Origin of the sequence: Paenibacillus sp. OSY-SE, from assembly GCF_000283315.1 — a bacterium.
Lineage (GTDB): Bacteria > Bacillota > Bacilli > Paenibacillales > Paenibacillaceae > Paenibacillus_B > Paenibacillus_B profundus.
The window spans coordinates 57,672-102,614 of sequence record NZ_ALKF01000181.1; the positions used below are offsets into that span (position 1 = coordinate 57,672).

General features: G+C 42.6%; 39 protein-coding genes and 3 pseudogenes (1 of these 42 cut by a window edge). 31 read left to right on the forward strand and 11 right to left on the reverse strand.

Going from position 1 to position 44,943, the window contains the following annotated elements:
• The 13 genes and pseudogenes from A372_RS0114580 to A372_RS34005 all read left to right on the forward strand — a co-directional run.
• A protein-coding gene (locus tag A372_RS0114580; RefSeq protein WP_019421601.1) for a non-ribosomal peptide synthetase crosses the window boundary here: on the forward strand, nt 1-639 show its end. 3,864 nt of this gene lie to the left of the window's left edge; the window shows 639 of its 4,503 coding nt (coding positions 3,865-4,503); the start codon falls outside the window, past its left edge; its stop codon occupies nt 637-639.
• Between the two features lie 444 nt (nt 640-1,083).
• On the forward strand, nt 1,084-2,562 hold the full coding sequence (locus A372_RS0114585) for an argininosuccinate lyase (protein ID WP_019421602.1): 1,479 nt from the start codon (nt 1,084-1,086) through the stop codon (nt 2,560-2,562).
• Between the two features lie 11 nt (nt 2,563-2,573).
• The gene (locus A372_RS33990) at nt 2,574-3,518 is read left to right on the forward strand and encodes a GHMP family kinase ATP-binding protein (protein ID WP_019421603.1); all 945 of its coding nucleotides are present in this window, start codon (nt 2,574-2,576) and stop codon (nt 3,516-3,518) included.
• Nucleotides 3,496-7,359: pseudogene (locus A372_RS39565) on the forward strand (amino acid adenylation domain-containing protein); the annotation flags it as partial. The gene A372_RS33990 and the pseudogene A372_RS39565, both read left to right, overlap by 23 nt.
• Nucleotides 7,360-7,440: 81 nt before the next feature.
• Nucleotides 7,441-8,067: pseudogene (locus A372_RS39570) on the forward strand (AMP-binding protein); the annotation flags it as partial.
• 72 nt (nt 8,068-8,139) lie between these two features.
• Nucleotides 8,140-12,966: pseudogene (locus A372_RS39575) on the forward strand (MupA/Atu3671 family FMN-dependent luciferase-like monooxygenase); the annotation flags it as partial.
• A gap of 23 nt (nt 12,967-12,989) precedes the next feature.
• The gene (locus tag A372_RS34000) at nt 12,990-13,226 is read left to right on the forward strand and encodes an acyl carrier protein (protein WP_019421605.1); all 237 of its coding nucleotides are present in this window, start codon (nt 12,990-12,992) and stop codon (nt 13,224-13,226) included.
• Nucleotides 13,227-13,308: 82 nt separating this feature from the next.
• The gene (locus A372_RS0114605; RefSeq protein WP_036704310.1) at nt 13,309-14,409 is read left to right on the forward strand and encodes a 3-dehydroquinate synthase II; all 1,101 of its coding nucleotides are present in this window, start codon (nt 13,309-13,311) and stop codon (nt 14,407-14,409) included.
• A 37-nt stretch (nt 14,410-14,446) separates the two neighbouring features.
• Nucleotides 14,447-15,235, forward strand: coding sequence for a 2-amino-3,7-dideoxy-D-threo-hept-6-ulosonate synthase (locus A372_RS0114610; protein WP_019421607.1), 789 nt, complete (start codon nt 14,447-14,449; stop codon nt 15,233-15,235).
• Nucleotides 15,236-15,238: 3 nt separating this feature from the next.
• Complete coding sequence (locus A372_RS0114615) at nt 15,239-15,487, forward strand: acyl carrier protein (protein WP_019421608.1); 249 nt, start codon at nt 15,239-15,241, stop codon at nt 15,485-15,487.
• Nucleotides 15,488-15,601: 114 nt separating this feature from the next.
• The gene (locus A372_RS0114620; RefSeq protein WP_019421609.1) at nt 15,602-17,041 is read left to right on the forward strand and encodes a class I adenylate-forming enzyme family protein; all 1,440 of its coding nucleotides are present in this window, start codon (nt 15,602-15,604) and stop codon (nt 17,039-17,041) included.
• Between the two features lie 25 nt (nt 17,042-17,066).
• Complete coding sequence (locus A372_RS0114625; RefSeq protein WP_157259566.1) at nt 17,067-18,068, forward strand: hypothetical protein; 1,002 nt, start codon at nt 17,067-17,069, stop codon at nt 18,066-18,068.
• 16 nt (nt 18,069-18,084) lie between these two features.
• Nucleotides 18,085-18,750: a class I SAM-dependent methyltransferase gene (locus tag A372_RS34005; protein WP_019421611.1), complete on the forward strand. Its 666-nt coding sequence runs from the start codon at nt 18,085-18,087 to the stop codon at nt 18,748-18,750.
• Nucleotides 18,751-18,982: 232 nt separating this feature from the next.
• Here A372_RS34005 and A372_RS0114635 read toward each other — a convergent pair whose 3' ends face one another.
• Genes A372_RS0114635 through A372_RS0114650 form a run of 4 tightly spaced genes read right to left on the reverse strand, consistent with a single transcriptional unit; the run spans nt 18,983 to nt 21,959 of the window.
• Complete coding sequence (locus A372_RS0114635) at nt 18,983-19,963, reverse strand: type I phosphomannose isomerase catalytic subunit (RefSeq protein WP_019421612.1); 981 nt, start codon at nt 19,961-19,963, stop codon at nt 18,983-18,985.
• A gap of 21 nt (nt 19,964-19,984) precedes the next feature.
• Complete coding sequence (locus tag A372_RS0114640) at nt 19,985-20,380, reverse strand: VOC family protein (RefSeq protein ID WP_019421613.1); 396 nt, start codon at nt 20,378-20,380, stop codon at nt 19,985-19,987.
• 12 nt (nt 20,381-20,392) lie between these two features.
• Nucleotides 20,393-21,007, reverse strand: a complete 615-nt coding sequence (locus A372_RS0114645; RefSeq protein WP_019421614.1) for a class I SAM-dependent methyltransferase — start codon at nt 21,005-21,007, stop codon at nt 20,393-20,395.
• 1 nt (nt 21,008) lies between these two features.
• The gene (locus tag A372_RS0114650; protein WP_026011081.1) at nt 21,009-21,959 is read right to left on the reverse strand and encodes a TIGR01212 family radical SAM protein; all 951 of its coding nucleotides are present in this window, start codon (nt 21,957-21,959) and stop codon (nt 21,009-21,011) included.
• A 163-nt stretch (nt 21,960-22,122) separates the two neighbouring features.
• On the opposite strand from A372_RS0114650, the gene A372_RS37380 reads away from it, so the two are divergent.
• From A372_RS37380 to trmB, 3 genes are all read left to right on the forward strand, one after another.
• Nucleotides 22,123-22,272, forward strand: coding sequence for a hypothetical protein (locus A372_RS37380; RefSeq protein ID WP_157259567.1), 150 nt, complete (start codon nt 22,123-22,125; stop codon nt 22,270-22,272).
• Between the two features lie 151 nt (nt 22,273-22,423).
• Entirely contained in the window at nt 22,424-22,603 is a 180-nt protein-coding gene (locus A372_RS0114655) for a hypothetical protein (protein ID WP_019421616.1), read from the forward strand.
• 163 nt (nt 22,604-22,766) lie between these two features.
• The gene (gene trmB / locus A372_RS0114660) at nt 22,767-23,465 is read left to right on the forward strand and encodes a tRNA (guanosine(46)-N7)-methyltransferase TrmB (RefSeq protein ID WP_026011082.1); all 699 of its coding nucleotides are present in this window, start codon (nt 22,767-22,769) and stop codon (nt 23,463-23,465) included.
• A 118-nt stretch (nt 23,466-23,583) separates the two neighbouring features.
• Here trmB and A372_RS0114665 read toward each other — a convergent pair whose 3' ends face one another.
• Together A372_RS0114665 and A372_RS0114670 are read right to left on the reverse strand one after the other, a co-directional pair.
• Nucleotides 23,584-24,759, reverse strand: coding sequence for a UDP-N-acetylglucosamine--LPS N-acetylglucosamine transferase (locus tag A372_RS0114665; protein WP_036704317.1), 1,176 nt, complete (start codon nt 24,757-24,759; stop codon nt 23,584-23,586).
• A 157-nt stretch (nt 24,760-24,916) separates the two neighbouring features.
• Nucleotides 24,917-25,444 (reverse strand): phosphatase PAP2 family protein, encoded by a 528-nt coding sequence (locus A372_RS0114670; protein ID WP_019421619.1) that lies wholly within the window; start codon nt 25,442-25,444, stop codon nt 24,917-24,919.
• A 1,321-nt stretch (nt 25,445-26,765) separates the two neighbouring features.
• On the opposite strand from A372_RS0114670, the gene A372_RS0114675 reads away from it, so the two are divergent.
• The 4 genes from A372_RS0114675 (at nt 26,766) to rplT (ending at nt 29,476) form a co-directional block, all read left to right on the forward strand.
• Nucleotides 26,766-28,004: a glycosyltransferase family 2 protein gene (locus A372_RS0114675; RefSeq protein ID WP_019421620.1), complete on the forward strand. Its 1,239-nt coding sequence runs from the start codon at nt 26,766-26,768 to the stop codon at nt 28,002-28,004.
• Nucleotides 28,005-28,304: 300 nt separating this feature from the next.
• Nucleotides 28,305-28,808 carry a translation initiation factor IF-3 gene (gene infC / locus A372_RS0114680; RefSeq protein WP_019421621.1) on the forward strand — a complete coding sequence of 168 codons (504 nt, stop codon included), beginning with the start codon at nt 28,305-28,307 and terminating at the stop codon, nt 28,806-28,808.
• A 64-nt stretch (nt 28,809-28,872) separates the two neighbouring features.
• A complete protein-coding gene (gene rpmI / locus A372_RS0114685; protein ID WP_019421622.1) occupies nt 28,873-29,073 on the forward strand; it encodes a 50S ribosomal protein L35 in 201 nt (66 codons plus the stop codon).
• A 43-nt stretch (nt 29,074-29,116) separates the two neighbouring features.
• Entirely contained in the window at nt 29,117-29,476 is a 360-nt protein-coding gene (gene rplT, locus A372_RS0114690; RefSeq protein ID WP_019421623.1) for a 50S ribosomal protein L20, read from the forward strand.
• Between the two features lie 332 nt (nt 29,477-29,808).
• Here the strand turns inward: rplT and A372_RS37385 are convergent, their stop codons facing one another.
• The 3 genes from A372_RS37385 to A372_RS36410 form a co-directional block, all read right to left on the reverse strand.
• Nucleotides 29,809-30,057 (reverse strand): hypothetical protein, encoded by a 249-nt coding sequence (locus A372_RS37385; RefSeq protein WP_157259568.1) that lies wholly within the window; start codon nt 30,055-30,057, stop codon nt 29,809-29,811.
• Between the two features lie 158 nt (nt 30,058-30,215).
• On the reverse strand, nt 30,216-30,758 hold the full coding sequence (locus tag A372_RS0114695; protein WP_019421624.1) for an acyl-CoA thioesterase: 543 nt from the start codon (nt 30,756-30,758) through the stop codon (nt 30,216-30,218).
• A gap of 352 nt (nt 30,759-31,110) precedes the next feature.
• Entirely contained in the window at nt 31,111-31,266 is a 156-nt protein-coding gene (locus tag A372_RS36410) for a DUF1540 domain-containing protein (RefSeq protein WP_019421625.1), read from the reverse strand.
• A 205-nt stretch (nt 31,267-31,471) separates the two neighbouring features.
• On the opposite strand from A372_RS36410, the gene A372_RS0114705 reads away from it, so the two are divergent.
• The 5 genes from A372_RS0114705 to A372_RS39085 all read left to right on the forward strand — a co-directional run bounded on the left by A372_RS0114705 (nt 31,472) and on the right by A372_RS39085 (nt 34,733).
• A complete protein-coding gene (locus tag A372_RS0114705; protein ID WP_019421626.1) occupies nt 31,472-32,536 on the forward strand; it encodes a nucleoid-associated protein in 1,065 nt (354 codons plus the stop codon).
• 55 nt (nt 32,537-32,591) lie between these two features.
• Complete coding sequence (locus A372_RS34010; RefSeq protein WP_019421627.1) at nt 32,592-33,497, forward strand: ATP-binding cassette domain-containing protein; 906 nt, start codon at nt 32,592-32,594, stop codon at nt 33,495-33,497.
• Between the two features lie 131 nt (nt 33,498-33,628).
• Nucleotides 33,629-34,189 carry a hypothetical protein gene (locus A372_RS0114715; RefSeq protein WP_157259569.1) on the forward strand — a complete coding sequence of 187 codons (561 nt, stop codon included), beginning with the start codon at nt 33,629-33,631 and terminating at the stop codon, nt 34,187-34,189.
• A gap of 140 nt (nt 34,190-34,329) precedes the next feature.
• On the forward strand, nt 34,330-34,611 hold the full coding sequence (locus A372_RS0114720) for a hypothetical protein (RefSeq protein WP_019421629.1): 282 nt from the start codon (nt 34,330-34,332) through the stop codon (nt 34,609-34,611).
• Complete coding sequence (locus A372_RS39085; RefSeq protein WP_019421630.1) at nt 34,608-34,733, forward strand: hypothetical protein; 126 nt, start codon at nt 34,608-34,610, stop codon at nt 34,731-34,733. The genes A372_RS0114720 and A372_RS39085 overlap by 4 nt, the downstream gene beginning before the upstream one ends.
• A gap of 9 nt (nt 34,734-34,742) precedes the next feature.
• On the opposite strand, the gene A372_RS0114730 is transcribed toward A372_RS39085, so the two are convergent.
• Complete coding sequence (locus A372_RS0114730) at nt 34,743-35,195, reverse strand: GNAT family N-acetyltransferase (protein WP_019421631.1); 453 nt, start codon at nt 35,193-35,195, stop codon at nt 34,743-34,745.
• 368 nt (nt 35,196-35,563) lie between these two features.
• Here A372_RS0114730 and A372_RS0114735 point away from each other — a divergent pair, with 368 nt between their 5' ends.
• The 6 genes from A372_RS0114735 (at nt 35,564) to A372_RS0114765 (ending at nt 44,474) form a co-directional block, all read left to right on the forward strand.
• Nucleotides 35,564-36,826 (forward strand): ABC transporter substrate-binding protein, encoded by a 1,263-nt coding sequence (locus A372_RS0114735; RefSeq protein WP_019421632.1) that lies wholly within the window; start codon nt 35,564-35,566, stop codon nt 36,824-36,826.
• A gap of 1,104 nt (nt 36,827-37,930) precedes the next feature.
• Nucleotides 37,931-39,676 carry a biosynthetic-type acetolactate synthase large subunit gene (ilvB, locus tag A372_RS0114745; RefSeq protein WP_019421634.1) on the forward strand — a complete coding sequence of 582 codons (1,746 nt, stop codon included), beginning with the start codon at nt 37,931-37,933 and terminating at the stop codon, nt 39,674-39,676.
• Nucleotides 39,676-40,170, forward strand: a complete 495-nt coding sequence (ilvN, locus tag A372_RS0114750) for an acetolactate synthase small subunit (protein WP_036704322.1) — start codon at nt 39,676-39,678, stop codon at nt 40,168-40,170. Before ilvB ends, ilvN begins: the two co-directional genes overlap by 1 nt.
• A 219-nt stretch (nt 40,171-40,389) precedes the next feature.
• Entirely contained in the window at nt 40,390-41,382 is a 993-nt protein-coding gene (ilvC, locus tag A372_RS0114755; protein WP_019421636.1) for a ketol-acid reductoisomerase, read from the forward strand.
• Nucleotides 41,383-41,499: 117 nt separating this feature from the next.
• Entirely contained in the window at nt 41,500-43,050 is a 1,551-nt protein-coding gene (locus A372_RS0114760) for a 2-isopropylmalate synthase (protein ID WP_019421637.1), read from the forward strand.
• Nucleotides 43,051-43,559: 509 nt separating this feature from the next.
• Nucleotides 43,560-44,474 (forward strand): transposase, encoded by a 915-nt coding sequence (locus A372_RS0114765; protein WP_019421638.1) that lies wholly within the window; start codon nt 43,560-43,562, stop codon nt 44,472-44,474.
• Nucleotides 44,475-44,654: 180 nt separating this feature from the next.
• Here A372_RS0114765 and A372_RS38625 read toward each other — a convergent pair.
• The coding region (locus A372_RS38625) for a hypothetical protein (RefSeq protein ID WP_026011084.1) at nt 44,655-44,943 on the reverse strand (289 nt) is incomplete at its 5' end.

Here is a 44,943-nt window from a genome sequence, read left to right on the forward strand (position 1 = left end):
CGTCCTAACGAATTGTTAATTGCAGCAACATCATTCGCAATCGGTCAGATATTTGACAAGAATCAAATCATTTTGGAATTGGAGTCTCACGGCCGAGAAGAAGATACATGCAATCTTGATGTATCACGAACGGTTGGATGGTTTACGCGTATGTATCCAGTTCATCTCCCATGTCAATTTATTGATAAGAAAGAAGGAATTATAGCAGTTAAGGAGATTCTTCGAAAAACGCCTACATTCGGTGGCGAATATGGGAAGACGCAACAGAAGTGTGAGTCAGCAGATATGCCGGACAAAAAAATTCGATTTAATTACTTAGGTTCATTAGACAATAAACTATGGGATGAATATTTCTCTTTAAAAACGTTGCACCCGCAAGTGAAATCCGGCGAAGAGAATCATTTGACCTCTTTCTTAGAAATTGTCTCTTATGTGCTAGATGAAGAACTGGTTATTACGGTAACGTATAATGAATTTAATAATGATTTACTAGACATTGATGATCTAGTAAATAAAATCATTCAGAACTTAACAATTATTGTTGATTTATGCAGTACAGCAAAGGATCCTCATTTTACACCATCTGACTTTGCAACAATAGAACTTTCACAACAATCATTAGATTTATTATTTGATTAGTTGAATGAATGTTTTGGCAGAAATGAGTGTAAATGCGTTCTGCTATGGACGACATTTATATCATTGTTCAACAAAAACGCGGTATTAAGCAAAATGAAACTTCAATGAAATAAGACAATATTTGTATTGTAATGATTGGAATCAGATAGTATACTAAACAATAGAGATTTAGTGCGCTAATTGATGTTTCGGCTCATTAGCTGCAACCTGAATTCATTAACTAGTCAGCGGTGCAGATGCAATGTCTGCATTATTTTGTCGTGCTGTTTTTTGTAAATACACCATTAGAATGTTTTCTAATGGTGTATTTCTTATGTCTTTATTTTTTTAAACTCAATCATTATGAAACGGAAGGAGAAGGGGAATTGGGCTAATCACCTGCCATTTTACTTTTTTGTTCTGAAAAGTTAGCTGTGATATTAAATAAACATTAAAGGTGAAGTTATGAGACTATCAGGAAGAATTAGTGAGAATCCAAATGAACTATTGCATAGAGAAATTCTGGAACCACAATTCTCATATGAATTAAAACATTTGCTGCCTTGGTACATTTTAATAGAGAAAGTTATGTTGCTTGAGTACCAACGTTTAAATCTTTTAGATAAAGTGGCTGTCAACAAAATTGCACATCTTCTTAATCAAGTAACAGAAAAAAGTTTACATGCCGATCCTAAAATTAATATGTCAGATATTTGTTTTGCAATAGAGCAATATGTTAGTCAACGATTGAGAGCCGATTCAGCAAGCTGGCATATGGACCGGAGTCGAAATGATGTTCAAGCTTGCGCTCAAATTATGTATGCCAGACAGCAATTAATTGTGCAGTCCAAAGAATTAATTAAACTGGCGACTTCTGTTTGTCACTTGGCAACTAAAACAGTAAACATACCTTTGCCAGGCTATACACATTACCAAACTGCTCAAATCATGACACCAGGTTTTTATATGGCTGCTGTTAGCGAAGAAATATTAACTACGCTGGAGAAGCTGCTTTATGTCTACGACAATATTAATAAATGTCCACTTGGAGCGGGGGCAATGACAGGTGTTGAACTTGGTTGGGATAGGAAAAGAATGGCCACATTACTTGGCTTTAATCACTATACCAATCATGCATTAAGAGCAGTTGCTTCTCGAGACTGGTCTTTACAGATAGCATCTGAAATGGCGAATTTTTCAGTTTTTCTTAGCCGAATATTTACTGATTTTATCCAATGGGGAAGTAGTGAATATCAATTTATCGACTTGGCCGATCAATTTTCAGGGATATCATCGGCAATGCCGCAAAAGAAGAATTTTACGATTTTAGAGAGGATTCGAGGTAAGACTGCTCATATCTCGGCTTTTTACTTTGACTTTCTTATCGCGCAGCGTAATACACCTTTTACAAATTTAGTAGAAACCTCAAAAGAAGCAGGGACTTTTGTAAATACAATGTTTTCGACATTTAATTCATTGATAAAATTGGTGAGAATGGTAATTGATAATTTAGAGTTTAACGAAAATAAAACTTTGGAAGTGTGTAAACGCGATTTTTTTGGAGGCTTTAGTCTGGCCAACAAATTGACTCTACATGCTAATATCCCTTTTCGCAGCGCACAAGTAATTGTTGGGAATTATATTGTAAGAGTTAGGGAACAGAAATTGAAACCCGAACAGACCGATATCAGACTGTTAGAGGAAATATGTATTGAGAATGGATATGATACAAAATTTGAGGATGAATTTCTTGATGATTGTTTTAATGTGAAAAATGATCTGGAGAATAAAATATCTGAAGGTTCGACTAATCCATTGCAAGTAAAAAAAATGTTGGTCCGCCAAAGTGAGCAACTCATTCATCTGAAAAAAGAGTGGGAAAATCGCGAGGAAGTAGTAAACAAAGCTTATGAAGAACTGACAAATCAATTATATGATCGATGAGGGATAAGAAAGTGAGCAACAGAATAAATTGTTTTGAAACAAATCGTTCCGGAACGGGCCTTGGTTACGCATTTGGTACATTTGGTGAATTGTTACAGGGTGCTCTTGATGAAAAAGATTCAGAATTTCTTGTTACTTTTCCAATCCAAACGTATTCACGAGCAAGTTTCAATATTAATCCCGATTGCAATCAGCTTACGGTAAAGCCACAAAATAAAAGCAAATCATACCAGTTAGCATGTATGATATTAAAACAGTTTCATTTACCGTTAAATGGTGTACTTGAAATTGATAGTGAGATTCCTGTTGGGAAAGGCATGGCGAGTTCCTCGGCTGATCTTGTGTCTACGGCCCGTGCCATTGCTTCTTATTATAGTCTTCGCATTTCGAACGAACTACTTAATTCGTTTTTACAGCAAATTGAACCAACTGATGGTGTCATGTATCACGAAGTGGTAGTTTTTTATCATCGACAAGTTAAATTAGGATACTCACTTGGACATTTACCGCCTTTGACAGTAGTAAGTATTGATGAAGGAGGAGAAGTCGATACTGTTCTGTTTAATAAAACCCGCAAAATGCATACGATTTCAGAAAGGCGGGAGTATGCCATGTTGCTAGATAAAATGATAAATGCAATGGAACAGAGAGATATAAAAACAGTTGGTCAAATTGCGACACAAAGCGCTGTTCTCAATCAATCTTTTATGTATAAAAATCGGCTGGATGATTTGATTGATATTTGTTCCCTAGTAAATGGATTAGGTGTCATTGTTGCACATAGCGGCACTTGTCTTGGAATTATGCTGGAACAAAGTGACCAGCATTACACCGACAAGTTGAAAGAAGTAAGTGAAAGACTACTTGAGCTTGACCATAAAGTGGATATTTATTACTCGTGGGAAAATGATGTTGAGTTGAGATTAAGTAGAGGTGAAAAAATTGGTAACCCGTGAATTGTACAAGAATCCAAAAGACTATTGGCTTCGTAGGCTGGAGAGAAAGTTTGAAACCGGAGCTATCCCTATGGATAGACATTATTCTTCGGAAGAAGTGCTTGTAAATAAAATTAGCTACAGTTTTTCAGAAGATGTTACTGATTGGCTAATGCAAATATCAAATCAATCAAAATATGCTTTATTTGTCGTTCTTGTTTCTGGAATTCAATATGTATTATATAGATACAAGAACTACGAAGAGGTTATACTAGGAACTTTATCTTTTGAAGAGCGTGAATTTAAAGAGAGACAGATCAATAAGATTATTCCATTAATAAGTAACATTGAAAGTAGCGAGAATTTTAAAGATTTATTGGAGAATACTAAATCAGAAATATTTAATGCAATTAAATATCAAGACATACACCTGCAACAGCTTCAGAAAATAATGTCAAACACTCAGCAGCAAATAGATACACTTATTGTGATGGAAAGTATTCATAAATATAATCAAGCAGAACAATTTTCTTCGAAATACAACTTAGTAATCGAGATTTCTTTGAAGCAAGAACTTAATATTACATCTTACTTCAACGCAAATGTATATGAAAGAGATTCGATATACCGTTTTTATAAACACGTTGAACGTTATTTTTCTTCTCTTATGAAAGAGCCTGATAAGAACTTGGATCAAATTAATTATCTTACTGATGAAGAGATGGACCTTCTATTTATAAAATTTAATTCAACACATTATGAAATTCCATTTAACAAGACAATTCAAAAGCTATTTGAAGAACAAGTAAAGAGAAAACCCAATCAAGTTGCACTTGTTGTGAATGGGAATCAATTTACTTACAAAGAAATAAATAATGAAGCGAATAAGTTAGCTCATTATCTTCGCAATAATTACAATATTAGAAAAGATGATGTAATTGGTTTGTTCATGGACCGAAATGAGCAATTGGTAATTTCAATCTTAGCAATTCTAAAATCAGGTGCTGCCTATGTTCCCTTGGATCCAAATTACCCAAAACTAAGAATAGAATATATTATTAAAAATAGTAAACTAAAAACACTAATCATAGAGTCGAGCCATTTTAACAACATTGATATAGAACAAGACAAATTCATTATACTTGAAGAGCATAGAAAGCATATTAATCAAGAATGCATACAAAATCCGCTCCATGTCAATGAAACAAGTGATCTTGCATATGTAATATATACATCCGGCTCAACAGGACAGCCTAAAGGAGTTCAAATCAATCATCAAAATGTTGTGAATTTTATCTATGGTGTAGAGAAAGAATTGAAAATCAATGAGGATCATTCCATTTTGGCTATAACATCAATTTCATTCGATCTATCTGTCATGGAATTGTTAGGTTCTATGATAATAGGTTTACATGTAGTTCTTAATACAAATGAAATATATCTAGGAGACTTTAATCAATACGTATCGCCGAATTTTTTAAACAACAATAAACCGATTTCGATAATTCAAACAACGCCTTCCATTTTGAGCAGAATCATAAAAGACGAAAATTGTTATGAGTTCATTAAATCTTTAAAGTATATTCTTATTGGAGGAGAAAGAATAAACCCAAGTTTGACCGATGCTTTGTTCGATATTACAGATGCTAAAATATTTACAATGTACGGACCAACCGAAACAACAATTTGGTCTTGTTGTGTCGAACTCAAAAGAGATGATTTAATTACTCTCGGAAGGCCACTGCCTAACCAGCAAATATATATTCTTGACAAAAAACTGAAACCGCTTCCTATAGGGAGCTATGGCGAAGTTTATATTGGCGGTAAGGGGGTAGCTCGGGGTTATCTTGAGCGTGAAGAAGAAGACGAAGAAAAGTTTATTGTGAGTCCGTTTGTTAAGGATGGAATGGAACGAATATACAAATCAGGCGATATTGGTCGCTTCTTACCCGATGGAAGGATTCAATCAATGGGGAGAAACGATCACCAAATCAAAATAAATGGAAATAGAATTGAATTAGAGGAAATTGAACGTATAATCCAACATCATGAAAATGTAAAAGAAACAGTTGTTATTGATAAGAAGGATGACTATGATAATCATATTTTAATCGCCTATGTAGTTTTCCACAAATCTTGTTCATCAACTACACAAGAAATAAAGACTTTATTGAACAATTATTTACCTTATTATATGATTCCGAATTTCTTTGTCGAGATTCAGGAATTCCCTTTAACACTTAACGGAAAGATTAATCGCAATGCTTTACGTGAAAAAAGTATCAACATGCTTTGTCAAGTACAACCTTTTAAAGAACCTAAAAATGATCTTGAAAAAGAAATTACTGAGATATGGACTGAAATACTTGAATTAGATCGCATCGGGGTAAATGATGATTTCTATCTTTTAGGAGGAGATTCATTAAAAGCTGGCGCAATCATAAATAAATTGAACAAACGCTTTCAAGTTCGACTATTTTTAAAGGATTTTCTTCATTTGCGTACAATTGAAGAATTAGCCAAAAAAATACCAGGAATAGGGACGGCGCAAAAGAATACAATTCCATTAGTTGAAAAAAAATCGTTTTATCCAGCTTCTTCAGCCCAAAAGAGAATGTATTATTCAAATCAAATGGATGTCGATGATTCTAGCTATAATGTAACCGGCACAATAATCATTAATGGCAGAATTAATAAAGACCAAGTATTGTCGTCTATTCGAGCTTTAATTAATAGACATGAGGTTTTTCGAACTTCATTCGAGCTTGATAACGATATCTTATATCAAAAAATTCATGATCATGCCGATATAAGCATCGAATATATGAATCTTCTTTCAGAAGAAGAAATAGAAAGCACAGTCCGAGAGTTTGTCCGTCCTTTTGATTTAACTTGCGCACCTTTATTACGTATTGGGTTAATTTCCATTTATGAAGATTACCACGTATTAGTTTATGATATTCACCATATCATTTGTGACGGTGAGTCAATCAGGTTAATGAATTCAGAACTGTTTCAAATTTATACGAGACAAAAATTGCCTGATTTAAAAATTCAATATAAAGATTATTCTTCATGGCAGCAAAAGTTACTTGAATCCGATCAAATTAAAAAGAGTGAGTCTTTTTGGCTAGAAGAAATAACGAATAACGTAGAGATGTTAACTCTTCCCACAGACTATACAATTACACAGTTTGTAACTAATGAAGGAAGAGAGTTGTATTTTAATATTGATACTGAGCTCAAAATGAAAATTGAACAACTTGCATTCCGGCAAGGCTGCACAGTTAATATGCTTCTCTTAAGCGCATACTTCATTTTATTAAGCAGGTACTCCGGACAAAAAGATTTTATAATTGGAATGCCTGTTCTCGGGAGGCCACACGATGATTTAAGTGATTGTTTCGGCGTGTTCATTAATATGCTCTGTATAAGAAATCAACCTGAAGCTCAAAAATCGTTTGTTGACTTCGCGGTCGAAGTGCGTGAGAGTATGCTGCAAGCAATCGATCATCAAGATTATCCTTTTGATGTATTGTATGAGAAATTAAATACTCAGAGCAAAAATAATGTAAATCCATTGTTTGAAGTAATGTTTAACGCGCATCAGGTTGAGGGCGAAGAATGGACTGAAGCAGAAGGAATCAGGTTTACACATAAGTCCTATTTTAATAATAAAGCTAAATATAATCTTACTTTGGATACAACAATTAAGAACGAGTGTATTGAGTGTAAATTTGAATATCGTACTGAGTTATTCAAAGAAATCACAATTTCTACTATGTCAAGGAACTTTGTGAATTTATTAAAATCAATTGTAGAAAATCCTAATATGAGATTAGCTCAACTTCAAATGTTGTCTAAACAAGATATAAACAACATTCTTTTTCAAAGAAACCAAACAAGTGTGCCTTATAATACAAACGTAAGTATTCATGAACAATTCGAGAAAATAGCCAGTGAATATCCCGATAAAATAGCACTTGTTCATAAGGAAAGAAAATTGACGTATCAAGAATTAAATAGAAAATCTAATCAGTTGGCATATTATTTGCGTAATTATTGCCAAGTGAATACCGAAGATAGAGTAGGTATTATGCTGGATCGTTCGGAAAACTTGGTGATTGCAATGTTAGCAGCACTGAAAGCTGGAGCAGCTTATGTTCCGATCGAGCCTATAAATCCTGAAAAGCGCACTTCATTTATTATTAAGGATAGTAAAATGAAGTGTATATTAACAGAAGATAGGTACGTAGAAAAATATACTGATATAACATGCATTAATATAGTTGAAATAAAAAATGAACTTTTAAATCTGCCCACAATAAATATCATAAATCAAACACAACCATGCAATTTAATTTATTTAATGTATACGTCTGGTTCAACGGGAAATCCCAAAGGTGTTATGGTTGAACACCGGAATGTCATTAATTTTCTATGTGCCATGGATGAAAAAATAGGAGATATTGCAGGAGATTCATGTATAGCCCTAACATCAGTAGCATTCGATATTTCAGTATTAGAGCTGCTTTGGACGTTAACGCGCGGCAAAAAAATAATAATAAGCTCATCTGATAATTTATATGAAATTGTTAATGATTATCCTGCTCCAGCTAAAGATAATCCTATGCAATTTAGCATGTTTTTTTTCTCGACTTATCAGAAAAAAACAAACAATAAATATGACTTACTGTTAAATTCAGCAAAATTTGCTGAAAGTAATGGGTTTGAAGCGATCTGGACTCCTGAGCGTCATTTTCACGAATTTGGAGGTCTTTACTCAAATCCTTCAGTAATTTCTGCTGCTTTATCAACAATTACTGAACATATAAAAATACGTTCAGGTAGTATCGTTTTACCGTTGCATGATACTCTTAGAGTTGTTGAAGAATGGGCCATAGTAGATAATTTATCTAAAGGAAGAGTGGGACTTGCATTTACCAATGGGTGGCATCCAAATGATTTTGTATTGAATCCTGAAGCATACTTAAATAGAACAGATGTTATGTATGAGCAAATTGAGCAAGTCAAAAAACTTTGGCAAGGAAAGAAGATTGAACGGAAGAATGGAATTGGAAAAAATGTGGAGGTTGAATCTTTTCCAAGACCCATTCAAAATCAACTGCCAATATGGGTAACTACAGGAGGAAATCCTGAAACATATAGAAAAGCAGGAAAACTAGGGTTGAATATTCTTACTCATCTATTTGGACAGGATCTCCAAACGTTAAAAGAAAACATACAATCATATCACCAGTTATTAGAGGATAATGGTTTCTCGAAAAAAGATGCGCGGATAACCGTAATGTTGCATACTTTTGTCGGAAATGATCTTGAAGAAGTGGAAAAATTAGTGCGAAAGCCTTTTTACTCTTATATTGAATCTAACTCCAATCTTTTAAATAGTAGTTTAGTCAATGGTGAAACAATCAATTTGATGGAGCTTGATCATGCAGAAAAAGAGCAGCTGCTAGAATTGTCTTTTCAAAAATATTGGAACAAATTATCCTTAATGGGCACAATTGAAAGCGTTCACTCCATTGTGGAACAACTGCATGATATTGGAGTGACTGAAATTGCTTGTTTAATTGATTTCGGATTAGAAGATGATGTGATTCTTGATGGTTTAAGTAATTTAGCGAAACTTAAGGAAGAGTATAATAGGAAGATTACTGAGAAAAAAGAACATTATACAGAACCAGTATCTTTATTGCAATGTACACCATCTACCTTAAAAATTCTTCTTTCTGATAATTCATACAGTCATTTTTTGCAATCATTACAAACTATTTTAATAGGAGGAGAAAAACTTAGTGAACAACTTGCTAATAAGTTGCTCGACAAAACGACAGCTAGAGTTTTCAATATGTACGGACCAACTGAAACAACCGTATGGTCTTCGATGCATGAAGTTAGAAAAAATGAATGTGTGACAATTGGTAAGCCAATAGCTAACACCCAAATATATGTATTGGATGAATATCAAAACCCGGTCTCTACCAATGTGGTTGGTGAAATCTATATTTCTGGTGATGGGGTTGCCCGCGGTTATGCTAATCTTGACGAACTATCTAATGAGAAGTTTATAAATAATCCTTTTGTTAAAAACAATACTAAAATGTATAGAACAGGTGATTTAGGGCGCCTTCTTGACGATGGTTCAATCGAATATATAGGTCGCAAAGACTACCAAGTTAAAATTCGGGGTTTCCGTATTGAAATTGAGGAGATTGAAGCTGCTTTATTAGATAATGATGCAGTTGAAGAAGCAGTTGTTGTAACGCAATCAGATCAAAATGGTGATTCTCATTTAATTGCCTTCGTTGTATGCAATAAGCGTCGAGTAAATATAAATGAAATTAAAGAGCATTTAGCAAAAGTATTGCCTGGATATATGATACCAAACCAGATATTGCAGTTAGAAAAACTTCCGTTAAACGTAAATAACAAATTGGACAGAAATTCATTGCCTAATGTTTTTGACTTGCAGTCTCAAAGCACGAAGCATACTGCTCCGAGAAATGATATCGAGCGAACGCTTGTTGAAGTATGGAAGGAAGTTCTTGTTGCAAAAGATATAAGTGTAAATGATCCGTTTTTCGCTCTAGGCGGAGATTCAATCAAGGCAATACAAATATCATCAAAATTATTGAAGCACGGTTTAAAAATCCAGCTTAAAGATATATTTATGCATCCAACAATTCAGGAATTAAGTCCATTAATCAAAATAGTAAAAAATAAAAATCAAACATCTAGTCTTCCCGTAGTAGGAGAAGCACAGATGGCTCCCATTCAACAGTGGTTCTTTGAGCAAAACTTAATGGATTCTCATCATTACAATCAATCTATTTTGCTATACCGTAAAGAAGGCTTTGTAGACGAAAATCTACAGAGGGTTTTGAAAGAGATAGTAATACACCACGATGCATTACGAATGACTTTTCGGCGAAATGGAAATAAAATCAGTCAATATAATAAGGGAATAGATGCTGAAGGGTATGCTTTCTCTTGCTTCGACATTACTAATGAAGATAATATACGAAAGACAATCGAACAAGGAGGGAATAAAATACAGTCTAGATTTGATTTGGAAAATGGACCTTTGCTTGCAGTTGCTTTGTACAAAACAAAGGAAGGCCATTACTTACAGCTGAGTGCTCATCATCTAATCATTGATGGCATATCTTGGAGAGTGTTTCTGGAGGATCTTAGCTCTGGATATTTACAAATAACGTCTGGGGAAGACGTTAGATTTCCTGATAAAACAAGTTCTTACCAAGACTGGACTAAATATCTTCACGAACAAAAATATATCCAAAAAGAGGAAGAAGACTATTGGAATCATATTTCAAAAGAAGCGGTATCCCCGCTCTTTAATAATACGAATCGTTTCAATAACAAAGTTAAGGACTCAAAACGCATGTCGTTCAATTTAACAAAATCAGAAACTGAAAAGTTGTTAAAATCTGTAAATCAGGCATATAATACAGAAATTAATGATATTTTACTTACCGCATTAGGCCTTTCCATTTACCAATGGGTAGGAAGTGAGAAGTTTTTCATTGACCTTGAAGGGCACGGAAGAGAAGAGCTATTTGAAGATTTAGATATATCACGTACAATCGGATGGTTTACAAGTTTATTCCCTTTAAGTATGGAGATAAAATCTGATGATATTGCACAGGGGATCATAACAACAAAAGAGCGTCTTAGAAAAATACCATCTAAGGGGGTTGGTTACGGCATTTTAAAATATATTAATAAAAACCATGATTTAGATATTGAGCCGGTCATTATGTTTAATTATTTGGGTGATTTTAATAACAGCATGAAACCAGAAGTCTTTACTATTTCAGATTTATCTACTGGACATTCAATTAGTCCTGAATCTGAACGGAAATATTTAATTGAAGTGATTGGTCTTATACTAGATGAACAAATGACTATAAGTATAACTTATAATAAATTCCATTTTGTTAAGGATGATATTACACAATTTAATGAGCTGTTCCATAACAATTTAGTATCGATTATTGAACATTGCATGAGTGTACCGTCTAATCAGGCAACGCCAAGCGATTATTTCTTTAATTCCTTCTCATTTGAAGAGCTTGTGAAATTTGAGAAATATCTTTTGAAGGAAAATCAAGAAACATCTGGAATTGAAAATTTTTATCCTGTTACTCCATCTCAAGAGCGAATGCTATTTTATACGTTGTTTTATCAAGGCAGACGTTACTTTTTTGAACAGGTTTCGTTTGAGTTGAAAGGGGATGTGGATGTTTCCTTATTTGAAGAAAGTTTACATCTGCTTATGAAGAAATATGATGTTTTACGGTCGAATTTCTCATATAAAAAAGCTAAACAACCTATCCAAATAATATTCCGTAATAAAAAAGGAGTACTTAATTATGAAGATATTTCAATGATGAGTGGATATGAAAGGAAAAATTATATCAAAGATTATAAAAGTAAGGATAGAGAACAAAGTTTTGATTTATTAAGAGATACCTTGTTGAGAATTTCGGTATTGAAAATAAAAAAAGATACTTATAGTCTCATTTGGAGTTATCATCATATTATTATGGATGGCTGGAGTTTAGGGATTGTTGTCAAAGACTATTTAAATTTTATACTGTCTTCTTTACAAAATAATAAGTCAATTCTAAGCCTGACATCTTCTTATCCTTACTCGGAGTATATGAAATGGTTTCAAAAACAGAATAAAAGCGAAGGTTTGGCATATTGGACAAAATATCTTTCAAATTATGATTTCTCAAATTCTATTGAAACCAATGCTAGTAACAGTTATATAAGAAAATTTGAAGAATTTACGATTAACTCGTCACTATCACAAGCGTTAATTCAACAAGCAAAACGATATGGAGTGACAGTGAATACGATTTTACAGGTGCTATGGGGAATTACACTTAGTAAGTTTACAAATCTCAATGATATTGTTTTTGGAGTGGTTTCCTCAGGAAGAAATTTTGACCTAGATAAAATTGATGAAATGGTAGGACTTTTTGTAAATGTCATGCCATTTAGAATTCAAGTGTCAATGGATACGCAGTTCTCGAATTTACTAAGTGCAACACAAAGCTCAATGGCCCTTTCAGAACAGTTTAGTTATGTGTCATTAATGGAATTACAAGCAAAACTTAACACTAATAACTCGAATATTATAGATCATGTATTCGTTTTCGAAAATTACCCGTTAAAACAAAATGATTTTGTAAATGAATATTTTGCGATTTCAGAGGTTAAGTTTAATCCGCAAACTAATTATAATTTGAACATTGTAATTTCTTTTGATAGTGAATTGAAAGTTAATTTTATTTATAATAAATGTTCTTATGATGAAAACTATATAAATAAAATTTCTGATTATTATAGGAAATTGATTCATTATATTATCAAAGAAGAAGATAATGTTCTAATAAAACAATTATTAAATTTTAAATAATAAAAAAGAAAGGATTGATCTTGTTGAATAATACAATCAAATGTAAGCTTGAAAAAATTATAAATGAAATTTTAGTAATAGAGGATGTAAAGGGTATTGGTGAAAATGATGGTTTAGGACTTAATTCTGTTCAATTTATACAATTAGTTGTAGAAATTGAAAAAGAGTTTGATATTGAATTTGCTGATGATGACTTAAATCTATCTAACTTTGGAAGCTTGAATAGTTTAATTGCTTATATAGAAAATAAATTAGATTGACACATGAGGAGAACGGATGTTTCAAACATAAATAATGTTTGAAACATCCGTTTTTTATAAATTGTATTGTGAGGTGTTTCAAGTGGAAAAAAAAATGATTTGGCTTGATATAAGAAATGTAACTAATGAAACAAAAATTGTTGATTTAGTGAATAAGTTAAGAATTGACTACTTATTGATAAAGGAAAGCCAGTTAAATAAGTTAGCGTTCTCAAAAAAAACAAAACTAATCTTACATGTAGATGAAAACAAAGATGAGATTCCGGAATATTCGAAGGATTTGGTTTTATTTACAACATCTGTGGACTTTTTAAAAAGAGCAAAAAGTAAAGGATATAGAACTGCATTTTATATTTTTGTGAAAAATCATGCTGATATGGAAGCAGCTTGGAGCGAATCGCAGGCTTTTGATTTCCTGGCAGTAGAATTTAAAGATGAAACAAACATCCCGCTTGAATTATTAATTGCTCGATTGCAAGAAAAACAAACAAAAATATTAAAATTCACAAAAAATATTATAGATGCCGAAATTTCCTTCGGTGTCATGGAAGTAGGAAGTGATGGTGTGATATTTTCTGAAATTGATGATAATTCAGTTATTGCAATTGACAAGTTACTTTCAAAAAACGAACGAGGAAAGATAAACCTTGTTAAAGGAAAAGTTACTGATATCCAGCACGTGGGCATGGGTCATCGAGCGTGCATAGATACAATAAGCTTGTTAGGTATGAACGAAGGAATGATAATTGGTTCAACTTCATTTGGGGGACTGCTTGTTAGTTCTGAAACGCATTATTTGCCGTATATGGAGTTAAGGCCATTCAGGGTCAATGCAGGCGCTATTCATTCATATGTTTGGTCTGCAGATTCGATGACTTCCTATCTGACTGAGTTAAAAGCAGGCAGCAAAGTTATATGTGTCGATACTGCCGGAAACACCAGGGAAGTTAGTGTAGGAAGAGTGAAAATTGAGCAGAGGCCTTTAATAAAAATAGAAGTAGAAGTAATGAATAAAAAAATTAACGCGATTGTGCAGGATGATTGGCATATTAGAATTTTTGGAGGGGACGGTTCTCCTCTTAATGTATCTTCCATAAAAATAGGCGATGAGTTACTGGCCTACACATGTGAAGGTGGGAGACATGTCGGAATAAAAATTGATGAAAGTATTGAAGAAAAATAGATTTTAATATGACAATAAGAAAGATAGGGTGATATCTATGTATGGTAAAACATTAAGATTAGCAAGATTGTTTGGAGCAACTGGTAAGACATGTATCGTGCCTATGGATCACGGTGTTACATATGGCCCAATTAAGGGAATCGAAAATTATTGCAATACTGCTAGAGAAGTTTTGGCCGGGGAACCAAATGCGATAGTTGTTCATAAAGGACTCCTAAAGAGTATTGCATGCAACAAAGAACTTGCAATTGGACGTTTTATTATGCATCTGTCTGCTTCCACCATATTAAGTAATGATACTTCAAATAAAGTAATTGTTGGATCGGTCGAAGAAGCAATACAATTAGGTGCGGATGCTATATCCCTTCATATTAATCTGGAATGTGATCTTGAACCATCGATGCTTCAAAGTATGGGGCAGGTATCTAAGTTATGTTTAAATTGGGGAATGCCTTTATTAGCTATGATGTATACCTGCAATAATCCTAATAAGGTGACGCCTATAGCTCATGCTGCTCGTATAGCAGAAGAACTTGGAGCAGATATTATTAAGTTACACTACCCTGGTTCAAGAGAAGACGTGGGCAAAATTGTAAATGGAGTTAATGTTCCTGTAATATTTGCAGGCGGAGAATATACCACTAGCACTGAACAATTGGTTTCAATGGTGAACGATACTATTAGCGGCGGGGCATCTGGCGTAGCTATTGGCAGAAACATATTTCAACATAAGAACCCGAGGTTAATTACAAAGATGATTACCAAACTTGTTCATGGTGAAATAAATTATAAAGAGTGTATTATGAACTTAAAAGGAGAAGAATAGTGCATGGTCACGAAAAAAAAAATAGAGGAAAAAATAAAGATATTATTGCAGGAAATATTGATACATCCGTCAGACGGAATTGAAAAAATAAAGATTGAAGATATAATACTCGACTCATTAGACTATCTGAAATTATTGGTCCAAATAGAAAAAGACTTTGGAATTGAAATAGAAGACAAGTATTGGGACAACGTCGAATTCAATGTTAGTCACATTGTTAACTACCTTTACAATCTTGAATTCACCAAATAATGAAACCCAGAAATGCCCCTTTTTCAACTTTGAGGACTATGAAAGTTAAAAAGGGGTTCTTTCTAAAAAAGATATACCATATGAATTGAATCATTTTGTAAATCGGAGGTATATATGTCCATATATAAGTATATTTTTGATAGTAACATTACGTTCCGAGAAAACATTGCGTTAAAAACCAATAATATAGAAGTTACATATAATGAACTTAATACGTATATAAAAAATGGTTCTGCTTTTTTTCAGGAAAAAAATTTTTTACTAGGGCAAAGAGTTTTGTTATTGTTACCTAATTGTATGGAATTTATAGTGGCCTTTTTTGCAGTTACTAATTGCGGGGGAGTTGCTGTATTATCGGATATCAAATTAAATGATGAACTAGTCTCAATCATAAAAGAAACTAACCCCAACTGGGTAATAACAGATGATAATGGATTAAAAAAAATAAAGGAATTGAATGAAAAAAGTGAATTTTTATCAAGCCTAGACATGAGCATCATTACGACAAAAGATTTTAGACAAGTATACCAATCTTCACGATCTTATACTGATAAACTTATTAATATAGATTTACCGGCTATGATTCTTTATTCATCCGGTTCAACAGGGAAACCTAAAGGTGTTGTCAATTCTCATAGATCTTTAATAAAGGCAGTGGATAATTATGTGAAAACGGTGAATTTAAAACCTTCTGATAAATTGGTTGCAGTAACTCCATTCTATCATTCATATGCATTTGGCTCATGTATGCTGGCAGGTTTATATAGTGGAAGTTGTTTGTTGGTAATGAATTCATTTCATCCCAAAAAACTTTTAGAGATGATCTATAATGAACAGGCAACTATTTTCCATGCTGTACCATATATGTATAATATTTTGAGTGAACATTTGGTTGCAAGAGAGTCCTGCCTAAGTTCGCTTCGTTTATGCATTTCTGCAGGCTCGCCAATAACAAAAAGTTTAGCAGAGACATTTTATCAATTATCAGGAAAAATTATTCATCAAGAATATGGTAGTTCTGAGACAGGCACTATTGCTATAAATTTAAGTGAAGATATTAATTTGAATATACAGTCTGTGGGTCGGCCTTTGAATAAAGTAAATATAAGAGTGGTAAAGAAAGAGAATGAACTTATTGGAAATATACAAGTCAGAAATACTGGGAAAGCAATAGGTTATTTGTCGGGGGACTTGTTTTCTGATGAATGGTATGAAACAGGAGATCTTGGGTTTTTATCAGAAGATGGATATCTGTATATTAAGGGAAGAAGCAAAAGGTTAATTAATATTTCTGGATTGAAAGTAAATCCTGCAGAAGTAGAAGATATAATCTTGGCTCATCCAAATGTTAGAGAAGTTTTGGTGAAAGGAGTTAGTCATCCTGATTACGGTGAAATTGTTGAAGCACAAGTAGTGCGTCGAGATGAGAATCTTACTGCTGAGGAATTAATTAAATTTTGTCAAAAAAAAATTGCGCTTTATAAAGTTCCAAAATTGGTAACTTGGATTGACTCTTTGCCAAAGTCTGACACAGGTAAATTTAGATACAGTTAATTTCCGCTTTTGTTTCTAATAGGGGGTGGGCACTATTTCTTCTGAATTTCCATGTAAAACAGGTGATTTGTGTTTTTCTGTAAATATTATGAATTATTTTGAATTTTATCAAATTAAGCATATGGAAAGTTGGATCAGCGGTGTTCTAGGAACATTCGGTTTTTCTTATAATCCCGGTTCGTCTTCTAAATTTTTCGATATTAGCGGGAGGAATGGAGAATTTATCGATTTTTTCGCTAGATTGCAGAGTAAATTGAAAGAACCGCTAACACATACATGTTTAGAAGTAGATGAAGTAGTGATCTTTTTGAAAAAGTTACATAAATCCCGAAAGTTACCTTTGATTTGGATAAACAACTACTATTTAGACTATTCTTCATTTTATAAGATTTCTACTTATTGGAGCCTGGTTATTGTTTTGGGAATTGAAAGTGAAAATGTGACTATCTTTGATAACGGAATAAAGAGCATTCCTTTTCAACTATTTCTTGATGCTGTTGGAAAAAATGGATATGTAGATTTATACTACTCTGATAATGGAAACTTAAACTGGAATGTGGACGCCAATTCTTTAATAATTGATGGTCTTTCGATGTCAATTAATTGTTTGAAAACGAATACAATTAACGAGAACCATTATAAAGGCATCAGCGGAATGTATTACTTTGCTGAAGAAATTGATGTTTTTTGTAATATTCATTTATTTACTCAAATAAATAAACCCGGGGGATTGACTCAAACCAGACAGTCAATGGGAGATTTATTACTAATTTTAACTAAGCAATTCAGTCTATTTGAATCAGGAGAAAGATTCCAAAGTAATAATATATATTTTCAATTAGCTTCTACATGGAGAAAAATAGGGAATTTGATATATAAGTATACATTAGTTCATGATAATGAATTGCTAGAGAGAATAAATAAATTAATCTATAGCGCGATTGAGGCTGAAGAAAAAGGCTTGCTGATATTAGAGTGCGTAGTCAAGCGTTTAAAAAATAAAAGCTTATTGAAAGAGAATAGTTAACAAAGGAGCTGTTAAGTTGAACATTAGAAAAAGTGAACCTAGCTTAGAAATAAAAGAAACTGAATTCGCTGAATTATATGATGAAATGTTGAAAAGTATGAGGGATAATGGATGGTTAAATCTCCAGCTTTTAAAAGAAAAATGTGCTGGACATAGCAAGTTTCTTGAAATCGGTTCAGGTCCTGGTTATATTGGACTGGAAATTATTAAACAACAAGATGACGCTATGCTGACAGGTGTGGATATTAGTGAAGAAATGATTACAATAGCTAAAAGAAATGCAAAAAAATATGCTCTTCAAAATAGAGTCAAGTACATCAAAGAAGATGCACAGTTGTTACCTTTTCATGATAATGAATTCGATTTTGTTTTTAGTTATCGTTCTTTGCATGAATGGCGAAATCCCATAGTCGTTTTTAAAGAAATAAAAAGAGTCTTAAAAGGAAATGGTTCTTTTTATATATTAGATTTGAAAAGGGATATTCACCCTAAAATAAAACAAACTGTTTTAGAAAAAACATTTCCAGCAGAGTTGAGAAAATCTTTCTTGGATTCTGTGAATGCCTCATATACTATTAGTGAAATTAAAGAATTATTGAGCAACTCAGGTATTGAAGAGTATTCTGTAGTTGAAGAACCAATATATGTTCATATAAATGGAACTATAAATCCACTGAATTAAAAAGGCTCAATCGTGGAGATATCGAGTTTCAATAGCGATAAGTTAGAGAATGGCTTTTTTTCGTTCGCGACATCCTTAAGAAAAGAGGCAGTCTTCAAAATGCGAAAAGGTTAAATCAGAGATCCTCCCCCTTCCTAACTAATTCAATTCGACTTCCACATAAAAGGCTATTCCACCATTAGAATAATCTACTGATGGAATAGCCTCGTATAAATTTTATGTGCATTATTGTTTAATCTTTAGCGTTTGGCGCTACCGAGCGGAGTACGCTGCAGTCGCCTTCAAGCGTATATGCGCCAAGATTAGCAGGAAGCAGGAAGCATTCGCCCGCTTTGAACGGCAAATTTTGCTCTGCCCATTTGAGTGTGCCCGTGCCTTCGCATACGACTAGGATAACGAAGCTTTCCGGTGTCGTGGACAAGGCCCATGGCTGCTTTACGATTCCTTTTTCTACGCGGAAATAAGGAGATTCAGCAAGCTTCAGCCATTCGTTAGGCGCAGCAGAGTCCGTCTTCATGCGCGAAGCTCCCGCCCCCTCGTAAGCGATGACATTTAGGGAGTCTTCAATATGCAGCTCGCGCGGCTTGCCATCCAAGCCTGGGCGGTTGTAATCATACAGGCGGTAGGTCGTGTCGGAATTTTGCTGAATTTCGGCGACTACAACGCCTGCGCACAACGCGTGCACCGTACCGGCTGGAATGTAGAAGGAATCGCCCGCTTGCACAGGAACTTCCTGCAGTGCTTCCATGATGCGGCCTTCTTCAATGGCTTTCGCCAGCGCTTCGCGATCGATGTTCTCTTTCAAGCCGTAAATGATTTTGGCGTCTGGCTTTGCATCAAGCACATACCACATTTCCGTCTTGCCCAGCTCTCCTTGCGGCAGGCCAGCATATTCATCTGTCGGATGCACTTGAACGGACAAGTCGTCATTGCAATCCAACAGCTTGATGAGCAGCGGAAAGCGTCCATTTTTCTCAGAGAAGCCCTTCGTGCCGAACCACTCTTTGCCGTGTTGCTCGCGAACTTGGTCCAAGCCCAGTCCTGCAAGCTCGCCGTTCACGACCTTGGTCGTGCCGTTTGGATGATCGCCGATCATCCAGCCTTCACCGATATGGCCTTCCGGCAGATCCAGGCCGAATCGCGTCAGCGCGCGTCCGCCCCAGACACGTTCTTTGAATTCAGGTTGAAATTTCAGTGGGTATGGTGTTGTCATGCTCTCTCACTCCCGTGTTGTCTAGTTTCTCGTAGTTTGGAAAAATTCAAGCCACTCGCCGTCCGGACCTTTAAAAAAGAAATAGCGGCTGCCGTTCGGCAAGGTGACGAGTTCCTGATCAATAAGCTCGACATGGCCGAGCGCCTTCACGCGCTTCAACTCGGCTTCCGCGTCGTCGACGCGGAAGGCCAGATGATGCACCCTGCCTTCCTCAGGAAGACGGTCGCTGTAGCCTTCAACCAATTCCAATTCGCTCTCATCCGCACCGGGAAAGGCAAGGAATGCGAGCCGGATAACGCCGTTCGTATGTACTAGCGTATCCTTCAGCTTCATGCCGATAACATCCTCGTAGAAGCGGATGGATGGCTCCAACTGACGGACCATAATTCCAGTATGCTCGATTTTGCGCACTGCCATATCCTTCAACTCCTATCGTTGGTTCGGCAAGCCGGCTCTGGCGGAACGTTTCTCCACGCCGATGACATAAGGCGCTTCGGGCCGCTGCAGCATGCGGTACACGACCGCCTGCCCGAGCGCCGCGGGCAGGGCCTCCGCCCAGGCGCGGACGGCGTCCGCTTCGCGGTCGCCGCCTTCGTGGCCCGGGTACAGCACGACGCTGAGCACACCGCCCGGACGCAGGAGCGTCAAGGCGGCGTCAAGCGCCGCGAGCGTCGTGGACGGCGCCGTCATGATGCGCTTATCCGCTTCAACCGTCGGCAGATAGCCGAGGTTGAACATGACGGCCGCCGTCGCGCCGTGCCATGAAGGAGGCAGCGCGCCGCGCATCTCGGCATGGCTTGCCAGATGCAGGCTTGCCTGCGCGCCGCCGTCCACGCCCAAGGCGGAGCGGAGGCGCTGCCGCGTCAGCCCCAGCGCCTCCGCTTGTATGTCAAAGGCCGCGACTTCGCCGCGCGGCCCGACGAGCCGGGCTAGGAACAAGGTATCCACGCCCGTTCCCATCGTCGCGTCAATGACGCGGTCGCCCGGCTGCACGCGCTCCTTCACGATCTGCTGCCCATAGCTTAGTACGGAGAGAAAGCCCATGCTATGGCTCCCTCCAATACTTGCCCTGCCACGTATCGCGCCGTCTGAGCTCGGCGTCAATCGCGTTCAGCACTTCCCACTTCTTCAAGCTCCATATCGGACCGATAATCAAGTCGCGCGGCGCGTCGCCGGTGACGCGGTGCACGATCATTTCCGGGGAAAGAATTTCAAGGGAATCGACGATTAGCTTCACATATTCGTCCATCTCCAAGAAGCGAAGCAGACCTGCTTCATATTGCTTGACCATGGGCGTCTTGCGCATCAGATGGAGCAGATGGAGCTTGATGCCCTGCACGTCCATGCGTGCGACCGCCTTCGCAGTCTCGATCATCATCTCATGCGACTCCTGCGGCAGTCCGTATATGATATGAGTGCAGATGCGAATGTTGTGCTTGCGCAGCTTCTCTACCGCCTGCAAGTAGCAGTCCGTGTCGTGCGCTCTGTTGATAAGCTGGGACGTCGATTCGTGAATCGTCTGCAGCCCCATTTCAACCCAAAGATACGTGCGCTCATTCAGCTCTGCCAAATATTCGACGACATCATCCGGCAAGCAGTCGGGACGTGTCGCGATGGATAAGCCGACGACACCGGGCTGCTCCAATATAACCTCGAAATATTCCCGCAGCGTGTCCACCGGCGCATACGTATTCGTGTACGCCTGAAAATAGCCGATATATTTGGCATTGGGCCACTTCTCGTGCTGCTTGTCGCGGATCGTATTGAACTGGGTGACCAAGTCGTCGCGGCGCCGCCCCGCGAAATCGCCGGACCCCCGCGCGCTGCAGAAGGTGCAGCCTCCGATGGCGATACGTCCATCCCGGTTCGGACAGGTGAAGCCGGCATCGAGCATGACCTTGAATACTTTCTCCCCGAATTGTCTCCGCATCTCGGTATTCCATTTATGGAACCGCTTATCTCCCCATTGCTCCGGGATATGCGGTTGTTCGTTCATGAGTACATTCAATGGCACACAAGCCCTTCCAATCTAAGGTTATGCTTCAGCTTGCTCCAGCTCCGATTGCTAAGAAGGAGAGGAGTGCACTGTGGCTTTATTGTAGCAGATCTGGCCGCAAAAGCGAAGATGCGGATGCGCGCAGGTCGGTGCGGCAACGGATATGAAACGCCAGGAAGCTGGCCATGACGGATTAGCCCTGTACGCTGATTACAGCTTCCAGAAGACGGCGATAGGCTGTCTGGAATTGGTCAAGATTAAGATTTACCTGTTCGAAACGAGACATGTACGAAGACAAAATATCGTCAGCTAGCGGTCTCCGTTCCTATAAATACGCTTGAATAACCTTACATTTCATGTTATATTTTAACTAGTGGATAAAGCGCTTTCACCATACGTTGAAGCAACCCATTTCGCTAATCGGCAAGCCAATCACGCGTTGTCATTAATTAATGAGGTGATGGATGATGAACTCTGCTATTCATATTCCGCAAGGAGAAGAGAAGATTACGATTGAGTTGACGGTGAAGGAAGCAATGGCGTTGGCGGGGCAGAAATTCCATGCTGATCCCTCGGTCAAGTCTGAGGCGGTGCGCAAGCTGAACGCGGTCGTTCTGCGCAAATACGGCATGGAACGGCAGTAATGAAGCTAAATGCGCGATGATGATGACAGAATGCCGCGGCGACGCAGGCATTCTTTTTTTAGATTGCGCGGCTGCTGAGGCGGAGTCTGTTATGGTAGTCTTTACTTTTTACTGGTTGTCATTCAAAATAGGGGATTGGATCATATTCATTGGAGGAAAGCACATGCGATTACGTGGCAAAAGAGGGGTTAAGGAACTGCTGGAGCAACAATCCCAGCTCGCCGTGCTGGAGCCGGAGACATATAAAGGCAAATGGAGCGAATTGTTCGGAAATGACCGGCCGATTTATGTGGAGCTTGGCATGGGGAAAGGGCAGTTCGTCAGCCAGATGAGCTTGAACTACCCGGAAGTGAACTTTATCGGCGTGGATATGTATGATGAATTAATTGCGCGCGCTTGCGCGAAGGCGTGTTCGTTATGGGGAGAGCAAGGTGTGGAGCCGCGCTCGAATTTGAAGCTGGTGCGTGCGAATATTGAGTTTTTGGAAAAGATGTTCGCTGAAGATGAAATTGAGCGCGTCTATTTGAACTTCAGCGATCCATGGCCGAAAAATCGCCATGCCCGCCGCCGTTTGACACATGCGCGCTTTGTTGAGAAATATAAGCGTGCTCTGAACGAGAAGGGTGAAATTCACCTGAAGACGGACTCAGAGACGCTCTTTGAATTCTCGCTCAATTCATTTGCGCAGATGGGCTTGCAAATGCGCAACATCAGTCTGAATCTGCACCGCGACGGTATTAATGAAGAGCATGTCATGACGGAGTATGAGCAAAAATTCGTTAACAAAGGCATGAACATTCATCGGGTCGAGGTGCTCATCGGCACCCAGACTCTTCATGACTATCGCACTTCTTTGTCGTAAGCTAAGCGACCGGTATCATACTATACAGGATCAACAAAAGAACACGAGGGCCTGCGTTTCAACTTGTTGCGCAGCTCCCGCGTGTTCTTTGTCATATCCATTTTCCATTGTCGTTCCGTTACTCTTCAAAGAAAGAGAAAGCAGGATTTGCCTGCTCCGGCTCCTGCTGCAGCATGCGGAGAATCGTCTCTGCGCATGCTTTCGGATGATAGCGTGCCACATTCTGTTCGTGTTCACGGCGGCGTGCTGCTACTTCATCATATTGATGGACGAGCATATTCATCCACTTCGTTACCGAATGAGACGATTCGATGGGCTCACCGTACCCTTTTTCCGTGAAATAATGACAGTTCTCTTCCTCTTGTCCTGGAAGCGGCTGATAGAACAGCATCGGAATGCCCTTCGCGAGCGCTTCGGTACATGTCATGCCTCCCGGCTTCGTAACGAGCAGATCGGAGATGTCCATCAGTTGATCGACTTCCTGCGTATAGCCGATTACATGAATATTCTCGTGCTGGAAGCGCGGATTTTGCAGCAGGCGTCGGTGCAGCTTCTCATTGTTGCCGATGCAGAAGATGAACTGCACGTCTTTGCGCCATCTGGTCAAGATCTCAGTCGTCTGGCTCGGATCCATGACCCCCCAGCCGCCACCCATTACCATAACAGTCGGCATGTCCTTCAACCCGAACCGTTCGCGGATATCTGCCTTTGTATTGCGGTCATGCGTCTCCCAGAACTTGGGGTGAACCGGAATTCCGGTCACTTGGATACAACTGCTGTCCACACCGTGTGTCTCCAGCTTCGATTGGACTTCCGGGGTGGAGACGAAATAACGATTCACAGCTGGGCTGACCCAAGCCGCATGCGCATCATAGTCCGTTATGAGTGTGCACAGCGGGACATCCAGCCCGAGTCTGCGCAGGCGCGAAATGACTGCGCTCGGAATCGGATGCGTGCATACGATCATATCCGGCTTCAATTGACGCATCACCGACATCGCATGCGTGTAAAATACCCGATGCAGCGCCATTGTTGTCAGACGATTTAATGATTTGTGATATTGTGTTTTATACATGAATCCGACCAGCTTCGGTTGAACGATTACCGTCTTGCGGTAAGCTTCTATAATAAGAGGAGCCGTCTTCGGATTTAAGAAGCTGCCTAATTCCATCACGCGCGTCTGCACATGCTGCGGCGACAGCTTTCTCAGGCTGACAGCCAAAGCATGGGCAGCCTGGGTGTGACCTGCCCCGAATCGTTCCGACAACAACAATATGCGCTTTTTGCCTTCCATGTCGGAACCGGGTGTGAACGGACCCGAAGGAAGCGTCAATGTCACAGCTTGTTGCATGGTAGTCACCCTTTTACTTTTTTATCAAAATTTATGAAGTTTCTATTGAAACGTTATCCATCAATACTCACATTACTGCCTGCCGGTGTCAACTTGTTTCTTAGGTCCACAGCGTTACGGTGCTGATGGCGGCCCCTGTCCCAATCAAGGCTCCCGCCAAGCAGTCCGAAGGGTAATGAAGCCCCAGATACATGCGGGATAACGCCACGATGGCCGCAACCGGAAGCAGTGCCCAAGCTAATGTCGGGTTCGCGATAATAAGCGGTATGATGACAGAAAATATGGCGGTCGTATGCCCAGACGGGAATGAATGGTCCACAAGCGGCTTGCGGAAGGTACGAATATCCGGCAACGCCAAATGGGGCCGTACGCGCGGGTACCATTTTTTAATCAAAGCGACTGGTATGTGACTCAGGGCCAATGCGACCAAGCACTGCCAGCCGACCCGTGCCCATGGAGCAGGCGCTAACAGAGCGAGCAGAATGGTAAACGCAATGGTGAAGGTAGCCCCGCCGAGATGAGTCATCGTATACAGAAAAATATTCATGGTGCGATGGTGCAGTCGTTGATTTATCCAAAAGAACAATTGACGCTCACGATGCCCAAGCCACGCGATAACACGGGTCATAGTCGTTCCCTCCGTTATGCGGTAGATTATGATTTAATCGTAACAACGTAACATTAACAGAAGATGATGAATTTGTGAATTTTCTCTGAAGCCCTGCGGAAGTCGCTGGGCATCTTCATCATATTTTTTAATACGGCTAATTTCAATTATATATTCCTATTCTATCCTAAGTATTATATGGCTCAAAATCGTTCAGGGAGGTTGTATGACGCGGATTGCGTTATTTACCGACATGTACTGGCCTGAAATGGACGGAGTGGCATGAACGCTCAAACGATTGGCCGATTACTTCGAATCTTTCGCTGATCCGGGGGAGCGCACCGCTCTCAAGATTATCGCTCCGGAGTCACAGCCGCACATTCGCTTGGAACCTGACGTCTTGCGAACGGGAAGCGTTCCTTTCGCTTTCTACCCCGGATGTGGGTTAGCCCTTTCCAATCCACATTTCATCCACAAGCAATTGGACCGGTTTCGGCCGACTCTTGTCCGTGAGCTACTCGGACTCGTAGGCGTCCATTACGCGCAGACCAGGCGCATTCCTCTTATCGTTTCTAGTCATACACTTTGATTTGTATTAGAAGTTCTACCGATTCGCATCTTTGGAAATGCTGTTATGGAGGTGCATGGAATGGTTTCACCGTGATTGCCAAGCCAGCTTCGTCCCTTCGCCATCCACTTAGCTATTCGACGACAAATGGGGGAGGCGTCCCGTCATATTTTCACACAAAAATCGCGGAGCCAGACACTTGCGCAATTAGTTGATCACTACTGCCGTATCGCCTCCGTTCCGCCTAACTGTTTTCACTCCATTAGCGGGTAAAGCGCATCACAGCGTTTCAATCATGGAATAAACGGTTAACAGATGGTAGATATATACAGACCAGTCTTTTATTAAAAAAAATTAAGTATTGGATTTGCAACCTTTTGCGTAAGTGCTGCGTTGTAACAGTATAGGGTAAGCTAGACTCTAACGGATGAAACTGCATTATCTATACGTCATGGTTCAACAAGAACATCGACTTTTGACGAAAAGGGGGTCCAAAGCCATAATTTTTTAGTATTTGGATGAAAATAAAACAAACCCCGCGGGAAAGCACGAGCGACCGCGACTTCGCTATCGAACTCAAGCGATAATGTAGCAATTGGCGATTGAAAGCCAATAAAAGGTTTTGACAAACCAAGGCAAACATTAGAAAATCGTGATCGACCGTCTTCAGCGGGGTAAACAAATATAGATAGATGAGCATGCTCACATATACAAAATGCATGCTCGCAGTTCAAAGCAACAAATCAAGGGTTATTTAAAAGGGGGACACCAAACATGGTGGATAATTTATTTATCGGCCTGCAGGTGCTATTGGCCGCGATTGGGGTGTACCAGTTTACCTTGTCGCTGTTCGGCATCTACCGCAAGAAAGAACGTAAAGTATATGACCCGCAGAAATCGTTTGCGGTCATCGTGGCTGCACATAACGAAGAAGCGGTCATTGGAGCGTTAGTCGAAAATCTGAAGACGTTGGATTACCCGAGAGAGATGTACGACGTTTTCGTCATTTGTGATAACTGTTCCGACAGCACGGCCGACATCGTAAGGGAGCACGGCGTATACGCTTGTGAACGTCATAATCCACATCAGCGCGGGAAAGGCTATGCGATTGAATGGATGCTGAAGAACCTGTGGGAAATGCCGCGCCAATACGATGGGATCGTTATGCTGGATGCGGACAACCTGGTCAGCACTGATTTCCTGCGGGAAATGAACAACGATCTCTGTTCCGGGGCACGCGTTATTCAAGGATATATCGATACGAAGAATCCAGAGGATTCCTGGATTACAGCCGCATATGGCGTTACCTACTGGTATTGCAACCGTTTGTGGCAGTTGTCCCGCAAAAACTTGAACATGGCCAATTTCTTGGGCGGCACGGGAATGTGCTTTGAAAGCAACCTGCTGAAAGAAATGGGCTGGGGCGCGACGAGCTTGGTAGAGGACTTGGAATTTACCGCTCGCTGCGTTATGAATGGAGTCAATCCGGTGCTTAATTACAACGCGCGCGTATTCGATGAGAAGCCATTGACCTTCAAAGCTTCCGCTCGTCAGCGACTGCGTTGGATGCAAGGCCACTTTACGGTGGCGCGCCGTTACTTCTTCCCGCTCTTGTGGCGGAGTATCAAGGAACGAAATATGGCTAAGTTCGACATGGCACTCTACACGATTACCGTGTATACCGTATTGGTGACGTTCCTGATGACAGCGTTCATGTGGGCGGACGCGGCCTTCTTTGATGGGCCGAACGTTGCAACCTTCTTCCAGTACTTGCCGGCATGGGTGCCTGTTGTATCGCTCGTGCTGTCGTGCGCGGCCTTTGTTCTGGCGCTCATCTTGGAAGGCGTGAAGTCTTGGCGCATATACGCATCGCTAATTACATTCCCGGTGTATTTGCTCTCCTGGTGGCCGATTACGTTCTATGCATTTTTTACACAGAACAACAAAGTGTGGAGCCACACGGAACATACGCGCGTCGTGCGTCTCGAAGAGATGCAGGGCAAGCAGGTGTGAGGAATGTTGAGGCATCAAGGTACATTTAATTATTTTCTTGACATTGTTTCAATGCCGTGATATATTACTTGGGTATGTTAATTGCATATTGATTTTTAAAAAGAAGAAGCGCCCGCTTCTCACCTGACCGACGTAGGTTGGCTGGTTCCTAGACTATTACTGCATGGCAGTGTTTCACATGAATGATTAATGTCTATGTGAGGGATGTGGGCTCTTTTCGGAGCTTACATCCCTCTTTTGCTCAACATAAGCAGATAGGGAATTCGAATATGGAGGTGGCACACCATTAGCAAGGATCATATGATTAACGAGGAAATTCGTGCGAAGGAAGTTCGTTTAGTCGGTGCAGAAGGCGAGCAGATTGGTATTAAACCGTTCCGCGAGGCGCTGCAAATGGCGTTTGACGCGAACTTGGACTTGGTTAACGTGGCTCCGCAGGCGAAACCGCCTGTATGTCGTATTATGGACTACGGTAAGTTCCGTTACGAGACACAGAAGAAAGAGAAAGAAGCACGCAAGAACCAGAAAACGGTGGACATCAAGGAAGTATGGTTCCGTGCGAATATCGACGAGCATGATTTTCAGACGAAACTGCGTAACGTCTTGAAGTTTTTGCGTGAAGGCGATAAAGTAAAATGCTCCGTTCGTTTCCGTGGACGTGAGATCGCGCATTCTGCCATCGGCAAGAAGGTATTGGATCGTGTTCTGGAGGAAGCGAAAGAGCTTTGTAATGTAGAGCGTGCAGCGAAGTTAGAAGGCCGCAGTATGATTATGATACTGGCGCCGAACACCACCAGCAACTAAGCGATGCCCGCCGCGCAGGATATAGGCGGCGGATGGAATTACCGAACTTGAGGAGGAAATGATTATGCCTAAAATGAAAACGCATAGCAGCTTGAAAGACCGCTTCAAAATTACGGGAACGGGTAAAGTGCGCCGCTATAAAGCGGGGATGAATCACTTTCTATCGCATAAATCACAGCGTAGAAAGCGCGTGTTGAAATCAAACCCAGTGATGGCGGCTGGTGACGTTCGTCGAATGAAGCAGCAATTGTCTAACTTGAAATAAGCAGTTTTACGGATAGATGAATTGATTGGGAGGTTAACAAGAAATGGCACGAGTAAAAGGCGGATTTACGACACGTCGTCGTCATAAGAAAGTATTGAAATTAGCAAAAGGGTATTTCGGTTCTAAACACCGTATTTTTAGAACAGCAAATGAGCAAGTGATGAAATCCTTGCTTTATGCATATCGTGATCGCCGCAATAAGAAGCGCGACTTCCGCAGATTGTGGATCGTTCGTATCAATGCAGCAGCTCGCATGAACGGCATGTCCTACAGCAAGATGATGCACGGCTTGAAATTGGCTGGTGTAGACATCAACCGCAAAATGCTGGCTGAATTGGCAGTGAACGACATCAACGCGTTCAACTCCTTGGCAACAGTTGCAAAAGAAAAAGTTAACGCGTAAGCGATGACGGTAAATAAAGCAGCGCATTCGAAGCTTTTCGAATGCGCTGCTTTTTTAATTCGCATAATTGTGTATAGAGGATTGGATGCAGTTGTCTTAAAGCACGGCAGTCGGATCGTCCGCTGTGTTCGAAACTGGGGCATATGCGGTGTTCTACTGTTGGCAGGTTGCTGAGAGGTGACAGTGTCTTGCTCCATCCTCCCTCCCGCTCAGAAACAGATAATAACCACTTTAGAAGGGCAAAAAGGTGGCAGGGCTCAACGATAAATCTTTCTAAAAATAAGTTTTCTGAGGATAAGTTCCTTGGGATAAACATTCTAGCGATAAAGCTCCTAACGATAAAGCCCTAATGATAAACCTCCTGAACAATTACCTCCTACCGGTAAGCCTTCTAACGACAAGCCTTCAAGTGGTAAACACTTTAATGATAAGCTTTCTATAGATAACCCATTTGTGGTTAAATTTTCTAACGAACCTTCTAGTGATATGTTTTCTGAACATAAACTTTCTGATGAATTTTCTGGATTTTCACAATTTTCTGATGAAAGGGGAGAGTGAAGCAAAGGAAGTAAATTGGACACAGTCTTCCTTCGGGGGGAGGCATATTTATTGTACGAATAGGTGACCGGAGGCAGCGCCTCCGGCTTAGCTTAACTGATTATTTCACTTTATGTTCTCTATCAGCTGGACCATCATTAAAAGGACTATGCCTGCCCTAAATGAGATGGAAATTGTACGTTTATTCCCAATACTTGCGCGTTGTCAGCTTGTCCGCCAAGTTCTTGCTTGCGACGCGCCGTAATTTGCGCAGCTGGGACCGCTCAGGAGCGGATTCGTGCAGCAGCTTCTCTTCGTCTGTATCCGGTATGACTTGCGGTACGATGGCAGGTGCACCGTCTTCCTTGCGGGCCACGAAGGTAAGGAAGGAGGTCGCGGCAACGGCGCGCTCGCCAGTATATAAATGCTCGGATATGACCTTGACGAACACTTCGATGCTCGTCTTGCCCGTCCAAGTGACGAACGACTCCAGGCAGACCGAATCGGTCGGACGGATGGGACGCAGGAAGTCAACGGAGTCTGTAGACGCCGTGACAACGTTGCAGCGGCAGTGGCGCATGGCGGATATGGATGCCGTCTCGTCGATGAGGCTCATCAGCTTGCCGCCGAACAACGTCTCATGATTGTTGACATCGTTCGGGAAGACGCGTCCGGTCTTAAACACGCGCGATTCCCGGCAATGCTTCGTCTCGGGTTGCGAGGATGGTGATTGGCTTACGGTCATTTGTTTATTACGCCCTTTCTATGAAGTCATAAACCTATTATAAATGCTGGTTGACGACGAACGATCAGGAAATATGTTACATTGCATAGTATCCGATCGTTGCTTGCCCCTTCGCCGTTCGAATGCGAGGGGATCCATATCCTGTTGAGCGTACCAGAAAGCACAGAGTTCGATCATCCGAGCCCTGTCCTCTATTTCAACGTCGGGCACATACAAGAAGCGTACAAAGCGTTATCGGAACAGGGTGTTCCGTAATTCATAAGCGCAGGGAAGTATATTTTGACAACTCGTTGATAATAATTATCAATGACGGAAGCAAGCGAGGGCGACGGGTAAGGTCGCCCTGCACGAGTTACAGCTTCGGTTCAAACGTTTTACAGTCGGTATCTCCGGAATCATGTGCCTGTTTACCGCGATTGTTAACGACATAAATCGAGGATGCGGCGCATTTGTTGCCGGCAGCCCAATATTTGCAGGAGTTCACTTCGCATAATACGTCTTTTGCCATGATTGTTCACCTCCTTATAGTTATAAATTAGCCACAAAGGCCGTAATATTATACCTCACGCCCGAAAGTATCCTATTTTTAGCATGCAGTGCCCTGAGCGCATCGTGATATCTATCAAAACAATCAGGTGAATGTTGGCTTTCACATTCTCTCTTTTTTTCGCTACAATAGAAGAACGTGACTTTATGAAAGAGAGAGTGAAAGCATGATAGATTTGTCAAAAGCGGAAATTCACCGGATGATCGTCCATCGAGTAGGAAGTCCATCCCAAGATGAAGGCGTCCGAATTTCGCAAACCTTATACGACGTTCCGAACGAGGATGTACGGGATACGTTGTTGAAATATTTTTTGTCAAGCTTTAAATTCGAGGGAACCTATCGATTCCAGCATGAGTCTGAGCTCGCGATGAACGAAGTGTACACTTATGCGGGGCGCATTTTTCAGAAGGCGGATGCGTTCCATGAGCAATCGGTGCACATCTTGAATCACCTCTATGCCGTGTCCGGCCATCCGCAGATCAAGCCGGGGGAGCTGTATGTCGTTCACCTTAACAATATTTTGTATAACAACTTCAGCATCGATGCGTTAGGCATCTTTAAGTCGGAGAACAAGGACGTGTTCCTGCAGGTGGATGAGCCTGAGATAGAACGTCTCGGCGTGCGGGTGGAAGAAGGCGTTAACGTGCGCAAATTGGACAAAGGGTGTCTCATCCTGAACGTGCAGGCTGATGCCGGCTACTCGGTAGGCGTCGTGGACACCTCTTCCGGGAAGCAAGGCGAGGCGGCACTATTTTGGCTGGAGGATTTCCTGAACGTGAAGCTGCTGGAGGACGAGCATTATTTGACGGACAAGGTTATCGAAATGTGCACCCAATTTTATGACGATGTGATCGCTCCGGCTGCCGAAGAGCGCCCGGAGAAGAAAGAGAAGCTGCAGTTCATCAACAGTACGATCGATTACTTCGCGAAGCACGAGCAATTCGAAGAGGAAGCGTTCACCGAAGAGGTAATCGCGCATCCGGATATCGCTCCCATTTTCAGAACCTATAAGGAAACGTATGAGGAAGCGAACGAGCTCCCTCCGTTGAATGACATTCCGATTTCGCAGGTGGCGCTCAAGCGGGCGAAGCGCACGCACAAGAACAACATTCGCACGGATACTGGCGTGGAGCTGAAGCTCAAGAACGAGAGCTTTCCGTATGTGGAGAAGGGGTATGACGAAGATCGCGGCATGCACTACTATAAAGTATTCTATAACGAAGAAGAATAAATGATAGAGAATGACAGCTAGTGGGACGTGGCATCATACAAATGGAGGATGACAGATGAACGAAATCATCCAGCTCAATCACGTGAACAAGCGCTACGGTACAACAATTGTTCTCGAGGATATATCCTTCTCGCTGCTGGCGAGACACACGGTCGCCGTGAACGGGGCCAACGGATCGGGGAAGAGCACGTTATTACGCATTATTTCAGGCTTATCCCTTCCTTCCGGCGGAGAAATAAGGAGGGGATCTCACGGGAAGCTGAACATCGGATTCGCTCCCGAACGATTTCCGCGCTTGCGTCAGACTCCCCATGAATATTTATATTCCATGGGGAAGATTCAAGGCATGTCTGATGATGAAGTGCTTGCGAGAACGTCACAGTTGCTGACGATGTTCGGATTGGAAGAGGCTGCGCATCGGCGCATCCACACCTTTTCCAAAGGGATGATGCAGAAGGTCAACCTCATGCAGGCGGTGCTCTGCCCACCAGACCTGCTAGTATTGGATGAGCCTCTATCCGGGCTAGATGCTGCTTCGCAGACCGAGCTCGTTCAATTGCTGCAGCAATTGAAGCAGCAAGGGCTGACTATCATTTTGACGTGTCATGAACAACGATTGTTGGACGAGCTTGCCGATCGAGTCATGGTGCTGCAGCATGGAAAGATTGTTGCGGACACATTGATAGAGCAACGTGAGACTGGCTGCATTCTAATCGAGTTCAAGCTGCGAAATAGAGAGCAGGTAAGCGAAGTGAAGCGGCTTGCCGGTGTGGTGGAACTAGAAAGCAACAAACATACACATCGCTTACATATCCAATCGGAGCATTCCGATGATGCGCTGCGCGCCATATTGGACAGAAATGGGTCGATTATTGCGTTGCATGCTGCCGATAGGGCACAGCCGCTGCGGGATTCGGACGTGGAGCGGGAGAGGGGCCAATCGTCATGTTCAGGCACTTAATCTGTTATTTAACACGTGATTTCAGCAGATCGTATCGATATATTCCTTCTTTGTTTACTTTTTTGATATGCCTATGTCTATTTTATACGTATGCTCCGAATCCGATCATGGGAAGCTATGCGGCAACGTCTATGCTATTGCTTCTAATTTCCTCGTGGCTCGCCTACAGTTTCTTTGCATCACAAGAACGGGTGCAAGAGCAAATTACAATTTTGCGCTTGGGCAGCGCGAAGAAATTCTATGCGGGAGTTCTATGCTCGGTTTTTCTGTTGACCGCATTGTTAGCTTTATGTTCTATACTCTATCCGATTGTTTTTGATAAATTTGACGAGCCTGCAACTTGGGAGCATGTGACCGTCGGTTTTGTCGCCCATTTAAGTCTAGCAATATTAGGGATAGCGATTGCCGCTTTATTTAATTCCAGATTGGTAATGAAGATGAGTTATGCTATTGGCGGCATTTTGGCGATGCTTGCGATATCATTCTCTCAGGGCAAGCTCGTAGACATCCTTCCTCCCGGCATACAATGGATGACATGGGTGCTGCCACCGGCGTTTCCGACAATGGACATGCTGATGAATTACGAGGAGTACTCTGTGCTCGGTCGAATCGGCGTGTTGGTATTGCCGTTTCCTTATTCAACTGGGCTACTAGCTATTTGCTGGCAATGGATGAAACGCAAAGATTTATGACGTATGAATGCTTGGTTTCTTGAAATCTAGTTTACATAACAAACTCTAGCACAGATTTTGCTATGGTAAGGCCTTTATACAAGCAGCCTGTCAATCACGCACATACCTTGTATTGTAACCACCAAGAAGGAGGGGTTGACATGCGGGGTGTTACTAAAGCGCAAGCACAAAAACTGGTAGGCCAGCGCATCTACGCGGTTCATAAGAGCGGCAAAGTTGTGACGGGAAAGCTGGTTCGCTTATCCGGCAACCGGCTGGTGCTGGAACAACCGAAAGGCAAGAAGGTTCAGACCAAGGCCATTATACCGTTGGTGTTGTTTGATTTGTTGGCCATCGGCACGAGTCCATTTGGCTTTGGAGGCTTTGGAGGCTTTGGAGATTTTGGAGGTTTTGGAGGTTTTGGAGGCTTTGGAGGTTTTTGAAGCTTTGGAGGTTTTTGAAGGCTCTGGATACGGAGGATATGGATCTCCATACGGCTCTTTTTATCGGTAATGAAACAGAGTTAGCCGCAGAGGGCACGAGAGAAGAGAGGGAAGAAGCCTGAGGATCGTCCTCAGGCTTCTTTGTACGGAGATAATGTTTTCTCCATCTCATGACAGATAACCTCAGGCACGTATCGGGTTAACCGATAGCCGTTGCGCTCATAGAATCGTTCGGCCTCACGGTTGCCGTAATCGACAAGCATGCGGGACATTACGCAGCGATGTTTGCGTCCATAATGTTCTGCCCGACTAAGAAGCTGCCGTCCGTATCCTTTGCTTTGCGCTTGACGGGAGACAGCGAGCATATCGATAACGAGAGTCTGGTGTTGTACAAGCAGGTGAACGAAGCCGACCATCTGATGAATGTGGTTGGTGGCTACATAGGTGATGCCTTTTAACCGCTTAGGAAGCTCTTTATGCACTTGTTCAGGGTCCCATGTTAAGTGCGAACGCGGAAGGAGCTCCGACTGAATAATTAACCAAATGGATTCGTCATCACTTTTGGGACGGCGAAGTCGAATCATGTTCATCCCCCTGAAAATATTCGTTGCTGTTATCATATGGGGGTGTGAACAATCGGTGATTCCGATGAAACACGATTCTTGAGGCCTGACCCGGAAGGAATAGAAGTACGTGTTAAGTCTGCGTCCCCCGCATCTTCTGATCGGGGGATTTCCGGTTGTATAGGGGAAGGAGCGTTTTTTGGAAAATAAGCCGACTCATTTGAACTATAGTTAAAACCCGGGACAGCGATACCGGATATAATATGGTTAAAAGTAAAAGGGGGATATATCCAGAAATGTAGTAAAAAACGGATAAGGATTCTAAGTTTCCCAACTGTGGCATGTTCAAAACGCATGTTATTTAATGATTACGGGAGGAATGAAATATAATGCATAAAATGAAAGCGCTCGCAATTATGCTGATTGCCCTGACGATGTTGCTGGTGACAGCTTGCTCGGGAAGCGGCGGCGGTACGACATCAGCCGACCCGCCGAAAGCCGAAGAGAAGGTAGAAGCGAAGACAGAGGCGCTGGATGCGAAGGATCAGGAAAAAGACAAACCGGAGGAACAGGCGAAGAAAGAGCTTCCGGCCTTCGACATGGGCGGGGAACCGGTCAAGTTCATGACTTGGGGCGGTCCGCCGGAAGAAGGGAAAACGAACCAAGAAGATGTACCTTCTCTGGCCCAACAAGGCTATTTGCGACCGGTCGACGATCTGATTAACTTGGATGATCCGAAGTGGCCGAAGAAGATTAAGGAATTCTCCTCTTTCGGCGGCAAGATTTACGGTCTTGTCGAGAATGTTGGAGCAGGTGCAGGTCTATATTACAACCGCACGCTGTTGAAAAGGGAAGGGTTAGAGGCTCCGCATGAGCTTATAAAGAAAGGCGAGTGGACGTGGGATAAATATTTAGAAATGGCCAAGAAAGCGACGAAAGACTTGAACGGCGACGGCGCTATCGATCAGTGGGGCATCGTGTCCTATGCTCCGGTTCATGCGCGTCAATTGGTCTATTCCAACAACGGCAACATCGTGGAGGATAAGGATGGAAAATTGAATTTCGGCTTGGGCGACCCGAATTCTATGGAAGCGCTTCGATTCTTATATGATCTCCACAACACGCATAAGGTCGTCATGCCGAACAAGAACGGAAATTTCGAAGATTATAACGAGACACAGAAAATGTTCCATTCCGGCAAGGCACTGTTCGTAACGGGAGAAATTTGGGAAGGCTCCGGGCGGGAAGAGATGACGGATGAATTTGGCTTCGTCTATTTTCCAAAAGGTCCGAAAGCGAACGATTACGCGAATCCGATTACGAACTTCACAATGTGGTTCATGCCGGTTAACGTGAAGAAGGCGAAGGAGAAGGCGCAAATATTCGAAGATATGGTTCCTTGGGACAGTCTGGAGCAATTCCGTCAGGAAGAGGTGGAATATTCCGTGCAGAGCCCAGAGGATGTCGAAGTGGCTCTAGATCTGCCCAACAAAATTATTCCGCTCTATTACGATGGCATCGGTGATATCGGCGTGAAGTACAATGAAGCAATCTTATCGTTTGTAAGAGGCAAAGATACACCGGAATCCGCCATTGAAAAAATTAAAAAAGCTAGCGCAAGAAGCGTCGAGCGCACAGGCTTGGTCGGCTAGAAGAGGCGAACTGGGAGCCGTGTTCGGTTCGTTGCGGCCATGTGTTCGGTTGCCTTTGTAGAAGTGGATCCGGAACGTATCGTTCGCATCGGTCTAAGCCAGATTCCGGCCACTTGCCGCTTGACACTGATATTGAACAGACGATGGACATCGCACGCGGAGCCCGTAATGAGGTGGAGCTGGCAGAGCAAGTGTGGCAAGCATTCGAACATTATCCGTAAGTGCACACGAACAACAATGCCGCGCTAGTTGCTGCCGATCTAATCTATTCCAAAGGTGACTTCGAACGTGGGATTACGAAGCTGTATTGGGAGGTTTTGATACGGATTGTAACGTGGTGACCGTCGGCTCGATTAGAAGAGTAGAACTCAACAGGAAGGGGATTTACAAAAAATACATGAATGGATTGATTAAATAAATTAACAAAGCAAAGTTTGATGCAACTGCATACAGCGTCTATCCCTTGCTGCGATGGTTCGAATTTTATACAAATGTCCTCTCAGGGTGGAAAGGTGGACAATTTGTCGTGGCACAAAATAATTTGAAATTGCCCTATTGACTCCTGATAGGTGTAGGAATATAATGTTTCTAAACATTTGAAAGAGACTGACACATAATACCAACGGCTATGAAGAGGACGAAGTGTTAAGGGCCCTTATGAACAGAGAGCGATCGGAAGTTTGCTGAAACCGGCGCCTTAATCCCTTAGATACGAGCTCACCTCGGAGCTGTTCTCCTGAACAGATGGCTTTGATGAATGGATAATTTCATTATGGCCATGTGAGTAGGGGGAAACGTCAGGCGCGCGTTAGGCGTCCAGAGTATGCGTATTTGAAATGTATGTCACGTGACGTACGCGTACTCGCTGAGATTTCATATCGCGAGATGTGGAATGAACACGGGTGGTACCACGGAAGAACAACCTTTCGTCCCTTAAGCAGCGGGCAAGCTGCGGGGATGGAAGGTTTTTTTGTTATAAGTGCGTGTTCAAAGAGGTCACTTTTTGAACAACCGCTTTAAATATGCCTGGCCAGGCAAGACACCTTCATGTTGAACCTAGAGCCCGAATTGGAAACCAACAAGGATGCGTAAGGAGGATGGCTTATGAGCTCACATCGCACGACAATGCGATCGACAGATGAATTAAGACAAAATTGGATGAAGCCTGAAGTAATTACAGGCTCAGAAATGTTGCTTCGCAGCTTGTTGTTGGAAGGTGTGGAGTGCGTGTTCGGCTATCCGGGCGGCGCGGTGCTCTACATCTACGACGCTATGCACGGCCGCGAGGATTTCCATCACGTCCTGACTCGACACGAGCAAGGGGCAATTCATGCAGCGGACGGTTACGCCCGTGCAAGCGGCAAAGTAGGTGTCTGCATCGCAACTTCGGGTCCTGGTGCAACGAACCTGGTTACAGGAATCGCAACGGCATATATGGACTCCGTTCCGCTGGTAGTCATTACAGGGAACGTTGCTACGAATTTCATCGGGACGGATGCGTTCCAAGAAGCGGACATTACAGGCATTACGTTGCCAGTAACGAAGCACAGCTATTTGGTTCGCAATGTTGAAGATTTGCCTCGCGTCATTCATGAGGCGTTCCACATTGCCAATACTGGACGCAAAGGACCCGTTCTTATCGATATTCCGAAGGATGTATCGGCAGCTAAGTCGATGTTTACTCCAGTAACGAGTGTAAACATTCGCGGTTACAATCCGACGGTTCAACCGAATAAATACCAAGTGGATAAGATGCTGAAGGCAATTGAAGAGGCACAAGCCCCGGTCATCTTGGCTGGAGCAGGCGTTATTCACTCGGGAGCACACGAAGAATTGTACGACTTCGCTACGAAGGCGCAAATTCCGGTCACAACGACACTGCTCGGACTTGGCGGTTTTCCTAGCGGTCATGATTTATGGATGGGTATGCCGGGCATGCACGGAACATTCACGGCGAACATGGCAATTCAGCAAGCGGATTTGCTCATCAATATCGGGGCCCGTTTCGACGACCGCGTGACGATGAAGCTTGATGGCTTTGCACCAAAAGCTAAGATTGTGCACATTGATATCGACCCGGCGGAGATTGGGAAAAATGTTCCGACAGACGTTCCAATCGTAGGCGATATTCGCTCGACACTTCAGTTAGCTAATGCGACGGTTAAGCGCTCGGATAAAGCAGATGCATGGCGCTCGCAAGTTATGCAGTGGAAAGAAGAGAAGCCACTGACCTTCGTTGATTCCGATGAAGAATTGAAGCCGCAATGGGTCATTCAAATGATTAATGATACGACGCATGGAGATGCTATCGTAACGACAGACGTCGGACAACACCAAATGTGGGCTGCGCAATATTATCGCTTCAACCATCCGCGTTCTTGGATCACTTCAGGCGGACTTGGCACGATGGGCTTCGGATTCCCATCTGCCATTGGGGCGCAGATGGCCTACCCGGATCGCACGGTCGTCTCCATTAATGGGGACGGCGGCATGCAGATGTGTGCGCAAGAGCTAGCAATTTGCGCCATCAATAACATTCCGGTCAAAGTGGCTATCATTAATAACCGCGTGCTTGGTATGGTTCGTCAGTGGCAGGAGCTTATTTATGACAACCGCTACAGCCATATCGATTTGGCTGGCAGTCCGGATTTCGTGAAATTGGCTGAAGCTTACGGTGTTCGCGGCTTTAGAGCGACGACGAAGGAAGAAGCGGAGCAAGCATGGCAGGAGGCGTTGAATACGCCGGGGCCAGCTGTGGTGGAGTTTGTCGTCCGCAAGCATGAGAACGTGTATCCAATGGTTACGCAAGGCTGCACGATTGACCAAATGATACTGGGGGAAAGTGAATGATGAGTACGACGAAGCATACGATAGCCGTCATCGTTAACGATCAACCTGGCGTGTTGCAGCGCGTTTCCGGATTGTTCGGACGCCGTGGATTTAATATCGAGAGCATCACCGTCGGCGCTTCGGAGGAAGAAGGACTTTCCCGCATGGTCATTGTCACGACTGGAGACGACCATCTGTTGGAGCAGATCGAGAAGCAGCTGTACAAGATTATCGATGTCATTAAAGTAGTGAATTTGAGCAAGCAGCCGATGGTTTCCCGCGAGCTGGCGCTCATTAAAGTGAAGGCTGAGGCGCACGAACGTCCAGAAGTTCTAGGCGTCGTCGAGACATTCCGCGCATCGGTTGTCGATATCGGTCCGAACACGCTTATGGTTCAAGTAGTTGGAGATTCGGAGAAGATTGAAGCGATGGTTGAACTCTTGAAGCCGTATGGCATACGAGAAATTAGCCGTACCGGCGTGACGGCCTTGATTCGCGGCCAAGTTAACGGATAATGAGGAACAGACGCACACTTTAATATGAAGAAACAGGGTAGCGCGCGGCTCGCCTATAGCGGCCGCACCTCCGCCGCTTTGCCCCCGAATGAGGGGGTCTCTCAGGGGACAAGCAGTGAACGGATGAACATTAAACAGGAATTGTCCCTTGAAATACCCGCTTCATTCGGGGATAACAGATTATACTATGATAAGGAAGAAAGAGGAGGACTCATACGTATGGCAGTTACAATGTACTATGAAAAAGACGCAGATTTAAGTGTATTGCAGGGGAAAACAATCGCCGTTATCGGTTACGGAAGCCAAGGTCACGCTCAAGCTCAGAACTTGCGCGACAGCGGTCTTCAAGTTGTAATCGGACTTCGCGAAGGTAAGTCCGCAGATAAAGCGCGCAACGACGGCTTTGAAGTTATGTCAGTTGCGGAAGCGACAAGCCGTGCAGACGTAGTTCAAATCTTGATGCCGGATGAAACGCAAGCTTCGGTATATAAGAACGAGATCGCGCCGAACCTGAAAAAAGGTGCAGCGCTCATGTTCTCCCATGGCTTCAACGTTCACTTCGGTCAAATCGTAGCTCCGAAGGAAAACGATGTATTGCTCGTAGCACCGAAATCTCCAGGGCACTTAGTGCGCCGTACGTATGTGGAAGGCTTCGGGGTTCCGGGTCTAATCGCAATTGAACAAGACGCTACTGGCAATGCGAAGGCAATTGGCCTTGCTTATGCAAAAGGTATCGGCTGTACACGCGCAGGCGTTATTGAAACGTCCTTCAAAGAAGAAACGGAAACAGACCTGTTCGGCGAACAAGCGGTATTGTGCGGCGGCGTAAGCGCATTGATCAAAGCCGGCTTCGAAACGCTTGTAGAAGCAGGATACGCTCCAGAAATGGCTTACTTCGAGTGCTTGCACGAAATGAAGCTCATCGTGGACCTGATCTACGAAGGAGGCCTCGCAACGATGCGCGATTCCATCAGCAACACAGCGGAATACGGTGACTATGTAACGGGTCCTCGCATCGTAACGGAAGAAACGAAGAAAGCGATGAAAGAAGTATTATCTGATATTCAACAAGGCAAATTCGCACGCGACTTCATTTTGGAGAACCAAGCAAATGGTGCTTATATGACGGCAACTCGCCGCAACGAAGCGAACCATGAAATCGAAGTGGTAGGCGGTCAATTGCGCGAAATGATGCATTGGATTAAGAAGTAAGCATACTGTAATGTAAGGCGATAACGCACAGCGTCCGCCCGTCGACAGGCGGGGGACGCTGTTGATTTATGGAGAGCTGCAGGGCAGCGCTCCGATAGGACTGAAGGAGGTGCAACGATGCGTAAAATTTATATTTTTGACACGACGCTCAGGGATGGAGAGCAATCCCCTGGCGTCAACTTGAATACGAAAGAAAAGCTTGAAATTGCACATCAGTTGGAGCGCTTGGGCGTCGACCGCATCGAAGCGGGATTTCCTGCCGCATCTCCGGGTGACTTGGCGGCTGTAAATGCGGTGGCGAAAGCGGTGAAGAACTCGACGATTGTTGGTCTTTCCCGTGCGCGTATACCGGATATCGATGCAGCTTATGAAGCCTTGAAGGATGCTCAGGATCCTTGCCTGCATCTATTCCTTGCCTCGTCTCCAATTCACCGGAAGTATAAGCTGCGTATGGAGAAAGAGCAAGTGCTGGAGACAGCCGATGCGGCCATCAGCTATGCGAAAAAGTATTTCAGCAAGATCGAATTTTCCCCAGAAGATGCGGGACGCACTGAGTTGGATTTTCTGTGCCAGGTCACAGAAATGGCGATTCGCGCCGGGGCTACCGTCGTCAACATTCCAGATACGGTCGGGTATTTGACACCGTATGAATACGGCAATATCTTTAAGACGCTCAAGGAGAACGTTTCTGGCATTGAAAAGATTCAGCTTAGTGCTCATTGCCACGATGATCTTGGCATGGCAACGGCCAATGCGCTTGCCGCCGTACTAAATGGCGCCGATCAAATTGAAGGCACGATTAACGGCATTGGCGAACGAGCAGGCAACACGGCGCTTGAAGAGGTGGCGATGGCTCTTGAGACGCGTGCGGATTTCTATCAAGCGAAGACGTCATTTGTGTTGTCCGAAATTGCGAGAACGAGCCGTCTTGTCAGCAAGCTGACCGGAATGGCGGTCCCTGGCAACAAAGCGATTGTCGGGGCGAATGCCTTCGCACATGAGTCCGGCATTCATCAGGATGGCATGCTGAAGGAAAAATCGACGTATGAGATTATTTCCCCAGAGACGATTGGTTTGAAAGAGAGCAAGCTGGTGCTCGGCAAGCATTCTGGACGCCACGCGTTCCGTGAGAAGCTTATCGACTTGGGATATAATTTGGATAAAGATCAAGTGAATCATGCTTTTTCCAAGTTCAAGGAACTGGCCGACAAAAAGAAGGAAGTGTCGGATGAAGATATCCGCGCGATGATTGAAGAAAAGCTCGTCGATACGCCTGGAGCGTACACACTGGAAACGATTTATGTCGCTTATGGCAATAAGTCGACCCCTTCTGCGAAGGTGCGTATCGTGATGCTGGACGGCGGCGTGCTGGAAGAAGAGTCCGAAGGGAACGGATCCGTCGATGCCATCTATATGGCAATCGATAAAGCGACGAAAGAGGAAGTGGAGCTGTCCGATTACTCCATTAAATCGGTTACGCACGGTAAAGATGCGCTTGGGGAAGTGCATGTCGTGCTTGCCCAAAATGATATCGCAGTTACGGGCAGAGGGGTCAGCACCGACATTCTCGAGGCGAGCGCCCGCGCTTACGTCGACGCGCTCAATCGCCTAATCGAGAAGCGGAAGATAGGCGCCGGCAACCGTCGTGACAAGATCGGGCTGATTTAAAGCTTTGATCGGATGCGATACATGAACGCAATGGAATACAATCAAGTGCAGCCACAGGCTGTCCCACAACTTGTTGACCGTGGGGCAGTCTGTTTTTGTTAGACGGTCATTCTATTTACAGTTACTCCTCAAAAACTATTTCTAGTGTGAAACCCGGCTCTATCTCTTAATAAGTCCTTTTGTCCACTCTCCCACTAACTCAGATTGGCAAGGGAAGGTTCGTTGAAATGTTCTATTGTCCACTCTCCCACTAACTCAGATTGGCAAGGGAAGGTTCGTTGAAATGTCCTTTTGTCCACTCTCCCACTAACTCAGATTGGCAAAGGAAGGTTCGTTGAAATGTTCTTTTGTTCACTCTCCCAATAATTCAGATCGCGTAATGGCGTAATGAATGGCTCGGTACTGAAATGATACATGCAGATGTGAAGCGTCCTACTTGAAACATTACTATTTGTTTGTTATAATTTGTATATCGGGAACAAATGTTCTCTTTTTGAGGAGGTGGGAATATGACGGGGCAGATGTCATTTGAGAGTTTGGAGGAATTATTTGCGTATTTTCATTCTGAGGATAGGTGCGTAGAAGAGATATTTCGGAGAAAGTGGCCTCATGGCTTCGTCTGTCCTCGCTGCAACCATGGAGAGGCGTATACGATACGATCACGTAGGCTGCCGCTATATGAATGTCGTTCCTGTCGTCATCAATGCTCACTTATTGCCGGCACTGTGATGGAAGGAAGCCGTACGGATCTCAGGAAGTGGTTGGCTGGCATCTGGCTCATTTCAAGAACCGATGAGGGGATTAATGCAGTGAAGCTGAGTGTGATCATCCAAGTGACGTACAAGACGGCTTGGGCAATGCTGCATAAGCTTAGAGCGGTCATGGGCGCTGCAGATGCCGAGTGTCCGCTTGAGCATGACGTTCGTGCCGCTTTGACATACTATGGGTCGGAGCACACTCCTTTATTTGAGCTGCACCCGAAGGAGCATCCGTATCTGATTGCTGCCTCCGTCAACCCTGATAACAGCCCCACCTATGTGAAAATGAAGCAAGTATTGCGCAATCATTTGTTGTCCGACAAGAGCCTGTTGACTGCCGGGCGGACGGCTTTTGTCTCGCAGCACGTATCTTCGAATACAAGCAAGATCGACATCATGAAGCACCATTTCCGTTTTCGCCGACCTGATGTGCTTCGTCATATCGCCGATCAAGCTCGATCTTGGATCAATAAGACGTTTCACGGCTTGGGAGGTAAATATTTGCAAGCTTATCTGGACGAATACTGCTATCGCTACAATCTTGAATCGCAACATGTATCCATATGGGAGCGGTTGGCGGCACAATGCTTGTCCGTCAACACCTTTATAGCGTTAGCGTGGAGACGCCGTGGAAGAACGATAGGGAGAATAACACACGCTGCTTGATGGAAAATGTCTTGTTTTAAGCTAGTTATTAGTTAAAATTTACAATTGTTAAATCTGACAATAAGCTGAACCTATTACGAAGCTTCCGTTTACAGTTATATTTTAGTGCTTCAATTGTGCAAATATCAGCAATTCAACTGATAATGATATATAGTTAAGTATGTCAGTTAAGCGAGCCAATTAAAGTTGTAGCATTGCGTCACTGCCGTACTTGATGCTAAAGAGATCATTCTGAATGCGAATGGTCTGCTTTGTATGCAAGGAAGCTTCGACACATGTTTTAGTCCAGTCATGCGACGGATGATGAAACTGCAAATATGGCTCGGTTACTTCTACGGCAGACAATGATACGTTACGAACAAGGATTGCGTTACTGCTATGACAGATGGTGAAATTGCTGCGAACAGGGATTGCGCACTTCTGCAACAGATGATGATGCGTTGAGAGCAAGGATTGCGTTACTGCTATG

Bases quoted from the DNA above. Each gene is read 5' to 3' on its own strand.
- A372_RS0114585 (WP_019421602.1), top strand. From the start codon at position 1,084: ATGAGACTATCAGGAAGAATTAGTGAGAATCCAAATGAACTATTGCAT.
- A372_RS0114610 (WP_019421607.1), top strand. From the start codon at position 14,447: ATGTATGGTAAAACATTAAGATTAGCAAGATTGTTTGGAGCAACTGGT.
- A372_RS0114615 (WP_019421608.1), top strand. From the start codon at position 15,239: ATGGTCACGAAAAAAAAAATAGAGGAAAAAATAAAGATATTATTGCAG.
- A372_RS0114620 (WP_019421609.1), top strand. From the start codon at position 15,602: ATGTCCATATATAAGTATATTTTTGATAGTAACATTACGTTCCGAGAA.
- A372_RS0114635 (WP_019421612.1), bottom strand. From the start codon at position 19,963: ATGACAACACCATACCCACTGAAATTTCAACCTGAATTCAAAGAACGT.
- A372_RS0114640 (WP_019421613.1), bottom strand. From the start codon at position 20,380: ATGGCAGTGCGCAAAATCGAGCATACTGGAATTATGGTCCGTCAGTTG.
- A372_RS0114645 (WP_019421614.1), bottom strand. From the start codon at position 21,007: ATGGGCTTTCTCTCCGTACTAAGCTATGGGCAGCAGATCGTGAAGGAG.
- A372_RS0114650 (WP_026011081.1), bottom strand. From the start codon at position 21,959: ATGAACGAACAACCGCATATCCCGGAGCAATGGGGAGATAAGCGGTTC.
- A372_RS37380 (WP_157259567.1), top strand. From the start codon at position 22,123: ATGAAACGCCAGGAAGCTGGCCATGACGGATTAGCCCTGTACGCTGAT.
- A372_RS0114655 (WP_019421616.1), top strand. From the start codon at position 22,424: ATGATGAACTCTGCTATTCATATTCCGCAAGGAGAAGAGAAGATTACG.
- trmB (WP_026011082.1), top strand. From the start codon at position 22,767: ATGCGATTACGTGGCAAAAGAGGGGTTAAGGAACTGCTGGAGCAACAA.
- A372_RS0114665 (WP_036704317.1), bottom strand. From the start codon at position 24,759: ATGGAAGGCAAAAAGCGCATATTGTTGTTGTCGGAACGATTCGGGGCA.
- A372_RS0114670 (WP_019421619.1), bottom strand. From the start codon at position 25,444: ATGACCCGTGTTATCGCGTGGCTTGGGCATCGTGAGCGTCAATTGTTC.
- A372_RS0114675 (WP_019421620.1), top strand. From the start codon at position 26,766: ATGGTGGATAATTTATTTATCGGCCTGCAGGTGCTATTGGCCGCGATT.
- infC (WP_019421621.1), top strand. From the start codon at position 28,305: ATGATTAACGAGGAAATTCGTGCGAAGGAAGTTCGTTTAGTCGGTGCA.
- rpmI (WP_019421622.1), top strand. From the start codon at position 28,873: ATGCCTAAAATGAAAACGCATAGCAGCTTGAAAGACCGCTTCAAAATT.
- rplT (WP_019421623.1), top strand. From the start codon at position 29,117: ATGGCACGAGTAAAAGGCGGATTTACGACACGTCGTCGTCATAAGAAA.
- A372_RS0114695 (WP_019421624.1), bottom strand. From the start codon at position 30,758: ATGACCGTAAGCCAATCACCATCCTCGCAACCCGAGACGAAGCATTGC.
- A372_RS36410 (WP_019421625.1), bottom strand. From the start codon at position 31,266: ATGGCAAAAGACGTATTATGCGAAGTGAACTCCTGCAAATATTGGGCT.
- A372_RS0114705 (WP_019421626.1), top strand. From the start codon at position 31,472: ATGATAGATTTGTCAAAAGCGGAAATTCACCGGATGATCGTCCATCGA.
- A372_RS34010 (WP_019421627.1), top strand. From the start codon at position 32,592: ATGAACGAAATCATCCAGCTCAATCACGTGAACAAGCGCTACGGTACA.
- A372_RS0114715 (WP_157259569.1), top strand. From the start codon at position 33,629: ATGCTATTGCTTCTAATTTCCTCGTGGCTCGCCTACAGTTTCTTTGCA.
- A372_RS0114720 (WP_019421629.1), top strand. From the start codon at position 34,330: ATGCGGGGTGTTACTAAAGCGCAAGCACAAAAACTGGTAGGCCAGCGC.
- A372_RS0114730 (WP_019421631.1), bottom strand. From the start codon at position 35,195: ATGATTCGACTTCGCCGTCCCAAAAGTGATGACGAATCCATTTGGTTA.
- A372_RS0114735 (WP_019421632.1), top strand. From the start codon at position 35,564: ATGCATAAAATGAAAGCGCTCGCAATTATGCTGATTGCCCTGACGATG.
- ilvB (WP_019421634.1), top strand. From the start codon at position 37,931: ATGAGCTCACATCGCACGACAATGCGATCGACAGATGAATTAAGACAA.
- ilvN (WP_036704322.1), top strand. From the start codon at position 39,676: ATGAGTACGACGAAGCATACGATAGCCGTCATCGTTAACGATCAACCT.
- ilvC (WP_019421636.1), top strand. From the start codon at position 40,390: ATGGCAGTTACAATGTACTATGAAAAAGACGCAGATTTAAGTGTATTG.
- A372_RS0114760 (WP_019421637.1), top strand. From the start codon at position 41,500: ATGCGTAAAATTTATATTTTTGACACGACGCTCAGGGATGGAGAGCAA.
- A372_RS0114765 (WP_019421638.1), top strand. From the start codon at position 43,560: ATGACGGGGCAGATGTCATTTGAGAGTTTGGAGGAATTATTTGCGTAT.